At 35.8% G+C, this 57,671-nt stretch carries 53 protein-coding genes, 8 tRNA genes and 1 riboswitch (1 of these 62 running past the window's edge); of the genes, 36 read left to right on the forward strand and 25 right to left on the reverse strand.

Annotation, left to right across the window (positions count from 1 at the left end; genetic code table 11):
• Nucleotides 1-18 precede the first annotated feature (18 nt).
• The 8 genes from BLE01S_RS19135 to BLE01S_RS19175 all read left to right on the forward strand — a co-directional run bounded on the left by BLE01S_RS19135 (nucleotide 19) and on the right by BLE01S_RS19175 (nucleotide 2,069).
• Nucleotides 19-103, forward strand: a tRNA-Tyr gene (locus BLE01S_RS19135).
• Nucleotides 104-109: 6 nt separating this feature from the next.
• A tRNA-Trp gene (locus tag BLE01S_RS19140) sits at nucleotides 110-183 on the forward strand.
• Nucleotides 184-192: 9 nt separating this feature from the next.
• Nucleotides 193-267 (forward strand) — tRNA-His (locus tag BLE01S_RS19145).
• 27 nt (nucleotides 268-294) lie between these two features.
• Nucleotides 295-366 (forward strand) — tRNA-Gln (locus BLE01S_RS19150).
• Nucleotides 367-371: 5 nt separating this feature from the next.
• Nucleotides 372-443 (forward strand) — tRNA-Gly (locus BLE01S_RS19155).
• A gap of 11 nt (nucleotides 444-454) precedes the next feature.
• Nucleotides 455-528, forward strand: a tRNA-Cys gene (locus BLE01S_RS19160).
• A 9-nt stretch (nucleotides 529-537) separates the two neighbouring features.
• Nucleotides 538-621: transfer RNA gene (locus tag BLE01S_RS19165), tRNA-Leu, on the forward strand.
• A gap of 1,374 nt (nucleotides 622-1,995) precedes the next feature.
• A tRNA-Gly gene (locus BLE01S_RS19175) sits at nucleotides 1,996-2,069 on the forward strand.
• Between the two features lie 78 nt (nucleotides 2,070-2,147).
• Here the strand turns inward: BLE01S_RS19175 and BLE01S_RS19180 are convergent.
• Entirely contained in the window at nucleotides 2,148-2,819 is a 672-nt protein-coding gene (locus BLE01S_RS19180) for a B3/B4 domain-containing protein (RefSeq protein WP_066146299.1), read from the reverse strand.
• A 460-nt stretch (nucleotides 2,820-3,279) separates the two neighbouring features.
• Between BLE01S_RS19180 and queG the strand changes: the two genes are divergently transcribed.
• The 10 genes from queG to BLE01S_RS19230 all read left to right on the forward strand — a co-directional run bounded on the left by queG (nucleotide 3,280) and on the right by BLE01S_RS19230 (nucleotide 14,717).
• Nucleotides 3,280-4,425 (forward strand): tRNA epoxyqueuosine(34) reductase QueG, encoded by a 1,146-nt coding sequence (gene queG / locus BLE01S_RS19185; RefSeq protein WP_066146301.1) that lies wholly within the window; start codon nucleotides 3,280-3,282, stop codon nucleotides 4,423-4,425.
• 192 nt (nucleotides 4,426-4,617) lie between these two features.
• Nucleotides 4,618-5,487: an amidase domain-containing protein gene (locus tag BLE01S_RS19190; protein ID WP_066146304.1), complete on the forward strand. Its 870-nt coding sequence runs from the start codon at nucleotides 4,618-4,620 to the stop codon at nucleotides 5,485-5,487.
• A gap of 149 nt (nucleotides 5,488-5,636) precedes the next feature.
• A complete protein-coding gene (gene trmL, locus BLE01S_RS19195; protein WP_066146310.1) occupies nucleotides 5,637-6,110 on the forward strand; it encodes a tRNA (uridine(34)/cytosine(34)/5-carboxymethylaminomethyluridine(34)-2'-O)-methyltransferase TrmL in 474 nt (157 codons plus the stop codon).
• 384 nt (nucleotides 6,111-6,494) lie between these two features.
• Nucleotides 6,495-8,390 (forward strand): PrkA family serine protein kinase, encoded by a 1,896-nt coding sequence (locus BLE01S_RS19200; protein ID WP_066146313.1) that lies wholly within the window; start codon nucleotides 6,495-6,497, stop codon nucleotides 8,388-8,390.
• Nucleotides 8,391-8,544: 154 nt separating this feature from the next.
• Nucleotides 8,545-9,459, forward strand: a complete 915-nt coding sequence (locus BLE01S_RS19205; RefSeq protein WP_066146316.1) for a helix-turn-helix transcriptional regulator — start codon at nucleotides 8,545-8,547, stop codon at nucleotides 9,457-9,459.
• Between the two features lie 68 nt (nucleotides 9,460-9,527).
• Complete coding sequence (locus BLE01S_RS19210) at nucleotides 9,528-10,274, forward strand: zinc ribbon domain-containing protein (RefSeq protein WP_066146319.1); 747 nt, start codon at nucleotides 9,528-9,530, stop codon at nucleotides 10,272-10,274.
• A 233-nt stretch (nucleotides 10,275-10,507) separates the two neighbouring features.
• A complete protein-coding gene (gene yhbH, locus BLE01S_RS19215) occupies nucleotides 10,508-11,674 on the forward strand; it encodes a sporulation protein YhbH (RefSeq protein WP_066146322.1) in 1,167 nt (388 codons plus the stop codon).
• Between the two features lie 196 nt (nucleotides 11,675-11,870).
• Entirely contained in the window at nucleotides 11,871-12,881 is a 1,011-nt protein-coding gene (locus BLE01S_RS19220; RefSeq protein WP_066146324.1) for an ABC transporter substrate-binding protein, read from the forward strand.
• 17 nt (nucleotides 12,882-12,898) lie between these two features.
• Nucleotides 12,899-13,942 carry an ABC transporter permease gene (locus BLE01S_RS19225; protein WP_066146326.1) on the forward strand — a complete coding sequence of 348 codons (1,044 nt, stop codon included), beginning with the start codon at nucleotides 12,899-12,901 and terminating at the stop codon, nucleotides 13,940-13,942.
• Nucleotides 13,920-14,717, forward strand: a complete 798-nt coding sequence (locus BLE01S_RS19230; RefSeq protein WP_066146329.1) for an ABC transporter ATP-binding protein — start codon at nucleotides 13,920-13,922, stop codon at nucleotides 14,715-14,717. Before BLE01S_RS19225 ends, BLE01S_RS19230 begins: the two co-directional genes overlap by 23 nt.
• A gap of 96 nt (nucleotides 14,718-14,813) precedes the next feature.
• On the opposite strand, the gene BLE01S_RS19235 is transcribed toward BLE01S_RS19230, so the two are convergent.
• From BLE01S_RS19235 to BLE01S_RS19250, 4 genes are all read right to left on the reverse strand, one after another.
• Nucleotides 14,814-16,112, reverse strand: a complete 1,299-nt coding sequence (locus BLE01S_RS19235) for an NCS2 family permease (protein WP_066146332.1) — start codon at nucleotides 16,110-16,112, stop codon at nucleotides 14,814-14,816.
• A gap of 90 nt (nucleotides 16,113-16,202) precedes the next feature.
• On the reverse strand, nucleotides 16,203-16,595 hold the full coding sequence (locus BLE01S_RS19240; protein ID WP_066146334.1) for a thiol-disulfide oxidoreductase DCC family protein: 393 nt from the start codon (nucleotides 16,593-16,595) through the stop codon (nucleotides 16,203-16,205).
• Between the two features lie 108 nt (nucleotides 16,596-16,703).
• A complete protein-coding gene (locus tag BLE01S_RS19245; protein WP_066146486.1) occupies nucleotides 16,704-17,702 on the reverse strand; it encodes an inorganic phosphate transporter in 999 nt (332 codons plus the stop codon).
• A gap of 20 nt (nucleotides 17,703-17,722) precedes the next feature.
• Nucleotides 17,723-18,343 carry a DUF47 domain-containing protein gene (locus BLE01S_RS19250; RefSeq protein WP_066146338.1) on the reverse strand — a complete coding sequence of 207 codons (621 nt, stop codon included), beginning with the start codon at nucleotides 18,341-18,343 and terminating at the stop codon, nucleotides 17,723-17,725.
• Between the two features lie 161 nt (nucleotides 18,344-18,504).
• Here BLE01S_RS19250 and BLE01S_RS19255 point away from each other — a divergent pair, with 161 nt between their 5' ends.
• A complete protein-coding gene (locus tag BLE01S_RS19255; RefSeq protein ID WP_066146342.1) occupies nucleotides 18,505-19,335 on the forward strand; it encodes an aldo/keto reductase in 831 nt (276 codons plus the stop codon).
• Between the two features lie 190 nt (nucleotides 19,336-19,525).
• Here BLE01S_RS19255 and BLE01S_RS19260 read toward each other — a convergent pair whose 3' ends face one another.
• Nucleotides 19,526-20,425 (reverse strand): RluA family pseudouridine synthase, encoded by a 900-nt coding sequence (locus BLE01S_RS19260; protein ID WP_066146345.1) that lies wholly within the window; start codon nucleotides 20,423-20,425, stop codon nucleotides 19,526-19,528.
• 299 nt (nucleotides 20,426-20,724) lie between these two features.
• Between BLE01S_RS19260 and BLE01S_RS19265 the strand changes: the two genes are divergently transcribed.
• Complete coding sequence (locus BLE01S_RS19265; RefSeq protein WP_066146348.1) at nucleotides 20,725-21,135, forward strand: DUF5365 family protein; 411 nt, start codon at nucleotides 20,725-20,727, stop codon at nucleotides 21,133-21,135.
• Between the two features lie 36 nt (nucleotides 21,136-21,171).
• Here BLE01S_RS19265 and BLE01S_RS19270 read toward each other — a convergent pair whose 3' ends face one another.
• The 3 genes from BLE01S_RS19270 to BLE01S_RS19280 all read right to left on the reverse strand — a co-directional run bounded on the left by BLE01S_RS19270 (nucleotide 21,172) and on the right by BLE01S_RS19280 (nucleotide 22,683).
• The gene (locus BLE01S_RS19270) at nucleotides 21,172-21,639 is read right to left on the reverse strand and encodes a thioredoxin family protein (protein ID WP_066146351.1); all 468 of its coding nucleotides are present in this window, start codon (nucleotides 21,637-21,639) and stop codon (nucleotides 21,172-21,174) included.
• A 3-nt stretch (nucleotides 21,640-21,642) separates the two neighbouring features.
• Nucleotides 21,643-22,074 (reverse strand): disulfide oxidoreductase, encoded by a 432-nt coding sequence (locus tag BLE01S_RS19275; protein WP_066146354.1) that lies wholly within the window; start codon nucleotides 22,072-22,074, stop codon nucleotides 21,643-21,645.
• A 351-nt stretch (nucleotides 22,075-22,425) separates the two neighbouring features.
• On the reverse strand, nucleotides 22,426-22,683 hold the full coding sequence (locus BLE01S_RS19280) for a YhdB family protein (protein WP_066146356.1): 258 nt from the start codon (nucleotides 22,681-22,683) through the stop codon (nucleotides 22,426-22,428).
• Nucleotides 22,684-22,892: 209 nt separating this feature from the next.
• Between BLE01S_RS19280 and BLE01S_RS19285 the strand changes: the two genes are divergently transcribed.
• Nucleotides 22,893-24,305: a SpoVR family protein gene (locus BLE01S_RS19285; RefSeq protein ID WP_066146358.1), complete on the forward strand. Its 1,413-nt coding sequence runs from the start codon at nucleotides 22,893-22,895 to the stop codon at nucleotides 24,303-24,305.
• A gap of 141 nt (nucleotides 24,306-24,446) precedes the next feature.
• On the opposite strand, the gene BLE01S_RS19290 is transcribed toward BLE01S_RS19285, so the two are convergent.
• From BLE01S_RS19290 to BLE01S_RS19300, 4 genes are all read right to left on the reverse strand, one after another.
• Entirely contained in the window at nucleotides 24,447-24,746 is a 300-nt protein-coding gene (locus BLE01S_RS19290; RefSeq protein WP_066146361.1) for a hypothetical protein, read from the reverse strand.
• Between the two features lie 92 nt (nucleotides 24,747-24,838).
• Nucleotides 24,839-24,937, reverse strand: a complete 99-nt coding sequence (locus BLE01S_RS20620; RefSeq protein ID WP_082788829.1) for a YjcZ family sporulation protein — start codon at nucleotides 24,935-24,937, stop codon at nucleotides 24,839-24,841.
• A 73-nt stretch (nucleotides 24,938-25,010) separates the two neighbouring features.
• On the reverse strand, nucleotides 25,011-25,892 hold the full coding sequence (locus BLE01S_RS19295) for a DUF2628 domain-containing protein (RefSeq protein WP_066146364.1): 882 nt from the start codon (nucleotides 25,890-25,892) through the stop codon (nucleotides 25,011-25,013).
• A gap of 163 nt (nucleotides 25,893-26,055) precedes the next feature.
• Nucleotides 26,056-26,391: a hypothetical protein gene (locus BLE01S_RS19300; RefSeq protein ID WP_066146367.1), complete on the reverse strand. Its 336-nt coding sequence runs from the start codon at nucleotides 26,389-26,391 to the stop codon at nucleotides 26,056-26,058.
• Nucleotides 26,392-26,481: 90 nt separating this feature from the next.
• On the opposite strand from BLE01S_RS19300, the gene BLE01S_RS19305 reads away from it, so the two are divergent.
• A complete protein-coding gene (locus tag BLE01S_RS19305; RefSeq protein ID WP_066146370.1) occupies nucleotides 26,482-27,408 on the forward strand; it encodes a dipeptidase in 927 nt (308 codons plus the stop codon).
• Nucleotides 27,409-27,518: 110 nt separating this feature from the next.
• The gene (locus BLE01S_RS19310; protein WP_066146373.1) at nucleotides 27,519-29,231 is read left to right on the forward strand and encodes a methyl-accepting chemotaxis protein; all 1,713 of its coding nucleotides are present in this window, start codon (nucleotides 27,519-27,521) and stop codon (nucleotides 29,229-29,231) included.
• Between the two features lie 210 nt (nucleotides 29,232-29,441).
• Here the strand turns inward: BLE01S_RS19310 and BLE01S_RS21465 are convergent, their stop codons facing one another.
• The 3 genes from BLE01S_RS21465 to BLE01S_RS19325 form a co-directional block, all read right to left on the reverse strand.
• Complete coding sequence (locus BLE01S_RS21465; RefSeq protein WP_326255532.1) at nucleotides 29,442-29,798, reverse strand: CotD family spore coat protein; 357 nt, start codon at nucleotides 29,796-29,798, stop codon at nucleotides 29,442-29,444.
• Between the two features lie 991 nt (nucleotides 29,799-30,789).
• The gene (locus BLE01S_RS19320) at nucleotides 30,790-31,560 is read right to left on the reverse strand and encodes a class I SAM-dependent methyltransferase (protein WP_066146376.1); all 771 of its coding nucleotides are present in this window, start codon (nucleotides 31,558-31,560) and stop codon (nucleotides 30,790-30,792) included.
• Between the two features lie 558 nt (nucleotides 31,561-32,118).
• On the reverse strand, nucleotides 32,119-32,403 hold the full coding sequence (locus BLE01S_RS19325; RefSeq protein WP_066146378.1) for a hypothetical protein: 285 nt from the start codon (nucleotides 32,401-32,403) through the stop codon (nucleotides 32,119-32,121).
• A gap of 960 nt (nucleotides 32,404-33,363) precedes the next feature.
• Nucleotides 33,364-33,509: riboswitch (FMN riboswitch) on the forward strand.
• 214 nt (nucleotides 33,510-33,723) lie between these two features.
• Between BLE01S_RS19325 and ribD the strand changes: the two genes are divergently transcribed.
• Genes ribD through ribH form a run of 4 tightly spaced genes read left to right on the forward strand, consistent with a single transcriptional unit; the run spans nucleotide 33,724 to nucleotide 37,163 of the window.
• Nucleotides 33,724-34,845, forward strand: coding sequence for a bifunctional diaminohydroxyphosphoribosylaminopyrimidine deaminase/5-amino-6-(5-phosphoribosylamino)uracil reductase RibD (gene ribD / locus BLE01S_RS19330; protein ID WP_066146381.1), 1,122 nt, complete (start codon nucleotides 33,724-33,726; stop codon nucleotides 34,843-34,845).
• Nucleotides 34,826-35,470: a riboflavin synthase gene (gene ribE / locus BLE01S_RS19335; RefSeq protein ID WP_066146384.1), complete on the forward strand. Its 645-nt coding sequence runs from the start codon at nucleotides 34,826-34,828 to the stop codon at nucleotides 35,468-35,470. Before ribD ends, ribE begins: the two co-directional genes overlap by 20 nt.
• A 16-nt stretch (nucleotides 35,471-35,486) precedes the next feature.
• Nucleotides 35,487-36,680: a bifunctional 3,4-dihydroxy-2-butanone-4-phosphate synthase/GTP cyclohydrolase II gene (locus BLE01S_RS19340; protein WP_066146491.1), complete on the forward strand. Its 1,194-nt coding sequence runs from the start codon at nucleotides 35,487-35,489 to the stop codon at nucleotides 36,678-36,680.
• 15 nt (nucleotides 36,681-36,695) lie between these two features.
• Nucleotides 36,696-37,163: a 6,7-dimethyl-8-ribityllumazine synthase gene (ribH, locus tag BLE01S_RS19345; protein WP_066146387.1), complete on the forward strand. Its 468-nt coding sequence runs from the start codon at nucleotides 36,696-36,698 to the stop codon at nucleotides 37,161-37,163.
• Between the two features lie 43 nt (nucleotides 37,164-37,206).
• On the opposite strand, the gene BLE01S_RS19350 is transcribed toward ribH, so the two are convergent.
• The 3 genes from BLE01S_RS19350 to BLE01S_RS19360 all read right to left on the reverse strand — a co-directional run bounded on the left by BLE01S_RS19350 (nucleotide 37,207) and on the right by BLE01S_RS19360 (nucleotide 41,096).
• Nucleotides 37,207-39,300, reverse strand: a complete 2,094-nt coding sequence (locus BLE01S_RS19350; protein ID WP_066146390.1) for a DNA topoisomerase III — start codon at nucleotides 39,298-39,300, stop codon at nucleotides 37,207-37,209.
• A gap of 155 nt (nucleotides 39,301-39,455) precedes the next feature.
• A complete protein-coding gene (locus BLE01S_RS19355) occupies nucleotides 39,456-39,887 on the reverse strand; it encodes a low molecular weight phosphatase family protein (RefSeq protein WP_066146393.1) in 432 nt (143 codons plus the stop codon).
• Nucleotides 39,888-39,941: 54 nt separating this feature from the next.
• Complete coding sequence (locus tag BLE01S_RS19360) at nucleotides 39,942-41,096, reverse strand: ATP-binding protein (protein WP_066146396.1); 1,155 nt, start codon at nucleotides 41,094-41,096, stop codon at nucleotides 39,942-39,944.
• A 405-nt stretch (nucleotides 41,097-41,501) separates the two neighbouring features.
• Between BLE01S_RS19360 and BLE01S_RS19365 the strand changes: the two genes are divergently transcribed.
• The 3 genes from BLE01S_RS19365 to fumC all read left to right on the forward strand — a co-directional run bounded on the left by BLE01S_RS19365 (nucleotide 41,502) and on the right by fumC (nucleotide 45,637).
• Nucleotides 41,502-41,690 (forward strand): hypothetical protein, encoded by a 189-nt coding sequence (locus BLE01S_RS19365; protein WP_066146399.1) that lies wholly within the window; start codon nucleotides 41,502-41,504, stop codon nucleotides 41,688-41,690.
• Nucleotides 41,691-41,885: 195 nt separating this feature from the next.
• Nucleotides 41,886-43,967 carry a transglycosylase domain-containing protein gene (locus BLE01S_RS19370; protein ID WP_066146402.1) on the forward strand — a complete coding sequence of 694 codons (2,082 nt, stop codon included), beginning with the start codon at nucleotides 41,886-41,888 and terminating at the stop codon, nucleotides 43,965-43,967.
• Nucleotides 43,968-44,254: 287 nt separating this feature from the next.
• On the forward strand, nucleotides 44,255-45,637 hold the full coding sequence (gene fumC / locus BLE01S_RS19375; RefSeq protein ID WP_066146404.1) for a class II fumarate hydratase: 1,383 nt from the start codon (nucleotides 44,255-44,257) through the stop codon (nucleotides 45,635-45,637).
• A 78-nt stretch (nucleotides 45,638-45,715) separates the two neighbouring features.
• On the opposite strand, the gene BLE01S_RS19380 is transcribed toward fumC, so the two are convergent.
• The 5 genes from BLE01S_RS19380 to BLE01S_RS19400 all read right to left on the reverse strand — a co-directional run bounded on the left by BLE01S_RS19380 (nucleotide 45,716) and on the right by BLE01S_RS19400 (nucleotide 49,535).
• Nucleotides 45,716-45,919 carry an alpha/beta-type small acid-soluble spore protein gene (locus BLE01S_RS19380; RefSeq protein WP_066146406.1) on the reverse strand — a complete coding sequence of 68 codons (204 nt, stop codon included), beginning with the start codon at nucleotides 45,917-45,919 and terminating at the stop codon, nucleotides 45,716-45,718.
• 411 nt (nucleotides 45,920-46,330) lie between these two features.
• On the reverse strand, nucleotides 46,331-47,431 hold the full coding sequence (locus tag BLE01S_RS19385) for an ABC transporter ATP-binding protein (RefSeq protein WP_066146409.1): 1,101 nt from the start codon (nucleotides 47,429-47,431) through the stop codon (nucleotides 46,331-46,333).
• Between the two features lie 113 nt (nucleotides 47,432-47,544).
• The gene (locus BLE01S_RS19390; protein ID WP_066146411.1) at nucleotides 47,545-48,444 is read right to left on the reverse strand and encodes a PucR family transcriptional regulator; all 900 of its coding nucleotides are present in this window, start codon (nucleotides 48,442-48,444) and stop codon (nucleotides 47,545-47,547) included.
• A gap of 524 nt (nucleotides 48,445-48,968) precedes the next feature.
• On the reverse strand, nucleotides 48,969-49,163 hold the full coding sequence (locus BLE01S_RS19395) for a hypothetical protein (RefSeq protein WP_066146413.1): 195 nt from the start codon (nucleotides 49,161-49,163) through the stop codon (nucleotides 48,969-48,971).
• Between the two features lie 156 nt (nucleotides 49,164-49,319).
• Nucleotides 49,320-49,535 carry a DUF5342 family protein gene (locus BLE01S_RS19400; protein ID WP_066146416.1) on the reverse strand — a complete coding sequence of 72 codons (216 nt, stop codon included), beginning with the start codon at nucleotides 49,533-49,535 and terminating at the stop codon, nucleotides 49,320-49,322.
• 140 nt (nucleotides 49,536-49,675) lie between these two features.
• On the opposite strand from BLE01S_RS19400, the gene BLE01S_RS19405 reads away from it, so the two are divergent.
• The 4 genes from BLE01S_RS19405 to BLE01S_RS19420 all read left to right on the forward strand — a co-directional run bounded on the left by BLE01S_RS19405 (nucleotide 49,676) and on the right by BLE01S_RS19420 (nucleotide 53,278).
• Entirely contained in the window at nucleotides 49,676-50,812 is a 1,137-nt protein-coding gene (locus tag BLE01S_RS19405; protein ID WP_066146421.1) for a DUF445 domain-containing protein, read from the forward strand.
• Between the two features lie 35 nt (nucleotides 50,813-50,847).
• Nucleotides 50,848-51,201, forward strand: a complete 354-nt coding sequence (locus tag BLE01S_RS19410; RefSeq protein WP_066146424.1) for a YlbF/YmcA family competence regulator — start codon at nucleotides 50,848-50,850, stop codon at nucleotides 51,199-51,201.
• Between the two features lie 156 nt (nucleotides 51,202-51,357).
• Nucleotides 51,358-52,224, forward strand: a complete 867-nt coding sequence (locus BLE01S_RS19415; RefSeq protein ID WP_066146428.1) for a Cof-type HAD-IIB family hydrolase — start codon at nucleotides 51,358-51,360, stop codon at nucleotides 52,222-52,224.
• Nucleotides 52,225-52,495: 271 nt separating this feature from the next.
• Nucleotides 52,496-53,278, forward strand: coding sequence for an enoyl-CoA hydratase (locus tag BLE01S_RS19420; protein ID WP_066146431.1), 783 nt, complete (start codon nucleotides 52,496-52,498; stop codon nucleotides 53,276-53,278).
• Nucleotides 53,279-53,625: 347 nt separating this feature from the next.
• Here BLE01S_RS19420 and BLE01S_RS19425 read toward each other — a convergent pair whose 3' ends face one another.
• Nucleotides 53,626-53,811: a YhzD family protein gene (locus BLE01S_RS19425; protein WP_066146434.1), complete on the reverse strand. Its 186-nt coding sequence runs from the start codon at nucleotides 53,809-53,811 to the stop codon at nucleotides 53,626-53,628.
• Between the two features lie 132 nt (nucleotides 53,812-53,943).
• Here BLE01S_RS19425 and BLE01S_RS19430 point away from each other — a divergent pair, with 132 nt between their 5' ends.
• The gene (locus tag BLE01S_RS19430) at nucleotides 53,944-55,173 is read left to right on the forward strand and encodes a metallophosphoesterase family protein (RefSeq protein WP_066146437.1); all 1,230 of its coding nucleotides are present in this window, start codon (nucleotides 53,944-53,946) and stop codon (nucleotides 55,171-55,173) included.
• Between the two features lie 12 nt (nucleotides 55,174-55,185).
• Nucleotides 55,186-57,671: the 5' portion of an ATP-binding protein gene (locus tag BLE01S_RS19435; protein ID WP_066146441.1), read on the forward strand. The gene runs 517 nt beyond the window's last position; only the first 2,486 of its 3,003 coding nucleotides appear in the window; it begins with the start codon at nucleotides 55,186-55,188; its stop codon lies off the right edge, out of view.

Consider the following 57,671-nt stretch of genomic DNA (forward strand, 5'->3'; position numbering starts at 1 on the left):
TTTTAAAAAAACATATGTGGTGGGGTAGCGAAGTGGCTAAACGCGGCGGACTGTAAATCCGCTCCCTCCGGGTTCGGCGGTTCGAATCCGTCCCCCACCACCATTTTACAGGGGTATAGTTTAGCGGTAGAACTAAGGTCTCCAAAACCTTCAGCGTGGGTTCGATTCCTACTACCCCTGCCAATTATTATGGCGGCTATGGCGAAATGGCTAACGCATCGGATTGTGGCTCCGACATCGTGGGTTCGATCCCCACTAGTCGCCCCATTTTTTTAATATTTGATTTATAAACATTGGGCTATAGCCAAGCGGTAAGGCAACGGACTTTGACTCCGTCATTCGTTGGTTCGAATCCAGCTAGCCCAGTAAATGCGGAAGTAGTTCAGTGGTAGAACACCACCTTGCCAAGGTGGGGGTCGCGGGTTCGAATCCCGTCTTCCGCTCTTGATAAAATGGCGGCATAGCCAAGTGGTAAGGCATGGGTCTGCAACACCCTTATCACCGGTTCAAATCCGGTTGCCGCCTCCATATAGTTAAGCCTGAGTGGTGGAACTGGCATACACGTTGGACTCAAAATCCAATGCCTTCACGGGCTTGTGGGTTCGAATCCCACCTCAGGTATTCTAAAGATACGATTGATTAAGATTAAACACTCTCAAACGTTGTTAAGACAGCGTTTGAGAGTGTTTTTTTGTTTCTCGAAATACATTTGAATCGACAACGTTTCTAAAGCATTTAACACCATTTTTACACAAACATATTATCAAATACATCCACAGTCTCTCTTTCATCTTGTTCGTACTTTTCATTCAAGATATAGGAGAAAGTTTACAAGTGGTTTTAATATTTGAGTGACTTAAGCGCTCATTCACATAGTTGATCGATACTTGTTAATATTTGGAGGGCTTTGTTTACAGCAGTATTACTTATTATTTTGAATTTAGGTACTGGTCTGTAAAAGACTAGGTGGAACATATTAGTTGGCGTTGGCTCAAAAAGATTTTTAAAAGGCTTCATGATCCCTTTATTACTTACAGTATATTGCCACGTCTTATCTACAGGACCTTTTGTCATTGATAGGGCATTTCTGTTACCAACAAACAGAGATGCTCTAGTAAAGGCTCATGAAGTGATTCAAGACTTGGAGTATTTTTACAATATGAATCTGAGAGAAAAGAAGGGAACTATTAACAGGTTGGATGAAAGGGATGATAAAATCTTTAATGTGATAGCTTACCGAGAATAAAAGAACCTAAAAATATTATTGAAAGTGAGTGATTTAATGGAATCAGCTATTTAAATGACAGCCGAAGAAGTTGTAGATGCGATTTTCAAGATGGAAAATGACGAATGATGGAAGCGATTGGAGGAGTTGTGTTATCTCCGCTACAACAAAGATGGAATTCCAATGGGTGTTATAGATTACTAAAAATTTTTCGTGATTTGCTGAACTTAAGCCACATATTAAAAGTCTGATAGACAAACAAAGAGAAATCCTTAAAACTTTGAAACTTCTTCCACATGAACACAAGGAATTGGAATGTCAAGTCGATTATTATTAGATAAAGCTCTGCTGCTGGGGCCAAAGTCGTATAAAAAGATACAGAGCGCTGGACAACTAGGAAATTATATATTAAATTTTGTCGGTCGAGTGTAAAGGCTCGATCGTTTTTATTTCTGAAATTGTTAATTTAGTCTGACAGCTACAGAAATACCTCACCTGATGCGGAAGAGGTATTTCAATTTTAATAACAAAAGGAATGTTTGCTTTTGTTATTAATTGGTTACAATGTAAATAAAATATATCACAATTTCGCTTTATCTATCAGAAGAATATTGTTTTAACTTTTTGAAAAACACGTCAAGGGCTAATCTCATTAAATAATAGACAATGGATTGAAAGCGCTTTTTAATGGACAATTTGTGACAAGCATTGATAAGATTCGATTTCTTTTGTATACTGACGTAGTACCTTTTTTGAAAGACCTATTGAATGCGGGTGTAGTTTAGTGGTAAAACCTCAGCCTTCCAAGCTGATGATGTGAGTTCGATTCTCATCACCCGCTCCATAATACATATGTTTTCTCACCAACGCAGTGTTTCGTTCCTTAGATGAACGGGGTGCTGCGTTTTATTTTATTTAGGGATTAGTTACAGCTTATAAGATATATATATCCTTCGCCACCATTAATTTGTGTAAACATATTTTTTAAGGACTCTAACATTTGTTTTGCTTCATTTGGATCCATAGCTGTAGGCAAATAAAGGATTTGAAGAGCGCTTGTTGTTTTAGACATTACAGCTGTTCGCCTAGAATCAACAAAAGGGCTACCGAAAGGAGCTTTATTATCAACAGAAACGATTAAGTTGTTCAGTTGATTTTCTCTTCCGTTTAACCCTACAAAGGATTCGTTCTTTTGCCCTTTACGTAGTTTAACATTGCCTTTAATATGGGATGTATCATAAATCCCAATGGGTATACGATATTTTAGTGAAAAAAAGTTATTAATGTCTGTAGCTGAATTCATGCTTGGAATGAAATTTTGTTTCTTTACTCTACGATACAATGCTTCAGCTGAGTGCCGATAGCGGTTAGGATCTTTTCCAAGTTGTTTAAAAATAGCTCGCCATTCTTTGATTTCATCAATATCGTTAATGTTTTGATCCTCAAGATCAAAAAATAAGGATTCTTGAAATAATTGTAATCGCCCTTTTAACATTTGCGGTGAATTTTCGACAATAATGTTATCATACTGGATAATACCAAATGAAAGATTTGGTATCGATTGGCATAATTCAGGATCTATCGTTATTTCCAATATTTCCACCTCCATAGTTAGTTGATAATAGTTTAACATATATAGGATGGGGAGAACGGTGTCGAGGTTTCTAGAAGGAAAATATTGATATACGGTTGAGGAAAAATGTCATGTTTATATAAGTTGAATAGAGATTTAATATAAAGGGTTCATTAATATTTGTATTGCTTGTTTTTATGAGGTTGTTATGAGAATTCAATGTTCTAGCAATTAAAGTGATTGTTCTATTTTTTCGTTATGACTATTACACATTAGGTATTTTTGCAACGGTAATTGGGAACTTAATGTACAATAAGATTTCTCAACGAATCAGCGCTGGATAAGTATTGTTATCGATCGGGATTCGAAGGTTAAGCAGTGATAGTACAACATTTTAAAAAGAAAAAATAAATAATAAATAATAGTGTAAAGATTAACATGCTGTCCATCTCTATAGAGTGGAGAGATAGGAGGTATATAAATGGATTATGGAAAACTAAAGGAAGATATTATTGCTTATAGTAAAAGTATTGGTATTGATAAGATTGGATTTGCGAGCTCTGATCCTTTTATAGAAATGAAAAATTTACTGATTAGACAACAAGAACTTGGTTATCAATCTGGTTTTGAAGAAAAAGATATTGAAAAACGAACCCATCCTGAACTCATATTTGAAGGACCGCGTTCCATTATAGCAATTGCACTTGCATATCCGTCAAAACTTCCTGACGCACCACGCGGGAAAAAGGGCGAACGGCGTGGTATATTTTGTCGTGCTTCTTGGGGAATCGACTATCATGTGCTTGTGAGAGAGAAACTGGAAGACTTGGCTAGATATATCGAAGGTCGCGTAAAACAATCAAGATTTAAACTTATGGTAGATACAGGGGAATTGGTTGATAGGGCAGTAGCGGAGAGAGCAGGAATTGGCTGGAGCGGGAAAAATTGTTCGATTATTACTCCTGAATTTGGTTCTTACGTTTATCTTGGTGAAATGATCACGAACTTGCCGTTTGAGCCAGATACACCAATGTTAGATCAATGTGGTGATTGCAATAAATGTAGGGATGCATGCCCAACGGGGGCTCTTGTGCAACCAGGCCAACTGGATGCCCAGCGTTGTATCGCTTTTCTCACGCAGACGAAAGGATTTATGCCAGATGAATTCCGGACGAAAATAGGGAATCGGCTGTATGGCTGTGATACGTGTCAGACAAGCTGTCCAATAAATAAGGGAAAGGACTTTCGTGAGCATCCAAAAATGGAACCAGCTCCTGAGGTCGTGAAACCATTACTCATTCCTCTACTGAAAATATCAAATCGAGAATTTAGAGAATCTTATGGAGAGTTATCTGGTTCGTGGAGAGGGAAAAAACCGATTCAGCGCAATGCGATTTTAGCGCTTGCACATTTTAAAGATTCTTCTGCGGTTGGTGACCTGATTGATGTACTTCGGAAAGATGTTCGACCAGTCTTAAGAGGAACAGCTGCTTGGGCACTAGGGAAAATAGGGGGAGACGAAGCTCAAGAGGCACTTCTAAAAGCACAATTAGTAGAAGAAGATAATGAGGTATTAGTGGAAATAGAAAAAGGGTTAGAATTTTTCGCAGTGAAAGACGAGGTATAATTATCTCGTCTTTTTTTAATTTTTCGTAGTCTTTATCTCATCATACCAAACACAAGAGCTCTCAACTAAAATAAGGAAATGTTGATGTACAAACATCCTGTGTGTGCAGTTTCTATGTCGCTAAACGGGCGCTTGCTCTTTTCTTATAATTAATTATTCTTTGCATATATATTTTCTAGGAGGAGGGATTTTGTGAAAAAACAATTGGTAGCAAACCTAGAAAAAAGAGCGATGGAATTGGTCGGAAGAGAGAAAATGGAGGAAGAAAAAATAATAAGAAAATTGGATTCCATTAGAAATAGAAACGCGGAAATAGTAAAGGTTATTGCAAATGGAAAAATTTCAAAAAAGGAAAAAGTAGAAGAACATGAACATGTGTACTATGATGTTCATTTGAAATATTTAATAAAGATGAATGAAGAAATGTATCTAGAGGAAGAAATTGAACGAAGGAAGGCTTCATTTTACAGAGGTGGATTGTTTGAAGATGTGGAACTCCCTATGCATATTCCAGATGAGCGTCAGGAAGAGCTATTTATAGTGGATGATAATCTTGAGGATATACAGCGAGAACGCTTTACTTATAATCGCTTGGATGCGGTTCGTTATGCTGAGAAATGGTGGAATACGTATAATCCGGCCTATGAAAAATTTGAAGTGGACTGCACAAATTATATATCACAATGTCTTCATGCAGGTGGAGCTCCAATGCGTGGTTACCCTAATCGGTCGAAAGGTTGGTGGTATCAGAATAAAAATTGGAGCTATAGTTGGTCTGTGGCCAATGCTTTAAAAGTTTATTTACAAAGTTCGAAAACAGGTTTGAAGGCACAAGAAGTTAACGATCCACTTCAACTTAAACTTGGTGATGTCATTTGTTATGATTTTCAAGGGGATGGTCGTTTTGATCATAATACAATTGTTACGGCAAAAGATGCTTCAGGAATGCCACTTGTTAATGCTCATACCTACAATAGTAGAATGAGATACTGGGCATATGAAGATTCGACTGCTTATACACCGAATATTAAATATAAAATGTTTACAATTATAGACGGATAGTAGAGTTTTTCTTCAAATGTTAAAATGGTATAATAACACTGAACCAATTATTATTGAAGAATAAGAAACGGAATAACTTCTTGGTTCAACTAACATTCAAAGGGGAAAACGACCCGCTGAATAGAAATTCACTTTATGAGGTGACATCCGTGCCAATCCATGTAGTACTATACCAGCCGGAAATACCGGCGAACACTGGAAATATTGCAAGAACATGTGCAGCGACAGATACTATTTTACATTTAATCCGCCCGCTAGGATTTTCAACGGAAGATAAAATGTTAAAACGTGCAGGTCTCGATTATTGGGAACATGTAAAAATTATTTATCATGATTCACTTGAAGATTTTTTTTCAGCAAGTCATGGTGGACAGTATTTTTTTCTTTCTAAATTTGGAAAAAAACCATACACCTCTTTTCAATATGACAATACTGAAATGGACTATTATTTTATTTTTGGCCGAGAAACGAAAGGCTTGCCACAGGAAGTGATTGAACAACATCAGGAGACCTGTTTAAGAATCCCTATGAATGATAACGTCCGTTCACTTAATCTCTCTAATACGGCAGCGATATTAGTGTATGAAGCGCTAAGACAGCAAGGTTATCCAAATCTACATTAATAAAGAAAAACCCCCTCTTTCTATGCTAACAGAAAGAGGGGGTTTACTTTTTTATTTTTTATTAACGCCCGGCTTATCCTCATACCCAGAAGTGAAGATGGCAGCTAAGAATGCGATGCTGACGCCAATAACTAAGATTGTTCTCATAATATGTAAGCCTCCTTAAACTCATATCTTGTCCTTTATATAGTATATCCCATTTGATAAGAAATGTGAATGCTCCGTTTTTCGTTTAAAAAAGAATATGACGAGTAAGTGAATAAGCTTTAAGTTTTTGAATATGTTTTCTTAAGGGACATGTTTATGAGGGATTAAATCATGTTTAGTTGTTGACTTGCATATAAATTAAGTAATATCTCTCAAAATGCGGCTAGGGAGGTTCATATGGATATTTTAAAAAGAATTGAAAACTACCGAGCACAAGAAGAAAAGTTAAAGTGGGAAGGAACATTCTCCGAATATCTAAAATTACTTGAATCAAAACCATGGATTGCCCAATCTGCGCATTCTCGTTTATATAATATGATAAAGGATGCGGGAGTGGAGGAGGAAAATGGAAGTAAGTCATACCAGTTTTTTAATCATCAACTATTTGGACTTGAAGAGGCGTTGGAAAAGTTAGTCGAAGAATATTTTCATCCTTCAGCAAAAAGGCTTGATGTAAGAAAGCGAATACTATTGTTAATGGGTCCAGTCAGTGGTGGAAAGTCCACGCTTGTGACAATGTTGAAAAGAGGGTTAGAGCAATACTCTAGGACAGATAGAGGTTCGGTTTATGCGATTAAAGGTTGTCCCATGCATGAGAATCCTTTAAACATGATCCCTGAGCATTTACGTGACGACTTTTATGAGGAATATGGAATTAGGATTGAAGGCAATTTATCCCCATTAAATACGATGAGATTAGAGCAGGATTACGGAGGAAGAATAGAGGATGTACTCGTTGAAAGAATATTTTTCTCAGAAGATAAGCGAGTAGGGATTGGTACTTTTAGTCCATCGGATCCAAAATCTCAGGATATAGCCGATTTAACGGGCAGTATAGATTTTTCTACGATCGCGGAATTTGGTTCAGAGTCAGACCCAAGAGCGTATCGATTTGATGGAGAATTAAATAAAGCGAACCGTGGCTTGATGGAATTTCAAGAAATGCTCAAATGTGATGAAAAGTTTCTTTGGCATTTGCTTTCGTTAACACAAGAAGGAAATTTTAAAGCGGGTAGGTTTGCCTTAATTTCCGCTGACGAACTCGTTGTTGCTCATACAAATGAAACGGAATATCGATCCTTTATTTCCAATAAAAAGAATGAAGCTCTACATTCAAGAATTATTGTTATGCCTGTTCCATACAATTTAAAAGTTTCTCAAGAAGAGCGTATTTATGAAAAAATGATTCGTGAAAGTGATGTGGCTGATGTTCATATTGCACCACATACTTTAAGGGTTGCTGCCATGTTCTCCATTTTAACAAGACTTAAAGAACCAAAACGAGGAGACATAGATGTTTTAAAGAAACTGCGACTTTATGACGGAGAAAATGTAGAAGGATTCAATTCAGCTGATGTGGATGAATTAAAACAAGAGTTCCAAGAAGAAGGAATGAGTGGGATTGATCCAAGGTATGTCATAAACCGGATTTCATCAACGATCATTCGTAAGGGAATTACTACTATCAACGCACTTGATGTGTTAAGGTCATTAAAAGAAGGGCTCGATCAGCATCCTTCTATTACAGCAGAACTTAAAGAAAAATATCTAAACTTTATCTCGCTTGCAAGAAAAGAATTCGATGATATGGCGAAAAAAGAAGTGCAGAAAGCTTTTGTTTATTCATATGAAGAGTCGGCGAAAACACTGATGGATAATTACCTAGATAATGTTGAAGCTTACTGTAATAAATCAAAATTACGAGACCCATTAACTGGGGATGAAATCAATCCAGATGAAAAACTAATGAGATCGATAGAGGAACAAATTGGTATCTCAGAAAATGCAAAAAAGGCGTTTCGTGAGGAAATCCTCATACGTATTTCCGCATTAGCAAGAAAAGGAAAAAGATTTGATTATCGTTCACATGATCGATTACGGGAAGCAATTCAAAAGAAACTTTTTGCTGATTTGAAGGATGTTGTTAAGATCACTACATCAGCTAAGACACCGGATGAACAACAATTGAAAAAAATAAATGAAGTTGTAGCCAGATTAGTTGATGAACATGGGTATAATTCTACATCTGCAAATGATTTACTAAGATACGTTGGTAGTTTATTAAATCGGTAGTAAATAAGAAAATCATAAAAACAACGTCTTTCTCAGAAGAGAGAGGCGTTGTTTTTTATCTATACAATATTTATTGGTACATCAAATAAAATAGCATCCCAGTCAAACCTTCGATACACTATTTTTATAGATGTGATAGGGAGGACGATTTAAATTGAGATTGGACAGGCTTTTAGCGATGACAATGATATTAATTAATAGAAAACGGGTACGTGCACAGGAATTAGCGGAAATGTTTGCTGTATCTATACGGACTATTTATCGGGATATCGACACACTTAGCCAAGCTGGCATTCCTGTTATTACCTATCAAGGAACAAACGGTGGAATAGGGCTTGTTGAAGGTTATAGGCTAGATAAAAGTGTTCTAACAGAGGAAGAACTTCATGCGATTTCTAGTGCATTAAAAAGTGTCTCAACTTCTTTTGATGACATACATACAACAAAAGTAATAGAGAAAATAAAAAATATATCAGGCAATCCATCTCCTGAAACGTTTTTTGTTGATTTCAGTCCATGGGGAGGAAACCCACAACTGAAAGATAAAATAACATTGATAAAGGCAGCAATACATTCATCATTATGTATTCAATTTACATATACGAACAGTGGTAGAGTGGAAACGATAAGGAAGATTGAACCACATACCATTGTATTAAAGGGGCAATCTTGGTATATATATGGATTTTGTTTATTACGGAATCAATTTAGATTGTTTAAAATATCGAGAATAAAAGAGTTAGTGATGAGTGAAAAGGAATTTGAAAGAAGGGAAGTGCAATTAGAAAACTCGCCTTGGGATAAGGAATGGTACCATCCTGAAAAAACTGTAACTTTAAAGATTAGATTTGATCATACCTTTAAGCCAACAATGGAGGAAATCTTTAGTCCAGAAAGATTTGTATGTTTTAAGGATGGCATCTGCCAGATAGAAATAGAAATGCCGGAAGATAATTGGATGTATGGTTTCTTATTAAGCTTTATGGACGAAATCGAAGTAATGGGGCCAGGTCATGTCCGCCAAAAACTTAAAGAACTTTCTATGAAAATGATGAATAAATATAGATGAATTTTCTAATATGACATAGGGGTGTCATATTAACTTTCGTATAATGGAAAAAAAGGGGGAATAGTTTAATGCAAACTTATTGTCAAAGCTGTAGCATGCCTATGACTGAAGATAAACTTTATGGAACTGAAAAAGGTGGCGAAAAAAGTAAGGACTATTGTATGCATTGTTATAAAGAAGGATCTTTTTTAGATACAGACATAACAATGAAAGAAATGATAGATTTCTGTGTGGCTATTTTAGTAAAAGAAGGGTGGGAAGAAGAAAAATCCAGGGTAATGTTGAAAAACTCTATGCCCTTTTTAAAAAGATGGAGACAAGCAAAACCGAGAATAGAACCATTTTACATAACAAGGGAAGGCTTTCAATTTGTTGGAATTGCTGAGAGAACAACAAATATGGCTGAAATAACAAATAAGGGAAAAATACCGCTTATGTGGGAAAGATTTTATAAAGATGGAATAAGTGAGCAAATACTAAATCTAGGGGCATCATCGGAAACATTAGCTTTATATTCTGACTATACGAGTGACGTTTCTGGTGAATACACATTTTCAATTGGTAAGATTGTTACTAGTTCCGTAAATGTACCGGAGAATATGATGATGTTCAATGTACCAACTGCAAAATATGCTGTTTTTACAACAGAAATTGGACCGGTAACAGAAATTGTGCCGAAAGCTTGGTCACAAATTTGGAATTGGTTTGAAAAAGGAGAGGTAAAACGGACTTATAGTGGAGACTTTGAATGCTATGATGCCAAAAGTACAAACCCACATGAGGCACAAGTAGATATTTATATTGCAATTAAATAATTTGATCATGTCTAAATTGGAGCTTGGGTTAAACAAGCTCTTTTTTCATATGTTGACTTGTCCAAAGAAAAAAGGATTTTGTCCTATTCTTTTAATTATTAGTAAATATTTTTTTGTTTTTGCATAGGATAGAGTAATTAGAACAAGTCGCATATATGTTTGGAAGAATTACAGTCAAGTTAATATATGCAAGATATAACAATTTGTTGATTATTTTTTAGGGGGGCATGAAAATGACGGATTCAAATCACCACCAGTTTGTAATTTCTCAAGAAGATTGGTCCCTCCACCGCAAAGGCCATGATGATCAACAGCGACATCAAGATAAAGTGCAGGAGGCCATTCGTAGTAATTTGCCAGACTTGATAACAGAAGAGAGTATTATTATGTCTGACGGAAATGATGTAGTGAAAATTCCGATCAGATCGCTAGATGAGTATAAGATTCGCTATAGTCATGATAAAAATAAACATGTAGGTCAAGGAGACGGAGATAGTCAAGTTGGCGATGTAGTTGCTCGTGATGGTGCTCCGCAAAAAGGGCCTGGTAAAGGGCAAGGTGCCGGCGATCAAGCTGGGGAAGACTATTATGAAGCTGAAGTATCAATGTTAGATTTAGAGGAAGCTTTATTTAAAGAACTTGAATTACCTAACTTGAAAAGAAAGCAGCAAGATACAAATCAAGTAGAACATATTGAGTATAATGATATTCGGAAAACAGGATTAATGGGAAATATTGATAAAAAAAGAACGATGATGTCTGCGTTTAAAAGAAATGCCATGCAGGGAGAAGCAGGGTTTTATCCAATCTATCCAGAGGATCTGAAGTTTAAGACATGGAATGAAATACAAAAGCCAGAATCGAGTGCAGTTGTTATTGCTATGATGGATACGAGTGGTAGTATGGGTATTTGGGAAAAATATATGGCGCGTAGCTTTTTCTTTTGGATGACACGTTTTCTTAGAACAAAATATGAGTCAGTGACCATTGAATTTATCGCTCATCATACGGAAGCGAAAATTGTAACGGAAGAAGCATTTTTTTCAAAAGGGGAAAGTGGCGGAACAATTTGCTCTTCTGTATACAGGAAAGCGTTAGAAGTTATTGCAGAAAAATATGAACCCGAGCGTTTCAATATTTATCCGTTTCATTTTTCAGACGGAGATAATTTAACTTCGGATAATGCGAGATGTATTAAATTAGTGCATGAACTCATGGAAAAATCGAATATGTTTGGGTATGGTGAAGTAAATCAATATCAAAGAAATTCAACTTTAATGTCTGCGTATAAAAATATAAAAAATGAAAAGTTCTATCATTATATTCTAAAACAAAAGTCAGATGTGTTTCACGCCATGAAAAGCTTTTTTCGAAAAGAAGTAGATAGACAATTTGCATAAGCTTCATAAAAACCAGGGGGTTCTCCCTGGTTTTTATTGTTTAGAAGAGAAAATTCTATTGAATAGTATTGTTATTATCTAAACATTTGAAAATTTGTTTGACTAACAAAGCTAATCGGTGTAATATTACGATAAAATATTGCCGAAAAATAACGAATATTAAAACGGCTAGGGATGGAAAAGAGGGGGATTTTTAATGAAGGTCAGTTGGAAGAAAAGTGCGATTGCTATTTTGAGTTCCATGTTTATTCTTGCGGCTTGTGGTAGTGGAAATGATTCGACACCGGCGCCTAATAAGGACAAGGAAGCGGATAAAACAGAAGAGGCACAGAAATTTAAAATTGGTGTTACACAAATTGTCGAGCATGATTCACTAAACGCTGCATTTGACGGTTTCAAGAAGGCATTAGAGGATGCGGAACTAGAAATAGAATGGGACATTCAAAATGCGCAAAACGATAATAGTGCCAATACATCCATTGCTACAAATTTGGTTACTTCAGGTGTGGACTTAATCTTTGCTAACTCAACACCAAGTGCACAGGCAGTAGCAAGCGCGACTCAGGATATTCCGATTGTTTTCACATCGGTAACGGATGCAGTTAGTGCTGAATTGGTTGCTTCAATGGAAAACCCAGGTGGAAATGTAACGGGTACAATCGATAATCATCCAGAAGCAATTCCCAACACGATGAAATTTCTTAAGGAAGAACTTGGAGCTAAAAAGGTAGGAATGGTTTTTAACGCTGGTGAGCAAAATTCACGTGCACAAGTGGATGCTGTGAAAGAAATCCTAAAAGACATGGATATGGAAGTAGTAGAAGCTCCTGTAGCTACTTCTGCAGACGTTAAGCAAGCGACGGAATCATTAATTGGAAAAGTTGATTCACTGTATATTATTACTGATAATACTGTTGTATCTGCATTGGAGTCAGTTGTATCAGTAGCGAAAGACAATAAGATTCCGATGATGGTTGGCGAGTTCGACTCCGTAGCTCGTGGTGGTTTAGCTGCTTATGGATTTGAATTTTTTGATATTGGTTATGAGGCGGGCCAAATGGCTGTTAAAATATTAAAAGGTGAAAGCAAGCCCGCTGATATGGCCGTCCAAGAACCACAAAACTTGAAATTTGTCATAAATAAAGAGACAGCTGATGCGATTGAATTGGACATTAAAGAAGAATGGAATGCTGAATTTAGCAAATAGATTGGAGATAAATCTGCATGTTTTTATCCATATTTGGCTCTGTAGAGCAAGGAATCATCTATGCTATTATGGCACTCGGTGTATATCTTTCATTTCGAGTGCTTGATTTTCCTGACTTAACGGTTGATGGAAGCTTTGTTACGGGGGCTGCAGTTGCAGCAACGATGATCTTTTTTGGCTATCATCCAGCAATAGCTACAGCAGCAGCTTTAATCATCGGTTTTATGGCTGGCTGTGTGACAGGGCTCTTGCATACGAAAGGTAAGATCAATCCCTTATTATCAGGAATTCTGATGATGATTGCCTTATATTCTATTAACTTGCGCATCATGGGCTTTACATCTGAGAATTCGGTAGGGAGACCGAACATCCCTTTATTAAACGCGGAAACAATTTTCAGCAAATTCCAAGTATTTTGGGGGTCGTTAGGAATTGATAATGGTATCAATCAAGCATTAGGAATGATAGGCATGAAGCATTTGCCTTCTACATGGGGAACTTTGTTTCTAATGGTTATTATTACTTTACTAATCAAATGTATAGTGGATTGGTTTTTACAGACAGAAGTAGGGCTTGCGATTCGTGCAACAGGTGATAATAAGAAAATGATTAGAAGCTTTTCAGCTAACACAGATAATCTCGTCATTATTGGACTGGGGATATCAAATGCACTTGTCGCCTTTTCGGGAGCACTTATAGCACAATATGCAAAGTTCTCTGATATTGGTTTAGGAATAGGAATGATCATCATTGGATTAGCTTCTGTCATCATTGGTGAAGCGATATTTGGTACAAAAACGATTATGCGGACTACAATCGCAGTTATTGTAGGAGCAATCATATATCGTATTGTTCTAGGTTTAGCGCTTAGAGTAGACTTACTTGATACTGGAGATATGAAATTGATTACGGCAATCATTGTGATTATCGCATTGATTATGCCACAATTTTTCGAAAAAAGAAGGGAAAAACGAAGAAAGCAAAGGCGACATGCAGAACGCCTAGCTGAACTTACTACAGAAAAGGAGGTTAAAGCCGTTGCTGAAGCTCGAGCAGATTAATAAAGTATTTAACGAAGCAACCCCCGATGAAAAAATTGCACTTGATCAAATTAATCTTGAGCTAGAAGCTGGAGATTTTGTCACAGTGATCGGTAGCAACGGCGCCGGAAAGTCAACGATGATGAATATGATTTCCGGTGCACTTACTCCTGATATTGGCGATATTAAAATTGCTGGTAAAAATGTCACTAGATTACCAGAGTACAAGCGTTCGATGCTAATTGGAAGAGTTTTTCAAGATCCAATGGCTGGTACAGCCCCTTCGATGAGTATTGAAGAAAATTTAGCGATGGCTTTTTCACGCAGCAAAAAACGGGGTTTAAAACGAGGTGTTGATAAGAAGAGAAGAGAATTCTTCCGTGATTCTCTTGCAACACTGCATTTAAATCTTGAAAATCGCTTAAATGCAAAAGTGGGCATGCTTTCAGGCGGAGAGAGGCAAGCATTGTCGTTGTTAATGGCCACATTTACTCAACCATCCATTTTACTATTAGATGAGCATACGGCAGCTCTTGATCCAGCAAGAGCAGAGTTAATTACAAATTTAACGAAACAATTAGTCGAAAAAGATAAGCTAACGACACTGATGGTCACACATAATATGCAACAGGCATTAGACCTAGGTAATCGCCTTATTATGATGGATAAAGGACAGATCATTCTGGAAGTGGAAGCAGAAGAGAAAAAGCAATTAACGATCGATAAGCTCATGGCAGAATTCCAGCGTATACGTGGTGAGAAACTAACAAGTGATAGGGCACTCTTATCTGTTTGACTTAGTAGCTTAAAATAGAATAATAAAAAAGTCTGATTAGAAAATCAGACTTTTTTTGTTGGAAAATAAGTTGGCTAATGGATTTCTACTTTTATCTTAATGCGGTATAAATGCGAGCTGATAAAAGAACAATACAGCAAAGATGTATACGAGCGGGTGAACGGAACGCCATTTACCTGTAACAACTTTTAAAATCGGGTAAGAAATAAAACCAAGTGCAATACCAGTAGCAATGCTTGAAGTGAGTGGCATGCTCAATATAATCAAGAATGCTGGGAATGCCTCTTCAATCTCATCCCATTTAATCTTCGCAATCGAGCCCATCATTAAACTACCTACAATGATTAGAGCTGGTGCAGTAATCGCAGAAAGTCCAGAAACAGCACTAACAAGTGGACCAAAGAAAGCTGCAATAATGAACAGAATAGATACAGTAACTGTTGTTAAGCCTGTTCGACCACCGGCTGCAACACCTGATGAGGATTCGACATAAGCACTTGTAGGGCTTGTTCCAAACACTGCCCCCGCTGTCGCAGCCAAGGAGTCAGCTAATAGAGCTTGGCGCACACGTGGCATGGAATTACCTTTCATTAAACCTGCTTGATGGGCTACACCAATCATTGTGCCCGTTGTATCAAAGATTGTTACAAGTAAAAACGAGAAGACAACAGCATAAAGTGCATGGTCCCAAACTTCAACAAAAGCAGTAATTGGGTTGGTAATAATGAGCCCTTCAGGAAGAGAAGGCATTTGGATGAAACCTTGATCAAATGAGAGGTTTCCTGTAAACATTGCAACAACCGCTGTTACAACCATTCCTAGAAATAATGCTCCATGTACTTTTAGAGCCATTAATATCAATGTTACAGTGAGACCTAACAAAGCAAGTAAGACTCCAGGTGAATGAAGATCACCAAGCGCAACGAGATTTGAAGGGTGGGAGACAATCAGCCCAGTCAGTCGCATGCCAATAAAAGCAATAAATAAACCGATACCAGCAGTAATTCCGTGTTTTAGATTATCAGGAATTGCTTCAATTAAAATTTTACGAAAAGGTGTTAATGATAAAATAACAAAAATAATACCAGCTACAAATACAGCTGAAAATGCTACATGATAACTAATATCGTGGGTACCAACAACAGAATAAGCAAAATATGCATTTAGTCCCATTCCAGGAGCGATTGCAATAGGATAATTTGCAGCAAGCGCCATCCAAAGTGTACCGATAACAGTAGCAATGATTGTTGCGGTAAATACCTGATCAAATGGAACACCAGCATCTTTCAAAATGATCGGATTCACTACTACAATATATACCATTGTTAAAAATGTAGTTATACCTGCAATAATCTCAGTTTTAACATTTGTATTATTTTCCTTCAATTTAAACATGAATAATACCTCCAAAAGACGAACAATATTAATTACATTTTATATAATATTCGTTTTTAGCATAGAAAGCAAGTATTACTTCTATAAAAATTAAGATAAAAAACGTTTCCTGATTTCGTGATTTGGAAGTATGCAGGTATCCTTTTTACCAAACCATTTATACCGGTTTTTTGCGACTATATTATAGATTAAATCTCTAATAGGTAAAGGAATGATAACAAATATATACATGTACTTCCAAAGACCAGAAAGATTTTTGCAAATACGCAATACTGCTGAAGATTTATCATACACTTTACCATTCTCAATTAAGATCATACTATCCATGGTAAAGGGAATTTTATTTTGCTTTAATAGGGATTGCCCAATGTCACTTTGCAGTGATGAGAAAAGAAAGTAAGCGTTTGGATCACGTTTGATAATAAACTGAATACTTGAGTGACAGAAATTGCAAATACCATCGAATAATATGATCGGTTTCATGAAGTCCACTCCTGTAACATTCTTCGTATTTTATATAATCATCATAACATTCTTCTTTATAAAAAAAGAAAAAAGAAAATCTCCTATAAGGAAGATCTTCTTTTACATTTACATAAATATATTCAAGATGTAATAGCAAACTGCTGCTAGAGTAGCTGAAATTGGTAGTGTAATCACCCATGTAATCAGCATTCTTTGAGCTGTGTCCCACTTAACACCTTTCACACGGTGAGATGAACCTACACCAAGTATAGAGGAAGAAATGACATGTGTCGTGCTGACAGGTAAGTGAATAAGCGTTGCACCAAAAATAATGATAGCAGAGCTTAAATCAGCTGCTACTCCATTGACCGGGCGGATTTTCATGATTTTCCCGCCAACTGTTTTAATAATTTTCCAACCACCCATAGACGTACCTAATCCCATTGCCAAGGCACAAGAAAACTGAACCCAGAAAGGAATATCCGTAGTTGTGTGGTAATTATTCGCAATTAAAGCCATCGTAATAATCCCCATTGCTTTTTGGGCATCATTTGTACCGTGTGTATAGGATTGTAATGCAGCCGTAGCAATTTGAATATAGCGAAAGCGTTTATTTGTTTTGGCTAAGTTTAAGTTTTTTAAAGTCAATTTAAAAATAAAATAAATGATAAAGCCAAAAGTGAATGCTATTAATGGAGAGATGAGTAAAGCCTCCAGAATTTTCAAGAACCCTTTGTAATTAAGCGCAGAAAATCCTGCAGCTGCAATAGCTGCTCCAGCAATAGAACCAATAAGCGCATGTGAGGAACTACTCGGAATGCCAAAATACCAAGTGATCAAATTCCAAGCGATCGCAGAGATTAAAGCTGCTAAAATAACCGCTGAACCATTTGTTAGCGTAAATGGGTCGACGATATCTCTCGTAATCGTTTGTGCTACTCCGGTAAATGTTAAAGCACCGAGAAAGTTCATAGTTGCTGCCAACAAGATAGCAGCACGCGGTCTTAAAGCTTTAGTAGATACAGAAGTTGCAATAGCATTAGCTGTATCGTGAAAGCCATTTATAAAGTCAAATGCCAAAGCGGCGATGACGATTAAGATTGTAATAATAAAAACTGTATCAATTCCCATTTTGAATTACTCCCTTAAGCATTTTTCATTACAATGCTCTCAAGTGTGTTTGCTACACCTTGGCAGCTATCTGCTACTTCTTCTAGACTTTCATAAAGTTCTTTGTATTTAATAAGCTTAATTGGATCAGTTTCTACCGCAAACAAATTCTTGATCGATTCGCGTAAGTAATCATCACACATAGATTCGAGCTCTTTAATCCTAATTGCATGTGGACGAACATCAGGAAGTTTTTTACTGAAAACTAAACCAATCGATATTTCAATTTCGTCGACACATTTAGTAATGGCCGCAACAAATTTCTGCATATATTCATCGGCCTGAAAAATAGAGTACATTTCAAAAAGAGCCGCAGTTTGTTCCATACCATCTAGTACATCATCCATGATCATCGAGAGGGCTAGGATATCTTCTCTTTCAATTGGGGTAATAAAAGAATTGTTTAGTTCCATGATAATTTCATGGACATATGTATCCCCCTTGGATTCAAATTCTTTCATCTTTTCTGCGAATAACTTAGTATCTTCTTTGTTTGACAGCTTATACTCTACAAAGAAATTTGTACTTTCCTTTAAATTAGCGGCGATATGCTCTAGCAATGTCGCAAATTTATCTTTCTTATTTTTAAAGACCATTTTTAAACCTCCTGATTAAAAGCTAGTAGTTCCAAACATTATTATTTTACCGCATAAGAAGGATTAATGAAAGATTTTGTCGAAATAAAATTATATGGAAGTGCATTATAATTTAGACAATATTAGGCCGTGCAATGAACAAAAGTGGAGGAGATGAAGAAATGGTTAAAAATTTACAAGATAAACTCAAACTGCATAACGGCATTGAAATGCCTTACATAGGTTTAGGTGTTTTTCAAATGAAAGAAAAAGAAGAATCGCTTGCAGCTATAAAATCGGCGATCCATCAAGGGTATAAATCAATTGATACTGCTCAGCTATATGAAAATGAAGATATTGTCGGAAGAGCTGTGAGAGAATCGGGGGTACCTCGTAAGGATTTATTTATTACCACGAAAGTTTGGAATGAGAATCAAGGATATGACTCTACTCTAAAAGCATTTGAAACAAGCTTAAAAGAGTTAAACATGGACTATGTAGATCTCTATTTGATTCATTGGCCTGTGAAAGAAAAATATCTGGATACATGGCGCGCTTTAGAACGGTTATATGATGAGAAAATGATCCGTGCCATAGGTGTAAGTAATTTTCAGATTCATCATTTGGAGGATTTAGCTGTTAACAGCAATATTAAACCTGTCATTAACCAAGTAGAACTTCATCCTCGTTTCACGCAGGAGCCACTTAGAGAATATTGCCTAGGAGAAGGAATTGCCGTAGAAGCATGGGCACCGCTCGGTCAAGGGCGCTTGCTTGAGGAACCTACGATTGAACATCTTGCTGAGAAACATCAAAAAACTACTGCGCAAATTATTTTGCGTTGGCATTTACAAAATGGGATCATTATTATTCCGAAATCAGTGCGCGAAGAAAGGATTAAAGAAAATGTAAATCTATTTGATTTTGAGTTAACGCTAAAGGAAATGAATGAGCTAAATGCACTCAATTTAAATGAGCGATTCGGCCCAGATCCAGATAACTTTGATTTCTAAAAGAAAAGTGAAATCGTCCGTTTAACGACGTACAAACTGCGCCCGCTGGCCACACGACGTGGCATTCTTAATCGAGGAACCTACCACATTGGTGCGAGTAAAGGAAACACGGTGAACCTAAAAGGGGCTTCTTGGCCTTAGGCCCTATAACTAGACAAGGAAAAGGAGCTACCTTAAGGGAAGCTCCTTTTCAGTATTTAAATCGTTCAAAAATAGAAGGCGTGTCTAAAAATGATGCAATACACTCTATTCTTTTTAAAGTAAAAGGGTGGATGAATGCAAGTTTACGTGCGTGTAAAGCTTGACGTTGAAAAATAGGGCGTCCGCCATAAAGAAGATCACCTGCTAGTGGATGACCGATATGACTCAGGTGGACACGAATTTGATGGGTCCTCCCAGTATCAAGTGAACATTCAATAAGTGATAGTTTTTTTTTGTGAAATAAATGAAGAACATGGCAGTGTGTAACTGCTTGCTGTCCCGTTTTGGAAACACGTCGCCGAGTCGGGTGATGCCGATCCCGCCCAATCGATCCTTGAATGGTAAAGTTGTTTTTTTGAATAGTTCCCTCTGCTAAAGCCCAATATGTACGCTCTATCTGCTTATTTAAGAGCATCCGATCAAGTACAGCATGGCTTAAGGCATGTTTTGCAAATAATATTGCTCCAGTTGTATCTTTATCGAGCCGATGAATGGCGCGGATTTTTCGATAATCACCATGGGAACGTAAATAAGAGGATACTGCATTTGCTAATGTATCTAATTCTTGCTTTTGGTTAATGTGAGTGTCCATATTAGCTGGTTTATTAACGATTAGTAAGTGTTCATCTTCATAAACGATTTGCGGCATATATTGAGAAGGGAGCACTGTTTTATTTAATTCCTCAGGAAGGCTAATGGATAATCGATCCCCGGTTGTAAGCGGGGTTGTCCAGATAGCAGACTCCTCATTAATGGACACTCTTTTTTCCAATCTTAGATGATGAACAAGTTTTTTTGGTGCAAGCCATTGCATATGAAATAATGATTGAATTGTCATACCTGACCATTGTTGATGGATAGGTATGGTGATTGTGTTCTCTTTTTCCATATTACAACCTCCACGTAAATAATTTTTCATGATTTTCCCATGCAAATGAGGTGTTTGCTTATGTTATCCTTACTATAATCTTTTTAAGAGGATGTTCAAAAAAGCTCCCAAATGATAAACAGCGAAATTTTAGTATCCTAATTGAAGAAAATGGATCCTCTGTTATTAAACTTTCACGTCCTGTGAGAAATATAGAGGTTAGCACATCATTTGCTAGTCCTCAAATTTCCACTTCTTGTTTCTAATTTGGGAAATTTTTAAAACGCACACTTTAAGAATTATAAAGGTAGGTATTTGAAATGAAATGTGTTATTGCCTCAACGAATGAGCAAGAGAAAAAATTAGAAGAATTGATCGATTATATTTATTCGGCAATTTTCCCTCGCTATTTCACTGATCAACAAATCAAAGAATTTCAAGATTTAGGTGTTTTGCAAATCGAAGCTGAACAGCTTGTAAGACTGTATACATTGAAAACAGCATTTCAAGTAATGTCTAGTTTACAAGTGGTAATCACTATCCTAGAAATGCCTTTTGCCGGCACTGAAATGGTACATCGGGAAAAATTACTTGAAAAAAACATTCGAAATTTAAATAAATGTGAATTATTATTCCCTTTTACCTATCAATACTTTCTGAATGCTTCAAAAGAGAGAACAAATATTATGTTAAGTAAATTTATTAATCCGGCAAATAAAATATTAATTTAAAAAGCGAGAAAACCCCTCATTACGAAGGGTTTTTTCTTATTTTACATTCTCGTCAAAAAATGCTTCAAAATCCTCTGCTGGGTGTGCTCCAACAATTCTTGCTTCTTCCATTCCATTTTTAAAATGGATAAGGGTAGGAGTATGTGTAATATTATAGTCGTTAAATCCATGTTCGAATTCCAATAGATTAAATTGCAAAAGGTTTATATCCAAATCTTCTGCAACTGGGTTTACAATTGGAGTTGTTTGTTGGCAATAAGAACAAGTTGGGCTAAAAAAATAAACTGTTACATCTTCTTTAGCTTTTAGTTTTTTATTTAAGTCATTGGGCAAAATAATATTTTGATAAAGCGGATCGTCTAATTGATCAATTGTCGCTGGATTGAGATCATCTTTATTATATATATTGCCTTCTACTTTTTCATTTTGTTGCATCTTTGTAATTACTGCAATAGCAGCAAAAAGACCTATAATTATAACAAGAAAAATAATAATTTTTTTCATGAATTAATCCTCCTTAGTATGTTTGAAAATCATCATACTAGTGATAAATATTAAGATAAATGCGATTAAAGCCAAAAATGGAATAGTAATAAAGCCAGCCCAATTAATATACGCACCGGTGCATGGTACAATCCCACATGCTGGTGCCTGTTGCGCGAATGCAGGTACTTTTTGGATTAAATAATGATACAAAGATACGAACATTCCAATCCCGGAAAAAACTGCCGAGTATAGGGCAATTTTATAATCCTTTCTTGCTGCGCCAATACCAAGAATAATTACAAGGGGGTACATGAGAATTCGTTGATACCAGCAAAGTTCGCACGGTACATATTCTTTAATTTCAGAAAAATACAGACTTCCTAAAGTGGCGATTACAGAAACAGCCCAAGCAAAAAATATTAAGTTTTCACGGGCATCCTTTTGCTTAACCATGTTTTAACCTCACATATCTTAGATTTTTTATTTTCATATGTATGTAATTTTCTGCTATGTCCTCTCGATTATAGTATTAAGTCAATAAGAATGTAAATAAAGATGGCAATCTTCACAAAACTGTAAAATAAGTAAAGCTACCAATTAGCGATATGTTACACAGGATGTGGAGGAACTTAGTCGGCGATCATTTCGCCGTACAAGATAAAAAACACGATGCTCCAAAGACAGATCGATGTTATTTCTCGTCGAGAGGGGTACTGAAGTTTACTAATCGCTGGCAGACAATAAGAAGAAGTACGTAACCGTCGAGATAGAATTTAAAAACCCGGTGTTAAACACCGGGAAGTTTTATATAGTAAAGAGAGGATCTTCCAACAGAGCGGGTTCATTGCAGACTGATTCATTCGCATGTTCCAGATGGCGAAGCAAAGAAAATAAGCGACGCTCGATTAATGAATAATCCTTTGAAAACTGGTACGCATGCATAAAATGTTCAATTCGCTTTGACAGTAAATGATCTTTCGTTCTAACCATTAATACAATTAAATTATCCCACTCAGACCGATGTGTATAGTAAAGTGCTCGGTCATAATCCATCATGTCCATATAACAGCCTCCTTTAGGAGTTGTATTTAGTATATGTGCAAGCTTATAATACTTCCGGTGTAATAATTGACATTGCGGTTAAATAATGCTTACTAAAAATTGAATGAGTAAAAAGTGTAAAGAAGTAAAAAATAATAAATATCCTAACTATGTCCACATGAATATCCCTTTTTTCACATACATTGTGGTTAAAAGGGAGGGGATCGCTAATGAAATCGAATGCAAATTCTTTGGAGTATGCTATCAGTGAAATTACTGAGATAGCGACCGGCTTTGGACTCGATTTTTATCCGATGCGTTATGAAATTTGCCCAGCTGATATTATATATACGTTTGGCGCATATGGAATGCCGACTCGTTTTTCTCACTGGAGTTTTGGAAAGCAATTTTTTAAAATGAAGCTACAATATGATTTCGGATTAAGTAAAATATATGAATTAGTCATAAATTCAAACCCGTGTTATGCTTTCTTACTTGACTCGAATTCACTTATTCAAAATAAACTAATTGTGGCACACGTACTTGCCCATTGTGATTTTTTTAAAAATAATGCCAGGTTCCGTAATACGAACAGAGACATGGTAGAAAGCATGGCAGCCACAGCTGAGAGAGTGAGAGAATACGAAGTTGAATATGGAAAAGAAGAGGTAGAAAGTTTTCTGGATGCTGTCCTCGCGATTGAGGAACATATTGACCCATCACTTGTTCGACCAACCTTACAATGGAGAATGGAAGATGACGATGAGCTGGAAGAAGATGAACCAGCTGCAACAGAATATGATGATTTATGGTCACTTGATGCTGGCAAAAAGGAAAAGAGTAAAGGAAGAAAGAAAAAAAAGCAATTTCCACCACAACCTGAAAAGGATATTATGTTATTCATTGAGCAGTATAGTCGGGAGCTTTCTGATTGGCAAAGAGATATTATGACGATGATGAGGGAAGAAATGCTTTATTTTTGGCCTCAGCTTGAAACAAAGATAATGAATGAAGGCTGGGCCTCATATTGGCATCAACGAATCCTTCGGGAGATGAATTTAACTAGTGAAGAAACGATCGAATTTGCCAAACTAAATGCTGGAGTGGTTCAGCCATCAAGGACAAATATTAATCCGTATTATCTTGGTGTGAAAATTTTCGAAGATATTGAAGAGCGGTGGAATAATCCAACTAAAGAAATGAAAGAGCAGGGTATAGGGGAAAAATCTGGAAGAGAAAAAATGTTTGAAGTCCGAGAAATTGAATCAGATATATCATTTTTAAGAAATTATCTAACGAAAGATCTTGTCATGCGTGAAGATATGTATCTTTTCCAAAAGCAAGGTCGTGATTATAAAGTAGTTGATAAAGAATGGACTGAAGTTCGAGATCAACTTGTCAATATGCGGGTGAATGGTGGTTTTCCTTATATCACTGTTAATGATGGAGATTATATGAAGAATGGAGAATTATATTTAAAGCATTGGTATGAAGGAATTGAGCTAGATTTGAAGTATTTGGAAAAGGTGTTGCCGTATATTCATCAATTATGGGGACGGCCCGTCCATATGGAAAGTAATGTGGAAAATAGGGTAGTGCTGTTTACATTTGATGGAAGGAATATGTTGAGGAAATTTTTATAATATATAAAGAACGGTCTGACCCCACTCACTGTGGCAGTCAGACCATTTATGTTATCTAAGGGGGGATAACTTCATTTTAAATATACCCTATAAAGATGAACATAATATGAAATTTTTATTACAATCATATGATAAATTCATTTATGGTTTATTCGATTGCTTTTCACCTGAATGACGATAGGTAATGATGGCTGTTTTTAATGAGGCATATACGCCTACAGCAGCATTAGCATAGAAAAAACCCATAAAAACGCCGGCCCAAAAATTAAATCTATGTGCAATAAAAATAGAAAAAATTAGGCCAAGCACGGAAGCGACAGTAGGTATATACACCCGAGGGATTGGAAGTAGCAACTTTATAATTTGTGTCAAAATCAAAACGGTTGGAACTGCAATAATAGCGTCCCAGAAATTTGTATGGATAATCGGAAAATGTTCCATCAATAAGCCACCTTTAATCATTTCTTCCTATCCATTGTTCCCAAAACAAGCCATAATATAAAAAAAGAGCGTCTAAATGACGCTCCCAAAAATTAATATACGTACGCGGAACCAATAATGATTAATAAAATAAACAGCACAACAATCAACGCAAAGCTGTTGCCAAAGCCGTAACCGCCTTCCCCACCCATAAAATGGCCACCTCCTTTAAAGGATCTAACACATTTTATGTATAGAGTGTCATTTTGGTTATAGGACAAATAGTTAGCTTTCAGTAATAATTAGATCTAACATTTCATTAATTTCATCTGCAGTTAATTGTTCTCCATTAATCTCGGCATTATTAATTTCAAAAGAATCACCATCAGAAATAAAATCAATTGAAATAATGGATTCTTCTTTTTTTCCAGTGAAATGAATAACTTCCTCATTTTGATCATTCTTTATCAGATTCCAATCAGGCTCGAAAAAGTAGCTGTCCATTGTTTCTCCAACTGTTTGATCAGCTGTGTCATAAAATGTTCCATCTCTGAGTGCTGTAATTTTGTCTTCTGCTGATGGAAACAGCGCAATGGATATAAATGCATAAAACAATAAGAAAATTAAGGCGATAAAAACCCCAAGCCAGCTGGTACCACCTTTTTTATGTATCTCAAAGTTTTTATCTTCTGAGGTTAATCCTTGCTCTCTAATTACAGCTACTTTCTTTCTAGCTTTTATTAAGTAGAAGTAATTACCATACATGCCTAAAGTAACCGCAATGGCCATGGAAATGGCATTATCTATTGAGTTGATATTAAGGATGTATACGATAAAGTCAATTAAAAAGAAAAAAGCGATAATAATAGCGATGTGGGTATACATTTTTCGGTAACCCAACCAAAATATTGATAAGAAAAAGGCAGCGAAATTCCAAGTCGGTTTATTATCCTTTGCTTTTTCCCACTTTGTTTTATAATAAGGATGTTTTTTTCCGATGAATTTATTTACATCTGTGTCGAAGTTATTTTCTGCATTGCCATTATTTGTTATTTGTCCTTCATTTTGGTTATGTATCTTTAGGACATCCTGTTTCTGTTGAATTCCACATTTGCTACAAACATTATTGTCTGCTAGCTCGAGTCCACAATTAGGACATTGCTTCATACCATTCTACTCCCTCTTAAACATTTTGATTATTATGCATTTTCTTAACGCTTCTATCTCTCATACCTCACCACCTATAAAAGATCATATCATCATTTAAGGAAAATGACTTTTAGAAATGGAAAATTAATTGCAACTGATAAAAAATAACCCTCTAATAGGGTTATTTCTGTGATAATACATTTATTTTATTTTCGAAATCATCTTTATCTAATACTTTCTTAGGAAAGAGTTTTTCAACAAACTCAAGTATATCGTGTGCATCTTCCAAATCAAAAGGTTGAAAAAAGCGATATTCATAAAATATAGATCCCTCTGACGTCTCGAGAAGAACGGATAGTATTTGTTGCACGTTAGAACGGCCTGTATCTTCATCACCAAAAAAGATTTCATTTGGCGCCGTTTCAGTTTGATTTACATATAAAGAACCAGTGGCATTTTTTGAATGGGCTTTTTCCGCAAATTCTTCCATATCCTCAAAAGATTGGCCATAATGCATACAAATCCACTCCCTTATTACATATACTTATGTATACCTAATCTATGATGTTTGTAAACCGTTAAAAATTATATATAAAGGATGAATGATATGAAAATTATTGATCTCCATTGTGATGCTTTATATAAAATTTGGAAAAGTAATGGCTCCCTCCGATTCAGGAATTCAGAAGATTTAGATACAAATATAAAGAGATTGAAAAAAGGGGAAGTGAAGGTACAATGCTTTGCGATTTTTATTCCTCCAGAATTAAAATCGGAGGAGAAGTTTCAGGCAGCTCTTGACCAAGTTGATTATTTTTATACAAATGTGATTGGGAATAATTATGAAATGAAACATATAAAAGAATGGCAAGATTTTGATCGACTCAGAGAAAATGAAATTGGAGCAATGCTTACATTAGAAGGGGTTGATTGTATTGGTAATGATTTACATAAACTAAGTGTTTTACATCATCTTGGCGTTCGCTCAATTGGTTTGACATGGAATAATGCTAATCTAGCTGCAGATGGAGTAGGTGAGTCAAGAGGCGCTGGTCTTAGCTCATTCGGTAAAGCGATCGTTCAATTTAATAACATGCACCAACTATTAACCGATGTTTCTCATTTAAGCGAAAAAGCTTTCTGGGATGTGATGGAACTCGCGACATATCCAATAGCAAGCCATTCAAATGCAAAAGCAGTGTGCGCACATCCACGAAATTTATCGGATGCGCAAGCAAAAGTATTGTTTGAAAAGAAGGCGATGGTACACATCGTATATTTTCCGGATTTCGTGACAGAAGCTCGACCAGCAACTATGACGGATTTAATAAAACATATTGATCATTTCTGCGCATTAGGAGGAATAAATCAGGTTGGTTTTGGTTCCGACTTTGATGGTATCACTAGATATATTTATGGATTAGAGAATGCTTCTAAACAGCAATACATTATCAATGAGTTGTTAAAGTACTATTCTCATGATCAAGTAAGTGGGTTTGCATGGAGAAACTTTTTAGAGAGCAGACCTGTTTAGTATACAATTATTTCCGGTTAGCCTGGTTATCACTTTATAAATGAAAATTAAAACCGATATTATAGGGGAGTAATGATGTTCAACATTAAGAGTTTGAGAGGAAGTTAGAAATGAATCAAAGGAACCGCCTCACATGGAAACTAGGCGCAGTAATTATGGGGATCTTAATTTTTTGTTTAATTGTTATTTCTTTATCAATGTACAGATCGAGCTATCAAGAAATAAAAAAAGCAGCAGGTATTGAATTATATGGTTGTGCTAATATTACAACTGCACTCGTTGATCCTTCAGATATAGATAAAATCATAGCGGGGGATGAAGCTGCTTCAAAGAAGGTCGGTGAAGAAATTAGTTGGACGATTGAACATAAACATATTTTTGCAGGACAGTATATTATTGACCTTAATGGAAAAATATTAGCTGCAGATGAACATGTTGAAAAGCAAGGATTTTCAGCTGGAGATACTTTTTATATTGATGAATCAGCTATTTCTGAGCTAATAGAAACGAAAAGTCCTTCTTATTCAGAGGTATATGAATTTGGTGGCATGAAGAGAATGACTGGTTATGCCCCTATCTTCCGTGATCATGATCCAAATAATGAAATTATTGCTATTAGTGCGATTGATTTTGAAGCAAACATACTTCATGATCGTACATGGGAAATGGTGAAAGGTAGTTTATTATTTTCAGCTATTCCTATCTTACTTGCAGGTCTTGTCACGATTTATTTAATAAAAAAAGCAACAGATCCATTAAGAAGAATTATTGTTCATGCACGCAAAGTGGCTGAGGGCGATCTGTCCGTCTTAGACCTTGAACTTAATGGTAATGATGAAATAGGCCAACTATCCGGGGATTTAAATAAGATGGTAAATAACTTGAGGGATGTGATTGGACAAGTATCAGCTAGTTCTGCTGAAGTGGCCTCATCATCAGAACAACTTGCAGCGGGAACAGAAGAAATTAGTATAGCCGCAGAAAGAAACTCAATGGATATTCAAAAGGTGCAACAAGGTTCTCTAGCACAATTAAGTATTATTCAAAATGCAAATGAAACGTTGTCAAATATTTCCAATCAAACAAATGGTATGAGCACGAGTGCCCAAGCACTTAATAATGAAGCAAAAGATTCTCTTGTCCAGGCTGAAAGAGGAAATGTTACGATTGAAAAAGCTGTTGCACAAATGGGGAAAATTAATACGAGAACCTCCGAATTAGTAGTTTCAATGGAAACACTCACATTAAAATCGGAACAAATTGATCAAATTTTAGCTGTTATCACAACAATATCCACACAGACGAATCTACTTGCTTTAAATGCTGCGATCGAAGCGTCAAGAGCGGGGGAACATGGAAAAGGTTTCGCTGTAGTTGCAGCGGAAATTAGAAAGCTTGCTGAGCAATCAGCAGCATCGACAAAACAAATTGGTGTATTAATTCGTGAAATTCAAGAAGATACTAGAAATGTAGCGAACGTCACTGAGGAAAGTGTTGAGGCTGTGAAGATTGGTACAAGTTTAATTGAGGATGCTGGAGAAGCGTTTATTGACATTAAAGGTTCCATTACGAATGTATCTATTGATATTAACGGAATGTATGGTGAAATTACACAGATTAATCACAGTATCCAAGAAATAGCTACCGCTATGGGGGACATAGAGCATACCGCTAATGAAAATACGCTAAGCACAGCTCAAATTGTTACACATTCAGAAGAGCAAACAGCCTCGATTGAGGAAATCACCTCATTGATGGCATCTATGTCATCTATGGCAGAAGAACTCCAAGGGCGTGTGAATAAATTTAAACTGATCAAATAAATTTTTATTTAGATTATATGTTCGATGATACAAAACTGATACAACAGTTCCCAACTTTTAAGTTTACTATATCTTATCAGTTGGCCTCCAAGCAAAATGTATAAAGTGGAATATACGTGTTTGAGAAGCGTAAAATCCAGCTTGTGCAACATACAATAAACCCCCTGTTCATGGAACGGGGGTTTATATATGGGAAAATATATGATCTGCTTACCAATACCTTTTTGACTTATAGCTTGGATGATGATGTGTTGAAGGACAGACGCAATAATGTTCCTGTGATGCTGAATTAACCACAGATTGTGTATGTGGAAAAGAGTGCATGTATTTATAGTTAGTATGATTAACTTGTGTTGTATGAGTGGGATGCACTACAGGAATAATAACGTCCTGCCCTAAATATTCTGTGTTCTGATTAACTGGCTGATACTGGGTTGGCATTGTTTGTGTAGGTAATTGCTGTGCAGGCTTTGCTTTGGGATAACCACATGTACATTCATTTTGTCCCTTGTTACAGGAACAATTTCGTTGATATCCTTTCATTTTGAAAACCTCCAATCTAAGCATTTAGATTTAATTCTATGAAAGATAACTGTCCTTCGTTTGGACAACAACCTAAATACCTAAATTAAGATGTAGGTGTCTATATAAGTATAAGAGTTAAGTATAGGAGTTAAGTATAGAATTCGGAATAATAAAGACCCATTTTAGGTATCTTAATTTGTTGACGGAACTCGTCAATAACCATCATTTTTGGTCGGAATTAATCTTACTCACAAACATAAATCTTGATATAATCCTAATAAAATATAGATAATATATTCTTCAGGACAGAATGAGGGACTGGTTCCCTGACGGATTATTGGCTAGGTTAAAAGCATAAAAGCGGGGAATGATCCGGTAAGTAGCTCAGCAGTCCAACCTTCACAAAAGAAACATACTGTGCACTTGCCGAAGTGGGACTGGTGAGCTCATTAAGTAAGAAATAGTTTAATAAAAGTATAATAATCAATAATGAATATAACCCTCTTACTAGTTTTGCCCTCCTTTATCGTAGGGTTTTATTATAAAAAATGAAAATGCTCCTTTACACTAGACTGTTTATTCAATACCTCGAATCCAATATATTACTTTTTAAGGTAGGCCGACTTTAATAATATGGGGCGATGAATGTATGTGTTTTGAACATGACTTTGTTGACGGTGAAGAAGGGAAAGGTTAGTTTATGAATGTAGAGAAGTGTGAGGAGAACGTGAACATCATTGTGGCCTTGATTGAGATCGTGACTTTGAAAGTAGAGGATGTAGAAACGATCGCTACTTAGGAATTTGAGTAAAATAAAGCCCAGCACTGACCTAGGTTAAAAGCGATCTATCCATGTGGGCAGGGCGATTTTTGATAGACTTTTTATACCCAATTAAAGCACCGTTAGTTGAAGAAGGTGGTATGTATTTTCCATATTATAAATCAAAAAACAACCCTATACTGTGTTTGAACTGAACCCCAAATGGTAGACACTTTTAAAAAAAGTGACCCCATTTGGTTTTTTTCCTTAACTTTATTTTTTAACAGCTTCATATACGAATACCTGTTTACTATTTGTTGGTTCTTTACCATAATAGAAATCTGCGGATACTATAACATCGGAAAAACCAATGTTTTCCAATACTAACTTAAATTCCTCTATACCATACCAACGAAGGGCAAGACGTTGCAATTCGGATTGAATGCGCTCTCCTTCACGCCATTTTTCATACTTTATATAGGAAACTTTATTCTGATTAAACAAATCAGCTTCGACAAGTTTCTCTTCCATTGTAATTGTATCCCCATTCGGCAATTTGAATGCTGATGTGCCTTCAAATTTTCCATCAGTCACAAATTTATTGTCAGGTAGGAAAAGATCAAGCATTAATCTTCCACCAGGCTCAAGATGATCGTAAAGCCGTTTTAATACTTCAATAGATTCATCTCGTTTTTCAATTAATAAAAAAGAACCAGCAGGTATTATAATTGCCTCATACTTTTTGGGTAACGATAGTTCTTTTAAGTTAAATTTATGCAAATTTGGTTTTAACCCACGCTCTTCACAGCGTCTACGGCAAGAATCCAACATTTCAAGAGAATAATCAACTCCATCAACATTAAGACCCGATTCTAAAAGTGGAATAATTACACGTCCCGAACCTACCATCGCTTCAAGAATACTTCCTTTGCAATCTTTAAGTCTTTCACGGTAATATTCTATATCTCCGCCTAAAGATTGTCCGACCTTTTTGGTGAAATCATAAACTTCAGTACATAGTACACCATAATAACTAAAAGACATATAATTAACCCTCCGTGTTTTCGTATTCATTTCACGAAAGGGGTTACAAATATAACTTGTTTATCCCTTCCGCACCTTAAAATTATTTGTTGTTGTAAAGAATTTTTCCATTTTCACAAGAATCACTCACTTTCAATTTAAAGTAAAACTAGTTTAACATATAGAGAAATTTGGAACAATAGGGAAGAACGCACCTATTGTTCCAAATTATAATAATTAATATTTTTATCCAATAGTCATTGCTTATTGAACTAAGCTGTCTGGTTAGTTCAATAAGATATTTTCTGTTTTATTACCTCATAAAAATACCTAAGACGTGGTTAATGGGGAGAAAACGTCAACACCAAGTCAAATAAAAACTAAATTAGCATATGTTTTATATATGAATTTACAATAGAAAAAGAAAAAGAAAAAAATACACAGACTTGTACGCCTGCGTTTTTTACTTACCATCCCAATATAAATTTCGTATCACTTGTTCCACAATCGCACTCTTTAGTTATACATAAAGATTTGCACAATAATTGCACATTATATAAATGATGCGACAATAAGTAATTATTTTTTGTTTTTCAGCTCTAAAAGTATAGGAGTTATATTTAATAAAATCGATATAATCGTCAAAATCCATAACGCTGTTTCCAGCGTAGGCACTACATCTAATAAAGCAGACCAGTCTTCCGCTTTTACCCAATCGGACACCATACTGTATTCTGCAACAAGTGTTAGTGCTGTAAATGATAATCCCATTGCCATTGCCAATTTATAATCTTTTCCTGTTCCATACATATAAAGATTTATAAAAGTTGCTACTATGGCAATCAGTCCTAATATTAACCACATTATTATACCTCCATTATATTTTTATTTAAGATGAACATTTATTTACAAATATATATTAATAGGTCCAGTTATCTTATTACGAAATCACGAAATCTGGATCCGTTTGTTTAATAAGCCGTCCTATTATAGCACAAAATACCTCGTTCCCTTCGACGTTTTCCATTATTTTAAAATTGTTTTCAAGGAAACCATTCCATCCACCAATTAACAAGCATATTAACAACGTAATTAGCAAAGGCGCATAAATTTATGTGCTATTGTTAATTTGTCCACCAATTTTAATACGATTTACTATCGTTAATCGCCTTAAGCGTTGATATAACAAAAACGAGAACACCAATTCATGTGCGAATTGATTCCCCGTATGCCATGCCTATTATGCTGTTTATAATCAAAACTTAATGCTTTTACAAGTATCTCATCACCACTAACCTTTACTATTGTTTAAAATTATTTTTCTTAGAGGGAGAAAGATGTACAAGCGCTTTGTTTAAAGTTTAAACATTTTTGATACCAATCTATAAACTCGATCAGAATTTATACTTTCGGATTTTTTCTTATCAATTTACAAAAATATATCGTATAAATCACTAATGTCTTCTTCTAAAGAATCGCCGTTTAAGGAACGCAATTCGCTAAATTGAAACTGATGAACAAAATACACTAATTCTTTTTTTAAAAGAATTCATGCCTATTCAATCAAAGGCAAGGTGAAAATAGAAACGTTCTTAAACCTACGATTGACGAGCAACAGCTACATGAATTTAATGAGAAGATTCTTGTCGCAATGGAGTTTGTTTTACCTTTAAAGTTAGAAGGTTGAATTTTAATATTTGACGAATTTAATAATATCGTGTGGATCCACAACAATCATTTTTGTTCAGAATTAATTATACTTACAAAACATAAACCTTGACATAACCGTAGTAAAATATAGATAATAGGAATTAAATCGAATAGTTTATCCTTCGGGGCAGGGTGTAATTCCCTACCGGCGGTAATGGGACAATGTCTCTAGCCCGTGACCCGGCTCTACTTATGTAGGGACGGTGGATTTGGTGAAATTCCAAAGCCGACAGTGAAAGTCTGGATGGGAGAAGGAAATAGACGTCAAGCATGGTTGTGTTTTCATAATGGCAAAAGCCAATTAGGAAACAAGCTTATTTAGGTATGATGAAAAATCTTATCTTTTAAAACCAACGATCGACGCCTTATTAAGTTTTGCGTTTTTAGCCCCAAGACACTCGTTCTTGGGGCTTTTTGTTTGTATGTTTCTAAATGCTGTTTTTCTTCGTTATTATGTAGGGAAGGGAGTTAAGAATGACTAATAAGGAATATTATATGAACTTAGCCTTGCAAATGGCAGAGGCTGTTATGGGACAAACAAGCCCAAATCCTGTTGTTGGCTGTGTCATAGTTAAGAATGGCGATGTTGTTGGGATGGGTGTACATATGAAAGCGGGCGATGATCATGCTGAAGTGAATGCTTTAAACGAAGCAGGTGATCTTGCCAATGAAGCGGACTTATATGTAACACTTGAACCATGTTCACATTTCGGAAAGACACCACCATGTGCCGATTTAATTATTGCGAAAAACATTCGTAATGTTTTTATTGCTTCAATGGACCCGAACCCACTAGTTTCAGGGAGAGGAATAGATAAACTTCGGGAAGCAGGAATTTATGTTGAAACAGGCATTCTTGAAAAGGAAGCAACTCGAGTGAATAAATATTTTTTTCATTATATTAAAACGAAAAAACCTTTTGTTACTTTAAAAACCGCAGTTACTTTGGACGGGAAAACAGCAGCACAAAGCGGAGACAGCAAATGGATTACATCCGAAGCAGCACGGATGGATGTCCACCAGTATCGACACAAACATGACGCAATCTTAGTTGGCATTAATACCGTTATTCGAGATAACCCACATCTCACCACCAGACTGCCCCAAGGTGGAAAAAATCCCATTCGAATTATTTTGGATACCCACCTGGATATACCGTTGGAATCCAATCTATTAAATGATCAAGAGGCCAAGACCATTGTGGTTTGTGGCAATAAAGCAGTGAGGGAAAAACAAGAAAGATTGGAAAGTAAAAAAGTAACAGTAAAAAGAATGGATCATGTTTCCATTAATATTGAACACCTTCTTGTATGGCTTGGAGAGCAACAAATTACATCGTTATTCGTTGAGGGAGGCAGCAAAATACATGGCTCGTTTTTAGAAAGCGGTCATTATCAAGAAGTGATTTTGTATATGGCAGCCAAACTTCTTGGCGATCCATCTGGTCTATCTTCTTTTAGTGGCAATGTTAAAACAAAGATGTCAGATAGCCACCAACTTCAATTTACATCGGTTGAAATGATAGGGGCTGATATTAAAGTAATTGCAACCCCTAAAAAGAATGTAGGTGAAGAAAATGTTTACTGGAATAATTGAAGAAATCGGAACGATTACACGAATAGAGCGCAAAAAGTCATCACTAAAACTTGTCATTACGAGTGAGAAAATCCTTCACGATATTCACCTTGGTGATAGTATCGCAGTTAACGGTGTTTGCTTAACTGTAGCTAAATTTACAAGTCAGCATTTTGAAGCCGACGTAATGCCGGAAACTTTTATGGCTACAGCAATCCATAAACTTTCACCTGGATCTAAAGTGAATCTTGAACGGGCGATGGCCGCAAATGGGAGATTCGGTGGACATTTCGTAAGTGGTCATGTTGACGGAACTGGAACAATTATTCAGAGGAAGAAGAAAGAGAATGCCTTGTATATAACTATTCGTGTTCCTGAATCATTTACTTCTTATTTAATGAAAAAAGGTTCTATAGCGATTGATGGAACATCGCTCACTTTATTTGGTGTAGAGGAGAGAGACATAACGATTTCACTCATCCCTCATACACAAAAAGAAACAGTATTAGCGCAAAAAGGTATTGGCGAACAAGTAAACATCGAATGCGATATGTTGGCGAAATATGTACAAAATATTATCGCACCCTCTGGTAAATCAGAAAAAAGTGCAACATTGGATTTGCTAGTTGAAAATGGGTTCATTTAAAAACAGAGGTGATCATATGTTTGATTCTATCGAAAAAGCAATAGAAGATCTAAAAGCAGGAAAAGTGATCATCGTCACTGACGATGAAAATCGCGAAAATGAAGGAGACTTTGTTGTACTTGCTGAAAAAGCGACACCAGAAGTGATTAACTTTATGGCGAAAGAAGGACGCGGACTAATTTGTGTACCAATAACGGAAAACAAAGCAACACAACTAAACTTGTCAATGATGACTGGTGAAAATACAGACTCCCACGGCACTGCATTCACAGTAAGTGTAGATCATATATCTACCCATACAGGCATTAGCGCATTCGAGCGATCGGAAACAGTCATGCAAATCATCTCAAAAGAGGCAGTACCCGCTAATTTTAAAAGACCTGGGCATATTTTTCCATTAATCGCAAACGAGGGTGGGGTTCTGAAAAGAGCTGGCCATACAGAAGCTGCTGTAGACTTGGCAAAAATGTGCGGAACTGAACCAGCAGGTGTCATTTGTGAAATTCTGAAAGAAGATGGAACAATGGCAAGAGTTCCCGATTTGAAAGCAATAGCTAATAAATATAATTTAACTATGATTACCATAAAAGATTTGATTCTTTACAAAGGTACGCAGGAAATGCTTGTAAATCGTGAAACAGAAATTTCGCTTCCGACTGAATATGGCGATTTCAAGGTAGTAGCTTATTCAAACCGTTTGGATGATAAAGAGCATCTTGCACTAGTTAAAGGTGAATTAACTTCTAATACCCCTGTCATGGTGCGAATGCATTCAGAATGCCTAACAGGAGATGTGTTCGGTTCTTGTCGTTGTGATTGCGGTCCGCAACTCGAAGCAGCGTTGAGACGAATGGAGCAAGAAGGGAGCGGTGTTCTTTTATACTTGCGTCAAGAAGGCCGAGGTATTGGCTTGATAAATAAATTAAAGGCATACAAGCTCCAAGAAGAGGGATATGATACGGTTCAAGCAAATGAGAAACTTGGCTTTGCAGCAGATTTGCGTGACTTCACAATTGGCGCGCAAATGTTAAAGGAGCTTGGCGTCAAGAAGATTCGTTTACTAACGAATAACCCGCGCAAAATTGCTAGCTTGGATGAAAGTGGCCTTGAAGTTGTAGAGCGGCTTCCGCTAGAATTTACACCGAAAAAAGAAAACAAGCGATATTTAAAAGTAAAAGCGGAAAAATTAGGCCATATGTTGACATTATGAGAGGGGAAAAATGAAATGAATCATATTTATGAAGGAAATCTAGTAGGTACAGATTTAAAAGTAGGAATTGTGGTTGCACGGTTTAATGAATTTATTACAGGTAAATTATTGTCAGGTGCGCTTGATGCTCTTAAGCGCCATGGTGTATCTGAGGAGGATATTTCTGTTGCTTGGGTACCAGGAGCCTTTGAAATTCCATTAACAGCAAAGAAAATGGCAGAATTGAATAAATATGATGCAGTGATTACACTTGGTACGGTAATTCGTGGGGCGACACCACATTTTGATTATGTTTGCAATGAAGCAGCAAAAGGTGTAGCGAATGTAGGAATGCAGTCAGGGATACCAGTAATCTTTGGTGTGCTAACAACAGATACGATTGAACAAGCCATTGAGCGAGCAGGTACAAAAGCTGGAAACAAGGGCTGGGATGCCGCTGTTGGTGCAATTGAAATGGCGAATCTATATCGCTTGATGAAATAAATTTAAGGAGCTAGGTGCAGTTGCGCACCTAGCCCTATTAGTATTATTCCTTTTCTTTCATCGCTGCTTTTAATGCATCAGCTAAACTGTTTCCGAATGATTCTTCACTAGAATATTTTTTTAGTAGTTGCTTTTCCTCTCTTTTCGAAACAGCTTTTTTCTGTTTCTCGGCTTTTTCTACAAGATTGCAACGTCGACATTGAAAATACATCCCCGCTTTTCCGTTATGCATTTCCATTTTTTTGCGGCATTGTGGACAGCGTTTATTTGATAGCTTGGGATCTTTTCGTCTGCGGAAATTACAATCTCTATTAGAGCAAACTAATACACGTCCATCGCGTCCTTTTATTTCTTTCATTAATGAAGAGCATTCAGGACACTTGGAACCTGTAATATTATGAGCTTTATAAGCTTTATTACTCTTTTTAACTTCAGAGACAAGTTCTTTGGTCTGTTTGCGGATATTTTGTAAAAACTCTTTAGATTGCCCTTTACCGCGTGCAATCTTTTCGAGCTCATTTTCCCATTTTGCTGTTAATTCTGGAGACTTCAATTCTTTATTGACAAGTTCGATTAACTGCTTTCCTTTCGGAGTAGGATGAAGTCTGTTATTTTGTCTATCGATAGACTCTGAGCTGAGTAGTTTTTCAATAATATCAGCTCTTGTTGCAGGTGTACCAAGTCCGTATTTTTCCATACGAGCTAATAAATCTGATTCATTGAATCTTTGTGGAGGCTCTGTCATCTTTTTATCAATCTTAGCTTGATTAACAGTAAAGGTTTGACCTGGCTTCATATTAGACAAGCGTTGTAATTGGTGATCCTCATTTTCACTTTTGCCAGTAACGCTTTTAAAACCTGAATCGATCACAATAGACTCTTGTGAAGAAAAATTTTCACCTGCTACATCAAAAGTTACATGGATCGTTTCATATTTAAAAATTGGATAAAACAATGCGAGAAAGCGGCGAACAATAATATCGTACAGCTTCCGTTCATCCGGAGATAAATCATTTAGTCTTGGTCGTTCATCTGTTGGAATAATTGCATGGTGATCTGAGACTTTTTCATTGTTAAATACTCTTTTCGCTAATACTTTTCCTTTTTGTCTAAGAGCCGGTTGCACTTCGTCTTTGTATACAGATTGTAAGGCATCAATACGATCAAGCATTGTGTTTTCCATATCGGTTGTTAAATATCGTGAATCAGTGCGTGGGTATGTGACAAGTTTATGTTGCTCATACAAGCCTTGTAACACATTTGATGTTTTCTTCGCTGAAAAACCGAAACGTCGATTTGCATCTCTCTGAAGTTCAGTTAAATCATAAGGAAGTGGCTGTTGTTCACTTTTTTCTTTACTATTTGCCGTTTTTACTTTTGCCTGCTTATTTTGTATTTTATCTAATATAGTTTTCGCTTTTTGTTCATCAAAGATTCTTTTTTCCCCATGATGATCCCAAGAAGCTGAAAGTAAGCCAATTTTAGCCTGAATTGTCCAGTAGTCTTTAGGTACAAAAGACTGGATTTCCTTTTCTCTATCCAAAATCATTGCCAAACTCGGTGTTTGTACACGGCCAGCTGATAGTGGATCATCATATTTAGTTGTCAGTGCTCTTGTCACATTTAAACCGATAAGCCAGTCAGCTTCTGCTCTACATACTGCGGATTCATAAAGTGAGTCATATTGCTTTGCAGGCTTTAGGTTTTTGAACCCATCTTTAATTGCGCGATCCGTTTGTGAGGAGATCCAAAGACGCTGTACAGGCTTTTTCCAATGAATCTTCTCAAGAATCCAACGAGCGACCAATTCACCTTCGCGACCTGCATCTGTTGCGATAATAAATTCATTAATATCCTTACGCTTAGAAAGTCTTTCAATCCCTTTAAACTGTGCAGTTGTTTGTTTAATAAGTTTTAGGCCCATCTTATCTGGAATAATGGGTAAATCCTCCATTTTCCATGTTTTAAATTGTGGATCATAATCTTCGGGCATTTTTAATTCGACTAAATGACCAAGAGCCCAAGTAACTATGTATTTCGGTCCTTCAATATACTGTTTTTGTTTATTTGTACAGCCGAGCACACGCGCAAGATCGCGGGCAACACTCGGCTTTTCCGCAAGAACAAGTGATTTCATTTAAGAGACTCCCTTCAAAACAACACGTATCTATCGTTAAGTATAACGAAAAGAGATTACATAGTAAAAAAGAAACAACTTACACCCTTTTTATTTTTGTAAATTTCGCCAAAAAAAAAGACCTCCATTTTATTCTGTATAAAATGAGATCCTTGCTAATATGTGAAATTCAAAGTTCCTTCCAAATCTTTTACATTTACCGCAATCGTGTCACACACTTCTTGGTATTTAGCCCATTTCTCTATATCATCTATACTTGTTTTCAATGGAGCGGGTATGTTCCATTGTACTAGCTTGTTTTTGAAACGGGACGGAAGAGGTGGTACAGGGTCATTTTGAAAATCATAAATAGCAATGATACATGAAGCTTTTTCCAACAAAACATTATTAAGTTGCTGAGTAGGTTTAGTAGTGAGGTCAATATTAACTTCCTGCATAGCTTTAATGCTAAGCGGATCTCTCATTACACCGTCCCAACTACTGCTTATAAAGCTCCAGTTAGCAAGTTTTGATTTCTCTGCCCAAGCTTCTGCGATAACACTTCGATTGTGATGCGGGGAAAGGAAATACAATAAATTATTTGTCATATCTTTGAGGTCCTTTCCATTGATGTAGTCCTTTATATATACCCCCTGTTGCCATTAATTACTCCTTAAACAATTATTTTCAGGATTTTTAATGGAAGGTAAAATAATTTTAAAGGTAGTTAGATTTGAATCTGACTGGCATAGAATTCTCCCTCCATGTTTTTCAATAATTTGTTTTGAAATATATAATCCTAGACCCGTCCCCTTTTTCTTTGTTGTCATAAATGGTTCGAAAATATTTTGTATAACGCTTTCGGGAATCTTTGGTCCTGTATTAGATAAAGCTAAAATAACATTATCGTCTTCCTGATATCCTTTTATATAGATAACTGAACCCGAGGCTTGTTCAGACACTACCTCAATTGCGTTAAAAATAATATTGATAATTACTTGTCTAACTTCTTCCACTTTTCCACGGATATATAAATTCTTCTCGAGATCGCTTTCCAATTCTACATTGACTTCTAACAATCGTGGGTAAATAAATGTAGCAATTTGTTCAAGTAATTCATTTAAAGTAAATATAGAAATATCTATTTCCGCTATTTCATTTTTTGAAAGTAATAAAAATTGTGTAATTTGGAATTTTAGTTGATCAAGTTCATTAAGTATAAGTTCTATATATGGAAGCTTAGGGTTCTCAGCATGCAATAATTGGATGAATCCATTTACAACGGTTAGTGGATTTCTAAACTCATGGACAAAACTAGCAGTCATTTGACCTAAGAGATAAAGCCTATCTTCATGCACGTTATAAGAAGAATGATTATTTACCTCCATTTCTTTAGTATTCGTAGAGGAAAAATATGTCATGATATGATGTAAGTATAGATCAATTACTCTAAATAATAAGTAAATATGAGGTTGAAAATTCCTCATGTTAGTAGGATGATCTGATAACTCGTAGAAAATTTCAGTTTTCGCTATATTTATATTATAAATAAACGATTCAATATTTGAATGTTGTTTAATTTTGGATTGGGCTGTCGTATTTGCAAAGTCTTTTATAAACCAGTCTCTTTCTTGATCAGAATGAGTATATGCTATCTCCACTAAAGTGAATATTATTTCCCCATATTGTTCAAAAGATGTATGAAGAGTATGATCTGCTTCTGCAGGAATAATAATTTTTTCTTTCCATCTCGATAATATGATACCTTTTTGTTCCATTAAAAAAGATAATACATCACCGGTTAAATGATCCAACAAATTAATTCCCCCGCCCATCATCATAATAATAATACCAAACTATACCTTAATATCTAGGTATTGTAATTTTTATGTTACTATATATAATTTACAATGTCTGCGAATTTATAGAACTTACAAAAGTAAATTTTAATAAACAGTCATTTAGTAGTAGGTACACTTTGAGTTTGACAAAAATACTGAATTATACCTATACAATAAACGCGAAAATTCGACTATAATAGGAAATATATTCTATATGCTTTAAATCTATGAAATTTTAACAATACAAAGAATAATTAAATTACTTTCTGTAGTAAAATTCTAGCATGTCCTGTAGAACAACATCAAGATATGTATATAAAAGGACTGTTTTGCTAGGGAGTTAAGCCATGTCATATAAATATGTGTAACGGGGTGATGTAAATGGATAATGAAACAGAGAAAAAACATGCAAAACATCCAGTTATTCGTAAATGTATGCAGCATCTAGAGGTTATAGAAGCTAATGATAAAACGAAACAAATAGTGTATATGTACATGAAAACAATGGATGATGAAATAATTGCTTTAAAAGAGAAGAATGAACAAGTTAATAGGTCGGAAAAATTGTAAAAAAACAGCTGATATTGCCTCAGTTGTTTTTTTTGTTGTATATTATGTGATAGTGACGGTGAAATTCTTACTTTGGCGTAAAAACATCGTATAATAGGTATATAGCGAGGGAAGGAATTAGGAATATATAGATAAAAATTCTATTTAAAGTAAATGATATAGAAATGGATCTATTTGGTGAAAGTGAGGAAAATGATGGAATTTATTCGTAAAATAAAAAAATATATTAGTAAATTTTGGAAGAGAGCGCATATAAATCAAATATTAATATTAAGTTTAGCGATAGGATTCTTAGCATTTCTTGCTTATTTTGCTTATTTAGCAAGCGCAGCAAATGTCGAAACATTAAAACAGGGATTAGCTACATCTACGACTATTTACGATAAAGATGGGGATGAAGCAAGTAAAATATCTGCCAATCGGACGGAGGGTGTCTCCATTGATACTATGCCCGATCATCTAAAAAATGCAGTTATCGCCATTGAAGATCATCGTTTCGAGAAGCATAGGGGATTTGATGTCAAAGGGATATCTAGGGCTTTTTTCTTGAACTTAAAGGCTGGGAAAATCAAGGCTGGTGGAAGTACGATTACACAACAATTAACTAAAACAGCTTTGTTATCTCCAGAACGCACATATAAAAGGAAGTTAGAAGAGGTATTTTTAGCTATCGAAATGGAAAAGAAATTTACAAAAGATGAAATCTTAGAAATGTATTTAAATCAAGTTTATTTCGGTAGTGGTGCTTGGGGAGTGCAGAATGCTTCCAGGAAGTACTTCGGGAAAGATGTCGACTATTTAACACTAAGTGAAGCAGCGATGATGGCAGGAATTATCAATCGTCCTTCCGCGCTGGATCCGTATAAAAACTTTGAAGGGGCGGTCAAGCGTCGAAATACTGTACTTGGTCAGATGAAGAAGTTTGAGATGATTACTGAACAACAGTATGAAGAGGCTGTCCAACAAACAATTGTTTTAAAAGATAGCGGTGGAGATCCGTTAAAAGGAAAATATCCTTATTATGTAGATGCCATTATGAATGAGGCTATTAATCTTTACGGTTTAACACAAGATGAGATTTTAACAAGAGGTTATAAAATTTACACGCAAATGGATCAAAATTTGCAATCATCAATGGAAAAAGTATATGAAAATAATTCCTTATTTCCGGATAGTTGGGATGGCACTTTAGTACAAAGCGGATCTATCCTGCTAGACCCCGCGACAGGTGGCATTAGAGCACTTATTGGAGGAAGGGGAGAGCATACTTTCCGCAGTTATAATAGAGCAACCCAATTAACTACCCAACCAGGATCAGTAATGAAGCCTTTAGCAGTTTATACAGTTGCATTAGAGGAAGGGTATAAACCTGAATCGAAACTTAAAGATGAGTCAGACCTCTCGTTTGGTGATTATAAACCAAGGAACTATAATGGGCAGTATTTAGGAGAAGTTCCGATGTATGAAGCGATAGAGAACTCAATAAATGTACCAGCAGTATGGTTATTAAATGAAATTGGCTTAGATAAATCCTTTAATAAATTGAAGAAATTTGGACTTCCAGTAACGGAAGAAGATAAAAATTTAAGTTTAGCATTAGGAGGTACAACTAGCGGTTTTTCACCAAAACAAATGGCGGAGGCTTATGCTGTATTTGCAAATGGTGGAGAAAGAATAGAAAGCCATATTATTACAAAAATTGTTGGACCAACAGGCAATATAGTTGCTGAAGTCGCACCTAAAAAGGTACGAGTTACGGATCGAAAAACAGCGGAACAAATGACCGCAATGCTTTTAAATGTAGTAGACTCTGGAACGGGTAGAAATGCGAAGATAAGCGGTCAAAAAGTTGCTGGAAAAACAGGATCCACCCAACTACCTTATGCAGATATAACAGATGGCACAAAAGATCAATGGTTCGTTGGTTATACACCAAATCTAGTTGGCGCGGTATGGCTTGGTTATGATTATACAGATCGAGAACATTATCTAAAAGGGAGAAGTGGTGACACAGTCGTTCCCATTTTTCGATCGATTATGGAACAAGCTGTAAAATATGTAGAGCCTGTTGACTTCACGACACCGTCTATCAACGAAAAACTAGAAGAAGAAAAGAAAAAGAAAGAAGGCTCGTTATTAGAGAAAATTAATAAATTCGATGAGAAAATGATAGAAGAGGCAGAGAAGTGGAAAGAAAAATTTGAAAAAGGCAAAGGAAACTTAAAAAAGTTTGAAGGAAAACTAAAAGAAACATATAAAAAAATTCGAGGGGAATGAAAAAGGAACTTGGCATTTTTGTGCCAAGTTTCTTTTTTCATTCTAATATATGTTATTTTGGTCGATGCAGAAGGTATGAAAACTCTTGAAGTTTCATCTGCTGCTCACTCTGCGGAAAAGGAGTATCCGAGAAAGAAATTCAGCCACTACGTTTTTTTATTATAAAGCAACAAGATTTACGAAAAAATTCTTCTTTTAAAAAACTAACCAAAGAGATTAGATGAAATATATTGAGTTATATGAGAAAATAGAAATGGTAAGATGAAGTGAATAGGAGGTCCATACATATGGGATACCGTATTGAGAGGGACACAATCGGAGAAATAAAAGTGCAAGAGGATAAATATTGGGGTGCACAAACACAAAGAAGTAAAGAAAATTTTAAAATTGGTAATGAGAAAATGCCATTGGAAGTTATTCAAGCTTTTGCACATTTAAAGAAAGCGGCTGCATTTGCAAATAATCAATTAGGAAAGCTATCTGATGCGAAGAAATCTGCAATATCGCAAGCTTGTGATGAAGTATTAGAAGGGAAATTTAATGATCATTTCCCGCTCGTTGTATGGCAAACAGGAAGTGGAACCCAATCAAATATGAACGTGAATGAAGTAGTGGCACGTCGTGCTAATGAACTTCTAAAAGATCAAGGATCTGAAGAGAAAATTCATCCAAATGACGATATTAATATGTCTCAAAGTTCTAATGATACATTTCCTACAGCAATGCATGTGTCAGCATATGAGGAAATATACAAGCGCTTACTTCCAGCTTTAGGTCAACTTAAACAAACATTATTAGTAAAAGAAAAGGCTTATATGGATATCATTAAAATCGGTCGAACACATTTGCAAGATGCGACACCGGTTACATTAGGCCAAGAAATTAGCGGTTGGAGAGCAATGCTTGAAAAAAGCGAGAAAATGATAAAAGAGAGCGCAGAACATCTGTTAAACCTTGCAATTGGTGGGACTGCAGTTGGTACTGGTATTAATGCCGATCCAACATTTGGCGATAAGGTTGCTAGTGAAATTGGTAAGCAAACAGGGTATAGATTTGTCTCATCAGACAATAAATTTCATGCGCTTACAAGCCATGATGAAATTGTATATGTTCATGGCGCTATCAAAGGACTTGCTGCTGATTTGACTAAAATCGCCAATGATGTGCGATGGCTTGCTAGTGGTCCAAGAAGTGGAATCGGCGAGATTTCCATTCCGGCAAATGAACCAGGTAGTTCAATTATGCCTGGAAAGGTGAATCCAACGCAAAGCGAAGCGCTCACCATGGTTGCAGTACAAGTTTTTGGTAATGATGCAGCGATAGGTTTTGCAGCAAGCCAAGGGAACTTTGAGTTAAATGTATATAAACCTGTTATTATTTATAACTTTCTACAATCTGTACACTTGCTTGCTGATAGCATGCTTTCCTTTGATGAGAAATGTGTACAAGGACTTGAGCCAAATAAAGAAGTGATTGCAGAAAATGTAAATCGCTCACTTATGCTCGTGACAGCATTGAATCCACATATTGGCTATGAAAAAGCTGCAGAGATAGCTAAGCTTGCATTTAATGATGGTTCTACATTAAAAGAAGCAGCAATAAAAACCGGCTATTTAACAGAAGAGCAATATGATGAATGGATTGATCCGAGCAAAATGGTGAATTTGTAAAAAAATGAGTATGAACATCGAGCTTTAAAACAGCCCCCACTTGCAAGAGTGGGGGCTTAGCCATTTTATTTAATTGTCTTATTGAGAATATCCACCAAGTTGTTGTTCAGCCATTTGAACTAAACGTTTTGTGATTTCTCCACCGACAGATCCGTTAGCGCGAGATGTAGTTTCCGCACCAAGGTTTACACCAAATTCCGTTGCGATTTCATATTTCATTTGGTCAATCGCTTGTTGAGCACCTGGAGCTACAAGTTGGTTAGAGTTACTGTTGTTTGGCATTGTGTGTCATCTCCTTGTTGTGTATTGTAATGGTTGGGTTAGTCGGAATTGCACCGACGCTGTTTCCAGCTGACTTCTTTAACCCAGCAATTTGTTTTCCGTTTGTATTCTGTATTATGTTGCTTTTTAAAAAAATTATTCAGTTTAATTATAGGTAACTTTTTCCTAGAAGGTTGCAACAATTTGGTTCTTTCGAATAACCCACAGATGATTAAAGGTAAATACTGGTGTAACCACTTTGAGATATAACAAGATGCTACAATACATATTGTGTTCTAATGAAAGAATTTAATACAAAAAAAGCAAAAAAACTGTTGGAGATTAACCAGTTTTTTTGCTTCTCTTATAATAGCACTAATGTATTAAAGCAGCCCCGCATTTTGCGGGGCTGCTTTAATACTTAATATGTGGTTAGCGAATACGTTGTTCATTTGTTATGTCGAAGAAATGTGCTTTGTTCATATCGAAAGCGAGATCTAGCTTTTGACCAGGCTCCACAATTGTTCTTGCATCGATTCTAGATACGAAATCTTGATTTCCAACGCGAGAATAAAGCATTGTTTCAGCACCTGTAAGCTCTGCTACTTCGATAAGAACATTTAATTTAGTACCAGGTGAAGCATCAATGAACGCAGGCTCATCATGGATATCTTCAGGACGTACACCAAGAACGATATCTTTATTTATATAACCCTGCTCACGCAGCATTTTCATTTTACCTTCTGGAACTTCAACTTTAAATTCATTTTCAAGAAGGAAACCATCTTCTTCAAGTTTCCCATGGAAGAAGTTCATTGCTGGAGATCCAATAAATCCACCAACGAAGATATTCTCAGGGTTATCATATACTTCTTTTGGAGTTCCAACTTGTTGGATGATCCCGTCCTTCATAACAACAATACGACTTGCCATTGTCATTGCTTCCGTTTGGTCATGCGTTACATAGACAGTAGTTGTTTGTAATCTTTGGTGCAACTTAGCAATTTCTGCACGCATTTGTACACGAAGTTTAGCATCAAGGTTAGAAAGTGGTTCATCCATTAAGAAAACTTTAGCATCACGTACAATTGCACGTCCTAAAGCAACACGTTGACGTTGACCACCAGAAAGGGCTTTCGGTTTACGATCCAAGAAGTTTTCTAGGCCAAGAATTTTAGCAGCGTCTTGTACGCGTTTTTCGATTTCTTGTTTTGGCATTTTACGTAGTTTCAGTCCAAATGCCATATTGTCATATACACTCATATGTGGATATAGGGCATAGTTTTGGAAAACCATCGCGATGTCGCGGTCTTTTGGAGCTACATCATTTACTCTCTTATCATCAATGTAAAAATCACCTTGTGTAATTTCTTCCAATCCAGCGATCATTCGAAGAGTAGTAGATTTACCACAGCCTGATGGACCAACAAACACGATAAATTCTTTATCTTGAACATGGAGATTGAAATCTTCTACAGCAGTAACTTTATTATCATATACTTTATAAATATTATCTAAGCGTAATTCAGCCATTTGTAATTCCCCCTATTGGTTATGTATTTGATTACTAGTTTACAGAATGCGCTTTCATAGTGCTATGGACAAGGTGCACAAAAATTACCAAGTTTTTTTCGGCAACGTGCATATTATTCATTCTCAATATGTAAACAGGCTAAATATACGAAGAATGCGCCATGGAAACTCTTTATATCTATTCCGGATTTCTCGATGAATTTATCAATACGATACTGCAGGCTATTACGATGCATAAATAACTGCTTTGCTGTTAAATTTGCATTAGATTGATTTTCTATATAACGTTTTATCGTTTCGAAAAATTCAACATCGTCAGAAAAAATATGGGAAACTTCTGTAAATAAAGCATGTCTCGTATCCAGTGATAAGTTTTCATATACAAATAACGGAATCAGTTTTTCTATATTCGAGATTCGTTCTTCCGGTTGTTTCGCAAGAGATAATTTAAATAATGACTGTTCGAGTGTAAATTGCTGTTTCAGTTTGCTATTTGGTGAATGGAATCGTCCAATGTGAAAATGAACTTTGAAGAAAAAGTCACTTTCAAATGCTTCTACTGCCGATATAAGCTCATCTTCATCCATTTGCATCTCTGTTTGTAATTCAATAATAATTCCTTCACTATTATTAAAAGGGACAATGCTAATTTCATTTGGAAATAAGCCTTTTAGTGCTTCTTCCCATTCTTCAAATTGAAAAGCTTCTTTCTTATTTGAAATATAAAAGTGTATGAATCGACAATTAACGTCGGGTACATTAGGTATATTTCCATCAAATAGCAAAAAATCACGCCAATTCTCAATATATGGAGAGAGGGAATCTGGATTTTTTAAACTATCCAAAGGAAATAGTGTTTCTAATAGTTTCATCTCCTGTTGTGTTAAATCAGTTTTAAGAATTCCAATATATTCGTCAGCATCTTTATTCTTATACCATAGAAAATTGGGGTCTGAAGTTGGTTCTTCTGCAAAAATAGAATTTGGATATAAATGTAGTAATTGATTAATCATAGGCGTCCGTTATCCAAAAGCAAAAATGAAAAAGCATCTTAGGCATTCTGGATGGCGTTTTCCCCTCCTTATGTTTTTGTGTTACAAGAAAACTTATCGAGGACGATCTTCTAGAATATGTAACACTCTTTTTTTTGCTTTTTACGTATATATTGAAATTATTTGGCTCGCAACCATTGCACAAAAGGAAAATGAACTTTATCAGTCCCCCTTTGTACACTGCACGTGAGGACAATAGCTGCGACATTAGAACCAGCTTTTTATGTAAATTAGAAAAGGGCGAATAGGATCATCGCCCTTTTTTCAATACTTAAGAAATTATAAAATACTAAAGTGTGGATAAGATTCAACAAAGTGAATCGTTGTCTAGATCCAAGCACCCAGCGACTAGAAACTTCGGGGTTCTTCCCTAATAAGTCAACATCCATTCGTCCTTCATGTAGTACTTTATGAAGATTGAGGGACTATGACAACTTTGAGGAAACCATATGATCGCTAAACGGCTGTTTGCAGATTTCTCATTATTACTCTGTTATTTCCGGTGGATCTTCTGGAAAGAAGTCGATTGCTTCTTCTATATTAGTTGTGTCATCTCTCATGTGAACGGAACCGCCCGACATCCCTTCGTTAATCATCCTATCGACATCTACAAAATAATTGTCCCTGCCTTCATTTTTAGCATCAGGTAAAAAGTTTTCTTCTATATTCTTTTTTTTCATTACAATCATCCTCCTATTCCATAGTTTGGACTATAAGAGGGTGATTACATACAAAGAAGGGAATGGTAAATTTTAAAAAGAGAAGAATGATTAATTATTACTGAGAAATATAAATTGCTTTTAAAATGTTGTATGTAAGATGCTTTGTTATCTCATTCATCGTTGCTCATCGTAAATATGATAAATCATTAAGTCGTGTATTTGTGTTTGGATTTTATTAATATGTTCATCGTCTGGTTGATTGATCGTCCATTCAATATTGCCATTAGAATGATAAATGCCAGTGTATTTATGTTGATTTAGGTAAAAAGAGAATGTCCATCCTGGTAGCCGTTTATCTGCATAAAGTGATTGAACTTGAAAATGCTGCACTATTTTTCACCTCTATCCTAATTGTAGCAAAAATAGAGTAGAGCATAAAGAGAATGTATGATGTTTGCTTTGAAGAGGTGTATATCTTTATAATTAAGACAGAGAATATTATGTACTGCATAGTGGAGAGGACGAATCATATGGATTGGATCTGGATGATAATATTTATGATGATTATTGGTGCGGTCATTGGAGGTTTTACTAATTTCTTAGCAATTAGAATGCTTTTTCGACCATATAGAACGTTTTATATAGGAAAATGGCAGCTACCATTTACGCCTGGGCTTATACCGAAAAGACAAACTGAACTTGCTGCGCAAATAGGAAAGCTAGTTGTTGGTCATTTAGTGACACCGGAAAGTATTAAAAAGAAATTATCTGAAGAAAAATTTAAACAAGAAACAGAAGTTTGGATTAGTCAAAAAATAAATAGCTGGCTTGATAAGGAAATGACACTTGAGCAACTATTACAACAATTTCGAATAGAAAAACCAGCCGAAAAAACAACAGCTTATATTAATTATAAAATAGAGCAAAAGTATTTCGCACTTAAGAATATATACATGGCCAAATCGCTCAAAGAAATGATTCCTCAAGAATGGTCAGGTATGGTAGAAGAAAAAATTCCTCAAGCAGCAGATCAAGTGATACTAAAGGCAATTGGCTATTTTGCTACACAGGAAGGTAAAGATAAAATCAAGGTGATGATTGAGGACTTCCTTAAAGAACGGGGTAAACTGTGGAATATGGTCCAGATGTTTATAGGGAATGACTCACTTGCAGATAAATTCCAACCTGAACTTATTAAATTTTTTAATAATCCTAGAACAAAAGAAATGCTTGTAAATGTATTGAGAGATGAATGGATTAAGGTTCAAGATAAACCGATAGAAGATCTTTTGGCAAAAGTAGAAGACGATACGCTTTTGGACTATATAAAACAATGGGGGTCAGAAATAATCCAAGTGGAAACAATATTCCAGAAATCTATTGCTGAACTTATCGCGCCATACAGGGAAAAGTTGCATGTTGAAATAGCACCGCGTTTATTAGCAGCAGTGGGTGATTATCTTACTACTAGATCTGGAGAGATATTGGAAAGATTTGAGGTTGAAGCGATTGTTCGGGAACAAATTGAATCATTCTCTTTGCAAAGGTTAGAAGAATTAGTTATCTCCATTGCAAAAAAAGAACTTGTGATGATTACGTATCTTGGAGCTATTTTAGGAGGGCTAATTGGACTAATCCAAGGTATTATTGTCAATTTAATATCTTAATATGATAAAATACCCGTGAGAGGAGGTTTTGCATTATGACGACTAATTTATATGATTATGCGTATGAACTTGAAAAAGCCATGCGTAACAGTGAAGAGTATGTGCATTTAAAAAGCATGTACGAGGCAGTAGAAAACGATGAAGAAGCAAAAGGTATGTTCGATGAATTCCGCAACGTACAAATGCAACTTCAACAAAAGCAAATGGCTGGGCAAGACATTACAGAAGATGAAGTAATGGAGGCACAGACAGTAGCAAACCGTGTACAAGAAAATGAAAAGGTTACACAATTGATGGAAGCTGAACAGCGCATGAGCATGGCAATTAACGAATTGAATAAAATCATTATGAAGCCGCTTGATGACCTTTATGGTTCTATGCAAGGCTAATACTATAATGTAAAGAGACAGGCCAAATTGGCCTGTCTCTTTTTTAATTATGTATATAAAATGATCGATATTAAATCCATAAAGTCAATACAGTTCTACTTATCTGGCAAAAAACATATGGATATAGAGAGGAAAAGTGCACAAAGGGGGATCACCATGGTCTATAAAATGTTAGTACTTAATATTGACGGTACATTAGTGCAGGATAATGGCCGCATTCATAAATTAACCCGTGAAGCAATTGCTTATGCACAAAATAAAGGTATAACAGTCACCTTAGCTACTGCCAAAAATTTCCCGGCGGCAAAAAGAATGGCCAAAACGTTAAAAATTGATTCACACATTATTGCTCATCAAGGAGCATATATTGCAAGTGAGTTGAATAAACCAATTTATGTAAATAGAATTCATGAAAAAATTGCCAGAGAAATAGTTGCTTTGTTAGAATCCTTTTCATGTCAAATTAAACTTGTCCATGAGCAATTTACTCTAGGTAATAAAGTGAAACTTCCGGAAAATATGGTAGGAAGGGTTTTCTTACAATCCACCAATCGTTTTTCTTATTCGGAACAATTTGTTGAAATCGTAAGCGAAAAATTACTTGACGAACCAGTATCCCCACCAAAAATTGAAGTGCACTTTGATGATCAACAAAGTGTAGAGGATGCAGCAAAAGCGATAGCAGAAATGTATAATGAAGTAGATTGTATATTTACAGAGGAATGTAAAATGGAAATAGTTGGAGCGAACGTAAGTAAGCTTCAAGGAGTGAAATATGTATGTGAACGCCTTGATATCAAACGCGATGAAGTTGTGGCAATTGGAGCAGGTCTCGATGATTTATCTCTTATAGAGTGGGCTGGTCTCGGCGTTTCGATGGGAAATGCACCTGCGATAGTCCAAGCAGCCGCGGATTGGCTTACACGTTCTAATAATGATCAAGGAGTTGCATATATGGTGAAGGAACATTTTCGTAAGCAACAGCCACTTTCCTTCTTAAAAAAGATTAATGTACTTAAATAAAGAATGAGCGAACAGAGTTCTCCGATCTGTTCGCTCATTCTTAAATTTTTGTTAAAGAAATGATAAAACGATCGGTTTGTGGGTTCCAGGATGTGATAATCTTAGGTCCATCGCTCAGCGAGTAACAAACATCAAGATTCTTCCTATGATAAATCAGAAACCTAGTAGCTAATAGGCCATAAAAAGGCGCTTACGTTTTTTTTTACCATTGTGAATGATTGGCCATTCAATTAATCTAGTATTAATAAATTAAAAACAGGAGGCGAATGATATGGAGGGAAATTTACAAACAATTCATCTTGCAGTAAAAGGTAAAGTCGCTTATATTACGCTCAACAGACCAAAATCACTTAATGCAATGAATGTATTGATGATGAATGAGTTAGATCATTGTTTCAAACATGTCAGGAAGGATAAAAGTATAAAAATTGTTATTCTGCAAGGGAAAAGTGAGAACTTTTCAGCAGGTGGGGATATTAAAGAAATGTTGCAAATAGACGGGGAGCAAGAATTTTATTCCGTAATGGATAAGATCCATTCGATCATTATGACATTTTATCGTTTGCCACAAGTAACATTGGCAGCTGTGGACGGTGCTGCAGCTGGTCTTGGTCTTAGTTTGGCGCTTGCAGCAGATTATGTTATTTGTAGCCAAGAAGCAAAAATTGCAATGAACTTTATCGGAATTGGCCTTATACCAGATGGTGGAGGACATTTTTTTATGGAAGAAAGAATTGGTACAAATAAAGCGAAACAGCTCATATGGGAAGGGAAGACAATGGATGCATTACAAGCAATGCATATCGGTTTAATTGATGAAACGGTTGAAGATCTGTCTGAGGCCATTGATCATCGCATAACTTTATGGCTTGAAAAACCGCTTCTAGCCATGAGCAGAACAAAGGAAATCTATACTGAATTAAATCGTGAAAAATTACAAAAAACGCTAGAATTAGAAAAGCAAGCGCAATGGTTAGTCAGAAGATCGAAGGACCATCGTGAAGGAATTCAGGCATTTGTTGAAAAAAGAAGGCCAATGTTTAAAGGGGAGTAATGTGGTTGGGTATGTTCTCTACACTATGAGAAGGCACTGAAAACTTGCTTGATCCATTATAATTATTTGCGTATTGTTTATGCACTCGATTAGGCACCTTTTGGAGAGTGTGAATTAAAAAGTAAATCAAATTTTCTTAACTTATGATTCAGTTTTATTCGATGCTATTTCGATTCATATCACGATGTACAACTGCCCCAAACGAATGAGTGCGGTTATACATTGCTTAGTAGAGGTGTAGGGGCTCGAAATCATAAGATATGTCAAAAAAGGTAAGGGGCTAGCAACCTTTCATTCTTCTTATCTTATGCTTTTACCCCTTGGACAAGTGCTCTCCACTCTTTCTATTATCGATGAAACAACACGAGTTTGCCCAATGCGGATGTGCAGCGGTGTGTTTTATTATGTAGTTTTTTCTCAGTTAATATTTCCATCCCTATTTTCTTTGCAAGTTGATCGTTATTAGCTTCAAAATCTTCGTCTAGCACTTTTTCTCCAGTTTGTTCGAAAGCAGTTAATTTATATATTGCCATAAAAAAACCTCCTTAAAAGGATGAAAGATCTTATGAATTGATCATAGGGTTTTTTTGGTTATTAATCAAGACAATCTTAATATTTTTATGTATAATGATAGAACGTATATTCGTTTGTGGAGGGTGACTTTATTGAAGGAAATTCGTTTCATTCATACAGCCGATTTGCATTTAGATAGTCCATTTTTAGGTTTGTCTCATTTACCAGAAAAAATTTTTTCACACATACAGGAAAGTACGTTTACAGCATTCCAAAAAGTGGTTGATGCTGCTTTAGAAAGCGATGTAGATTTTATTGTTATTGTTGGAGATTTATTTGATGGTGAAGATCGAAGTATTAAAGCGCAAGCAAGATTACGAAGGCAACTAGAAAGACTTAAAGAGGCAGAAATAGATGCATTTATTTCTTATGGTAACCATGACCATCTTGCGGGTAATTGGCTTACACTTGAAATGCCAACTAATGTCCATTTATTTAATAATCAAGTAGAAGCTGTCTCTTTTACAGCTAAAAATGGATTAAACGTTCACTTATATGGATTTAGTTATCCGGAGCGTCACGTTTTTGAGAGGAAAGTGCAAAAATATCAAAAACTGCCCGGAGCTGATCTGCATATTGGACTTTTACATGGTCAGTGGGAAGAAAGTAACGCATCTCACCAGCCGTACGCTCCATTTTCTAAAAAAGAGTTACTGGAAAAAGACTTTGATTATTGGGCACTTGGGCATATTCATCAAAGGCAAATTTTGCACAGTGATCCATACATAGTCTATCCAGGTAATATTCAGGGGCGACATCGAAAAGAAGAAGGAAAGAAAGGATGTTATGAAGTAAAAATATCATTGGATGGAACTACGCACTTAAGGTTTATTGAAACATCTGAATTGAGGTGGAAAACGGAAAGTATCATACTTGAAAAAAATACCACATTAACAGAATTATATTCCATTTGCGATAAAATGATGGAATCTATGCTTGTGGGAAGTAGCCAAAGTATATTATTACAATTGACAATTGAAAACCCAACTTATTTATCACAGTCTGTGAAACAAAAGGTTGAAAATCGAGAATTCTTAGAAATGCTACAGGATGAAGTGAATACAGCCAAAATGTTTATATGGCCCTATGATATTAAAGTGGAGCAAGATACAACAGGTTTACCGCTATATAGTGATAGCTTTTTGAACATGCTTAACGAAACTTCAGAAAGCATGCTAGGAACAGAAGAATTTGAAGAATCTTTATCCAGTCTCTTCTCACATGTTTATGCTAGTAGATATTTGTATGAAATGGAAGAGAGTGAAAAAGGAGAGTTAATGGAAGCTGCTAAAAAGATCGTAATGGAAAAACTTAAAGAGTGAGGGGGGGAATGAATGAAATTAAAAAGCTTGCATATTTATGGATATGGTAAATTTATCGATTTTCATATAGAGAACTTATCTACAATACAACTATTTTTTGGTGAAAATGAAGCTGGAAAATCAACTATAATGTCATTCATCCATAGTATATTATTTGGATTCCCTGGAAGGCAGCAATCAGAGGGAAGGTATGAACCAAAAACACATGCAGCATATGGAGGGCAAATTATAACGCAGTTCAATGGATATGGGGAAGTGAAAATTGAACGTGTAAAGGGCAAGGCAGCAGGTGATGTGACGATAGTATTGGAAGATGGTAGTAAAGGCGGAGAAGAATTACTACATAAACTTCTTAATGGAATGGATCGAATGATGTACCAAAGTATTTTTTCCTTTAATCTTCAAGACCTCCAAGCGATACAAAAATTAAAAGGGGAAGATATTAGTCGCTATTTGGTAGCTGCAGGAACAGTAGGTACAGATGTCTTATTAAATGCAGAACAGCAATTTCAAAAAGAATTAGATCTTTTATTTAAGCCAGGTGGGCGAAAACCACAGTTGAATGAGCAATTGCGGGATTTAAAAGTGCAAGCAAACGAATTGAAAAATGCAAAACAAAAGAATGAGCAATATATTTCAATAATAGAAGAAAAAGAAAAAGCAGAGAAAACAATAGAAACCCTTGAATCTGAAATAACGATATTACAAGATAAATTACATGAAGTTAAAGATACATGGAAAAAATGGCCGCTTATAAAAGAAAAAGAGCTATTAGAGCAATCTTTAGAGAAATTGGGAGAGCTAATCTTCCCTGTCGATGGAATAGCCAGACTTGAAAAATATACGGACAGGTTGATTGCGACTTCGAGCAGAATGAAAGCTTTACAGGATAGAATTCAAAAGGCAAATAAGGAGATAGATGGATCTGTTCCAATGGAGGTTTTCACTGAATTAAACCATCGAGCAGAAAAAATCATTAATGAAAGGGCTTGGTTCGAGCAACTAACGGAAGAAATAGTAGTACTCCAACGAAACATGAAAGAATATGATGAACAAGCGGAGTCAATCGGAAGAGAGCTTCACTATCCAAAAGAAAGATGGGACAAACTAGCATTTTTGGATCTTGGGATTGATATGAAGGGGAAGATAAAAGACGTTTTACAGAAGTATGATCGTTTGCACTCTCGCAAAGAAGATCTTCATGCGCAATTGAAATTGACAAGGAGTGAGAAGGTAGGTATTGAAGAAAAGTGCCAAAGTTTGGAGAATGAAATGTTGGGTGAGGAAGAATTTAAGCAATTGCAAATGAGGCAAAAACAATCCTTTGCAACCGAACAACTTATTCTCGATAAACAAAAATTGGAGAGTGAGCTTGCAACGTTAGTTGATCAAAAGTCAGTCTATGAGATGAAAGAAAAAGAGAGAATTAGAAAAAAATATATGAGTAGTGGAATTTTTCTTCTTCTTTGCCTCGGTTTATTTATATGGAGTATCAGTACCATGCAATGGATGGTGGCGGGGTTCGCCATTTTGGTTATAATATATGCATTTGTGAGTAGCTTACCGGATTTTCGAGTAAAAGACAATCCTGGTATTTTTAGAGAGATAGAAAAGACTCAAAAGCAGATTCAAATAATTACAGAATCTGTATCCCAAAGAGATAAAAACGAAACAGAAGCGGTCTCTAGTTATGAAACACAATTGCATTTACGTGAAGAATGGAAAAAGTGGATAATCTTATTGGAGCAATTAGAACAAAGAATAGTAGATATAGAAAAACAAGGAGCTTTACTGAATGAGGAAAACAGTCGTATTCAGACCGAGTTAACCACGATTAAATCTACGCTAGGGATAAATAGTGATTTTTCCATCTCGCGTTTGGAAGATGCGTTTGGGTTGTTACGCGAACTGGTTCATATATTAAAAGCGAAAAAGAATCTGACGAATCAGCTACTAGAAGATAAGAGAAAAGCTGAAAACTGGATTGCCGAGCTACAAAGCATAACATCTGTATTGGGAATTAATGAAGTGGAAACAAATATAGCTTTGTTTAAATTAATAGAATGTATAAAAAATGAACAAGAAAAAAAGATTATCTATAAAGAAGTAACACAAAAAAAATCTGAGCTAATGAGCGAAGCAATCGCTCTTGAAAAAGAGAAGAGGGACCTAACTACCGCTATAAATCAATTATTACTATTAGCTGGAACAGATAACGAAGAAGACTTTCGTAAAAAGGCAAAACAATTTACCGAGATGATTAGTATGAAAGATAGGATAGAATTACTTCATTCCCAGCTAGGGAAAACCGATGAATCTGTGACATTGTTTCAAACGGAGCAAGAAATAAAAGACTTTCAAATAGAATTACAAAGAACGATAGAACAGCAATCAATCGAGTTGGAAAAGTTGAGGAACGAACTAGCTTCTTATCGACATCAAGTGGACATTCTAGAAGAAGGTGGTACTTATACAGAAAAACTACATCGTTTCCACCA

The sequence above is a fragment of the Lederbergia lenta NBRC 16444 genome (genome assembly GCF_001591545.1).
In the GTDB taxonomy this organism is placed as follows: Bacteria; Bacillota; Bacilli; order Bacillales; family Bacillaceae_C; genus Lederbergia; species Lederbergia lenta.

What these genes read in the sequence shown, in the direction of transcription:
- ribH (WP_066146387.1), top strand. Translation starts at nt 36,696, where the DNA reads ATGAATCATATTTATGAAGGAAATCTAGTAGGTACAGATTTAAAAGTA.
- BLE01S_RS19240 (WP_066146334.1), bottom strand. Translation starts at nt 16,595, where the DNA reads ATGAAACCGATCATATTATTCGATGGTATTTGCAATTTCTGTCACTCA.
- BLE01S_RS19395 (WP_066146413.1), bottom strand. Translation starts at nt 49,163, where the DNA reads ATGAAAAAAAAGAATATAGAAGAAAACTTTTTACCTGATGCTAAAAAT.
- BLE01S_RS19405 (WP_066146421.1), top strand. Translation starts at nt 49,676, where the DNA reads ATGGATTGGATCTGGATGATAATATTTATGATGATTATTGGTGCGGTC.
- BLE01S_RS19310 (WP_066146373.1), top strand. Translation starts at nt 27,519, where the DNA reads ATGAATCAAAGGAACCGCCTCACATGGAAACTAGGCGCAGTAATTATG.
- BLE01S_RS19320 (WP_066146376.1), bottom strand. Translation starts at nt 31,560, where the DNA reads ATGTCTTTTAGTTATTATGGTGTACTATGTACTGAAGTTTATGATTTC.
- BLE01S_RS19350 (WP_066146390.1), bottom strand. Translation starts at nt 39,300, where the DNA reads ATGAAATCACTTGTTCTTGCGGAAAAGCCGAGTGTTGCCCGCGATCTT.
- ribD (WP_066146381.1), top strand. Translation starts at nt 33,724, where the DNA reads ATGACTAATAAGGAATATTATATGAACTTAGCCTTGCAAATGGCAGAG.
- BLE01S_RS19255 (WP_066146342.1), top strand. Translation starts at nt 18,505, where the DNA reads ATGGTTAAAAATTTACAAGATAAACTCAAACTGCATAACGGCATTGAA.
- BLE01S_RS21465 (WP_326255532.1), bottom strand. Translation starts at nt 29,798, where the DNA reads ATGCTTAGATTGGAGGTTTTCAAAATGAAAGGATATCAACGAAATTGT.
- BLE01S_RS19295 (WP_066146364.1), bottom strand. Translation starts at nt 25,892, where the DNA reads ATGAAGCAATGTCCTAATTGTGGACTCGAGCTAGCAGACAATAATGTT.
- BLE01S_RS19415 (WP_066146428.1), top strand. Translation starts at nt 51,358, where the DNA reads ATGGTCTATAAAATGTTAGTACTTAATATTGACGGTACATTAGTGCAG.
- BLE01S_RS19285 (WP_066146358.1), top strand. Translation starts at nt 22,893, where the DNA reads ATGAAATCGAATGCAAATTCTTTGGAGTATGCTATCAGTGAAATTACT.
- BLE01S_RS19365 (WP_066146399.1), top strand. Translation starts at nt 41,502, where the DNA reads ATGGATAATGAAACAGAGAAAAAACATGCAAAACATCCAGTTATTCGT.
- BLE01S_RS19410 (WP_066146424.1), top strand. Translation starts at nt 50,848, where the DNA reads ATGACGACTAATTTATATGATTATGCGTATGAACTTGAAAAAGCCATG.
- BLE01S_RS19270 (WP_066146351.1), bottom strand. Translation starts at nt 21,639, where the DNA reads ATGAAAAAAATTATTATTTTTCTTGTTATAATTATAGGTCTTTTTGCT.
- BLE01S_RS19325 (WP_066146378.1), bottom strand. Translation starts at nt 32,403, where the DNA reads ATGTGGTTAATATTAGGACTGATTGCCATAGTAGCAACTTTTATAAAT.
- queG (WP_066146301.1), top strand. Translation starts at nt 3,280, where the DNA reads ATGGATTATGGAAAACTAAAGGAAGATATTATTGCTTATAGTAAAAGT.
- BLE01S_RS19305 (WP_066146370.1), top strand. Translation starts at nt 26,482, where the DNA reads ATGAAAATTATTGATCTCCATTGTGATGCTTTATATAAAATTTGGAAA.
- fumC (WP_066146404.1), top strand. Translation starts at nt 44,255, where the DNA reads ATGGGATACCGTATTGAGAGGGACACAATCGGAGAAATAAAAGTGCAA.
- BLE01S_RS19380 (WP_066146406.1), bottom strand. Translation starts at nt 45,919, where the DNA reads ATGCCAAACAACAGTAACTCTAACCAACTTGTAGCTCCAGGTGCTCAA.
- BLE01S_RS19220 (WP_066146324.1), top strand. Translation starts at nt 11,871, where the DNA reads ATGAAGGTCAGTTGGAAGAAAAGTGCGATTGCTATTTTGAGTTCCATG.
- BLE01S_RS19210 (WP_066146319.1), top strand. Translation starts at nt 9,528, where the DNA reads ATGCAAACTTATTGTCAAAGCTGTAGCATGCCTATGACTGAAGATAAA.
- ribE (WP_066146384.1), top strand. Translation starts at nt 34,826, where the DNA reads ATGTTTACTGGAATAATTGAAGAAATCGGAACGATTACACGAATAGAG.
- BLE01S_RS19200 (WP_066146313.1), top strand. Translation starts at nt 6,495, where the DNA reads ATGGATATTTTAAAAAGAATTGAAAACTACCGAGCACAAGAAGAAAAG.
- BLE01S_RS19235 (WP_066146332.1), bottom strand. Translation starts at nt 16,112, where the DNA reads ATGTTTAAATTGAAGGAAAATAATACAAATGTTAAAACTGAGATTATT.
- BLE01S_RS19250 (WP_066146338.1), bottom strand. Translation starts at nt 18,343, where the DNA reads ATGGTCTTTAAAAATAAGAAAGATAAATTTGCGACATTGCTAGAGCAT.
- yhbH (WP_066146322.1), top strand. Translation starts at nt 10,508, where the DNA reads ATGACGGATTCAAATCACCACCAGTTTGTAATTTCTCAAGAAGATTGG.
- BLE01S_RS19390 (WP_066146411.1), bottom strand. Translation starts at nt 48,444, where the DNA reads ATGATTAATCAATTACTACATTTATATCCAAATTCTATTTTTGCAGAA.
- BLE01S_RS19290 (WP_066146361.1), bottom strand. Translation starts at nt 24,746, where the DNA reads ATGGAACATTTTCCGATTATCCATACAAATTTCTGGGACGCTATTATT.
- BLE01S_RS19425 (WP_066146434.1), bottom strand. Translation starts at nt 53,811, where the DNA reads ATGGCAATATATAAATTAACTGCTTTCGAACAAACTGGAGAAAAAGTG.
- BLE01S_RS19265 (WP_066146348.1), top strand. Translation starts at nt 20,725, where the DNA reads ATGAAATGTGTTATTGCCTCAACGAATGAGCAAGAGAAAAAATTAGAA.
- BLE01S_RS19280 (WP_066146356.1), bottom strand. Translation starts at nt 22,683, where the DNA reads ATGGACATGATGGATTATGACCGAGCACTTTACTATACACATCGGTCT.
- BLE01S_RS19225 (WP_066146326.1), top strand. Translation starts at nt 12,899, where the DNA reads ATGTTTTTATCCATATTTGGCTCTGTAGAGCAAGGAATCATCTATGCT.
- BLE01S_RS19355 (WP_066146393.1), bottom strand. Translation starts at nt 39,887, where the DNA reads ATGACAAATAATTTATTGTATTTCCTTTCCCCGCATCACAATCGAAGT.
- BLE01S_RS19420 (WP_066146431.1), top strand. Translation starts at nt 52,496, where the DNA reads ATGGAGGGAAATTTACAAACAATTCATCTTGCAGTAAAAGGTAAAGTC.
- BLE01S_RS20620 (WP_082788829.1), bottom strand. Translation starts at nt 24,937, where the DNA reads ATGGGTGGGGAAGGCGGTTACGGCTTTGGCAACAGCTTTGCGTTGATT.
- BLE01S_RS19260 (WP_066146345.1), bottom strand. Translation starts at nt 20,425, where the DNA reads ATGGAAAAAGAGAACACAATCACCATACCTATCCATCAACAATGGTCA.
- BLE01S_RS19275 (WP_066146354.1), bottom strand. Translation starts at nt 22,074, where the DNA reads ATGGTTAAGCAAAAGGATGCCCGTGAAAACTTAATATTTTTTGCTTGG.
- BLE01S_RS19370 (WP_066146402.1), top strand. Translation starts at nt 41,886, where the DNA reads ATGGAATTTATTCGTAAAATAAAAAAATATATTAGTAAATTTTGGAAG.
- BLE01S_RS19340 (WP_066146491.1), top strand. Translation starts at nt 35,487, where the DNA reads ATGTTTGATTCTATCGAAAAAGCAATAGAAGATCTAAAAGCAGGAAAA.
- BLE01S_RS19300 (WP_066146367.1), bottom strand. Translation starts at nt 26,391, where the DNA reads ATGCATTATGGCCAATCTTTTGAGGATATGGAAGAATTTGCGGAAAAA.
- BLE01S_RS19385 (WP_066146409.1), bottom strand. Translation starts at nt 47,431, where the DNA reads ATGGCTGAATTACGCTTAGATAATATTTATAAAGTATATGATAATAAA.